Here is a 53,964-nt window from a genome sequence, read left to right on the forward strand (position 1 = left end):
AAAGCCAGCGCCTTTAGACGCTGGCCTAGTACTACGGGCTTATAGCCCGTGAGCAAACCACCCGTTTTACGGGTGGTTCTGATTATCTTATACATATCATCGTTTAATACTTGTGAACCGAATAGGTTTAGGATGTAAGACTATTTGATATGAAATAGATTTATATGATAAGGGTTATCTTTATAATTTATTATTTATATTGTATAATGAATATATAAGTTGTATAAAATTAATTAAAGAGAGGAGGGCCTATGGAGTTTTTAGTATGGATGGCTATAGGGATTGCCCTAATGGCTGTAGAACTTGTTGTTCCAGGTGGTATTTTGGGACTCATCGGTTATTGTACATTCCTTTGGGGTGTGTATGTAGCCCTTGGAGAAGGTACGGTGGCGCTATATGCCGTACTAGGATTAACAGCCTTGTTGATTGTCCTTATCATCGTGTTCTTTAATCACTTTGAAAAGACTTGGATAGGCAAATTGTTTACCTTAGGGCAACGATCTACGACAAAAGCTGGTTATGTATCTAATGATGTATTAGATGACTTAGTCGGTAAAGAAGGCGTAGCTCATACTACACTACGCCCTGCAGGTATTGCTAAAATTGATGGTAATTTGGTGGATGTTGTGACCGAAGGGGACTTCATCGATGCCGGTTCACCTATTGTGGTGCTTCGTGTTGTGGGCGGCCGCAATATAGTTAGAAAGCGCGATTAAGCTTTCACCACATCGTCGTATATAATGGAGGTTATTATGGATGTAGGTATTTTAATCTTGATTCCCATTCTACTGATTGGGATTATGGTGTTCTTGTATGTTGTGCCATTAGGCCTTTGGGTATCTGCTCTTGCAGCAGGCGTTAATGTTGGTATCTTTACACTCGTAGGTATGCGCTTACGTCGTGTAAATCCATCTCAAATTGTAATGCCTTTGATTAAAGCCAATAAAGCAGGTCTTGATGTTAATGTAAATCAGCTTGAAGCACATTACCTTGCAGGTGGTGACGTTGACCGCGTTGTAGATGCTTTGATCGCCGCTGAACGCGCATCTATTCCTTTGACATTCGAACGTTCTGCAGCTATCGATCTTGCAGGTCGTGATGTATTGGAAGCAGTTCAAATGTCCGTTAATCCTAAGGTGATTGAAACACCAATTATCTCTGCAGTAGCAAAAAATGGTATCGAACTCAAGGTTCGTGCTCGTGTAACTGTACGTGCTAATATTGACCGCCTCGTTGGTGGTGCTGGTGAAGCTACGATTATCGCCCGCGTTGGTGAAGGCATCGTAACAACTGTAGGTTCCTCTGAAGAGCATACAGACGTATTAGAAAATCCAGATCACATCTCTCGTACTGTATTGGGTAAAGGCCTTGATGCGGGTACTGCATTTGAAATCTTGTCCATTGATATTGCGGACGTAGACGTAGGACGTAACATCGGTGCTCAATTGCAAACTGACCAAGCGGAAGCGGATAAGAAAATCGCGCAAGCTCGCGCCGAAGAACGTCGTGCTATGGCTGTTGCGACAGAACAAGAAATGCGTGCTAAAACACAAGACATGCAAGCTAAGGTTGTGGAAGCACAAGCTGAAGTACCTAAAGCATTGGCAGAAGCTTTCAGAAATGGTAATCTTGGCGTTATGGATTACTACAATATGAATAATATTATTGCAGACACTAAAATGCGTGAAAATTTAGCAGATAGTGAATAGGAGTAGCTATGGACTCTATTTTGTCTTCTGTGCTATCCATCTTTTCGCATAACCCTATATTTGTGCTAGGTATCATCGCGTATATTGCTTTTTCCATTATAAAAAGCAAGAATACAGAAGAGTCTGATGAGTATGACAATAATGAAAGCTCAGGCCAGACTTGGGAGGATATGGAACGTGAATATGGTATCTCTATAGAGAAAAAGCCTGTAGAACCTTCGCCTGAGGACTTGTTGTATGATGATGATTTCTATCGAGAAATATTTAAAAATAGACCGATTGAAAATCAGCACCCTGAGGCTCCCTTAAGACCGAAGGGGGGAAGACTGTTTCAATATGATGATTCGGAGACATCTGAAAAACATGTTGAAGAGCATCCAAGTAATGATAAAGCTCAAACAGTTTTAGCTTCCGAGCATCATTACGATGAAGCGTCTACAACGCAACAAGGTACTCATGTTTCATCCAAGAAAACTTCAAGTAAATCAACTGGCTTTAGTACGAGTACAACTCGTTTAAGTAGAGAGTCTGTTACAGGGCCAACCTTAAGTGAACGATTGGCCGAATTCAAGCGAGATAAGGCTTCTAAAGAAGGAAAGGTACTCCTTGATACGAATATGGTAACGACTTCGCCAATCACTTCGACCAGTGTTCATACATCAAGTCATAAACGTATATCAAATCATGCTCTAAAAGAAGGCATGAAATGGTCTATTATCTTGAGTAAGCCTAAGGCTCTTGAACGCAGATATCGTTAAGTTGGGGTAGCCAATACGTTTATTAGTCATTAGAAAATATGGCTATCAAAATATTGGTCATAACGTCTACTGGATTATTGGTGATTCATGATCATCGTTATTCGGGGATAGATGTTGTATAGCAATTATAACGGCACATATCCTATGTGGTGCATATAATTACATATGGAAAGAGGTTCCTATTGGTCACCTATGTGACTATTAGGAACCTCTTTTTTATTGTCTTTTTTTGATGGAACTTTCACAATAATAGGGAAAGGAGTTCGTCTACAAGGAAAGGTGATAGTATGTATCGTAATGTGCGCGTTATACCTAAACAGTTACTGGAACAATTATATGTAGAGAAACAGTGGAGTGTTCGCGAGGTGGCAGAGTATTTTCAGTGTAGTGTAGATACTATTATGCGGCGTATGAAGGCATATGATATTGAGCGAAGACCGTTGAAGAAGGATATAAATATGGTTCATGTACAAGCTCTATATGAGTCAGGTAAGTGGTCATTACATTCTTTAGCGAAGCGTTATGATGTATCGATTACGACAATGGCAAGTCGGATGAAAGAATATGGACTAGCTTGTCAGCGTTCGACCAAGAATGTAGCTATCGATCCGGTGCGTATTTGTAGGGCCTATAAAAGTGGAAATACGTCAGACTCAATTGCACGCATGTATGGCATATCCCGATGGAAAGTACATCATGTATTGCGTCATATGGGAATGTGTACAACGCTTAAAGTAAAACCATCTCGAAAGGTGGACGAGATGGCTTACTTGTATATTCATCATCATATGAGTACGGATGATATAGGTTTAGCTTACGGTATACGAGGGTCAACAGTGGCCATGTATTTACGGGAGCAAGGTATAGAAATTCGTTCAAATATATTAGAATTAGACGAAAATAGGATAAAAAACTTACGTGCTCAAGGGTATGGTGTTGCCAAAATTGCACAGATGATGGGCTGCTCTGCTTCTGCCGTAAGAAAACGACTAGCCATGAAAAAATATATCTCTCCTTGATGTAGTGCGGTAGATACTATATACTTAAATTTATACAATGATGGGAGGAATATTATGCTTGAAATTATATCTGCTTTAATACCGTTTTTCTTACTTGGCATAGCGGCCGCTGGTTTATCCCGTGTATCTGGGGTGGCACTGTCGATGATCATAGTACCAACACTATTGATTTGGGGAGCTAACGCGATTGATGTTATCGCCTTTATGCTGCTATTTGTGGTGTACAACAACTTTACAATGGAGACACAAGACGTTCGATTAGATTATAAAGACCTTGTATTATTCCCTAAATGGCGCTTATGTATTCCATTTATTTTGAGTTTAGTTGCTGCGTTCTTTGTACCAGCTGCAGGGATTGCCATCTTTATGGCCTGCTTTGTCCTAGAATTGTTAGCTACTGTATACAAACGCATTCCAGAAAATAAACGACCTCGCTTGCATCGCGTTATTGTTACATCCGTTTTAAGTGCTGTTGTAACTGCTGTAGGTGCTTATGCGGGCCCTAAAATTCCTAGTGAATACTATTTCATCTGTGCTGGTTTAGCCATCTTAATTATTACGGGCTTTGCTTGGTACGTAGGCAACCATCGAGATGCCTTTAGAGGTGCATGGGAAACAATTTGGGCTGACTTCAATTTGTTCTTGGGTATGTTTGGTGTAGAAGCCTCTTATTATCCAGCAGCGCTTACACGTTCCATTCCAAATCCAATGGACCGCATGTTACCAATGATTACCGTAGTAGGTGGATACGCTGGTCTTATGGTGGTATTTGGTGTTTACAATATCTTCTCCATACCATCCTTGATTACCGCTATTGGTGCGGCTATTGGTATTCGTCTCTTTGGTATGTATGAGTTTCCACGTCATGGCAGCTTCTCCTTCTTAGCGATTGGTTTTGCTGTAGCTGCTGTTGTATGCTTGTATCTCGTATCTCCTACACCAGTAGGCTTTGATCATATTAATACATTAGTATCTCAACCAATCGGTCAATAAGGACTAGTAGTTTACTTATTTCTTTATCGTTTTATTAATATTTTTAGTGTTTTACCTAGTATCTAATAGAATTTAGTTTTGTGATATAGTTCATATATTATGCTGAAAGTTGAGTTCATACTAGATTGTGAAAGGGGTTGATGCTCTGTGGCAGAAACAATTGAAACGAGACCATTTCTACCGTTCTTACCAAAGAATACGACGGTGATGATGATGGGGACATTCCCACCAACTTCCGAAAAGCGATCTATGGAATTTCATTATCCTAACTTTCAAAATGACATGTGGCGCGTGTATGGCTTAGTATTCTTTGACGATAAGGAACACTTTAGAAAAGGGGAGGAAAAAGCCTTTGATGCGGATAAGATTAAAGCGTTCTTATCTGAAGTGGGGATTGCTTCGTGTCCTACTGTATTAAAAGCTATACGCGAAAAGGGGAATGCATCAGATGCATTTCTTAAGGTTGTTGAACCTGTACCGTTGGCAGAGGTATTGGACCAAATTCCAGACTGTAAACACATTGGTACCACAGGTGGTAAGGCCACAGAAATTTTGTTGAGCCTTTTACCAGAAAAGGTTAAATTACCTAAAACAGGGGAGACAATTCCTTTTGTGTTTAATGGTCGCGAATTGACGTTAACAAGATTACCATCTACATCTCGTGCGTATCCGTTGAGCCTTGCTAAAAAAGCTGAAGCTTATAAAAACTTCTTTAAGGCGTGTGGATTAAAAACGAAATAATATAGGTAGATATGTAGAGCATATAGATGTATCAGCTATATAGAAAAGTCATTAACTAATTATTTATAAATAACACCTTTGATCTTATATAGTATCTTTGGGGATACAATATAAATGATCAAAGGTGTTTTTATTATCAAAAATTAATGTGAATTATTAGAATAGAGATGCCTATATTATAATTGATTATACACATCTTGTTATAAATAAAAGTAATGAGGTGTATAACATTTTAATTCTTGATTTCTATAGTGAGAGGTTTATAATTAATCGTTGTCGCAAATGGTTGACAATAGTTTAAGAAAATGGAGTTGATATTATGGATAAGGCTAAAGAGGCCTTATGGACAAGATCCTTTGTCCTTGATACTTTGATTAATTTCTTAGTATTTTTGATTTATTACTTATTAATCGTTATTATTGCAGTAGTGGCAAAGGATAATCTTCATGCTACAGCAAGTCAAGCTGGCTTGGCCGTTGGTATTTATATTATTGGTACCGTTGTTGCTCGGTTGTTGGCGGGACGGTTCATTAGTATCTTGGGCTGTCGTAAGATGTTGTACCTTGGTTTGTTAATTTATTTGGTTTCAACAGCCATGTACTTCTATACACCTAATCTATTGATGCTCGATAGTGTTCGTTTCTTAAATGGTTTTGCATACGGTATTACCTCGACTGCTACAAGTACAATCGTAGCGGCTATTATTCCAATGTCACGCCGTGGTGAAGGGATTAACTACTATGGCTTGTCTACATCTCTTGCTGCTGCAGTAGGCCCATTCTTGGGGATTTTAATGCTACATAGCCTTGGTTATGACTTTATCATCGCATTCTGTGTTGCTCTTATCATCCTTTGTGGTATTGGTTCTGTTCTTATGAAGTTTGAGGAACCTAAGCTCGATATTGAATCTGAAGAACGTAAGGGCATTAGAATTTCCGATTATATTGAACCACGTATGAACTCTATTAGTCTTATTTCTGTACTAGTAGGTTTTGCATACTCTGGTGTTATCGGCTTTATGGCAGCCTATACAAAAGATTTAAATCTTATCTTAGCAGGCACATTCTTCTTCGTTGTGTATGCTGTAGTTATTACTATAACAAGACCATTACTTGGTATTGTGTTTGATATGAAAGGGGAAAACTTTGTTCTTTACCCTTGCTTCATATTCTTAGCGCTTGGTATTTTCTTATTATCCATCGCTCACTCTACATGGCTTATTCTCTTATCCGCTGTGTTTGTTGGCCTTGGTTACGGTACATTCATGTCAAACGGTCAAGCCGTAACTGTTAAAATTGTGCCGGTTCACCGTATTGGTGTTGCCACATCCACATACTTTATTGCCTTAGATATGGGGTTAGGTTTTGGTCCATACATCTTAGGTGCTATTAAAGAGGTAGTAGGCTATACAAGCATGTTCCATGTTACTGTTGTAGTAGCACTTCTTGCCTTCGTTGCGTACTATTTCTTATATGGTCGTTATGTAGGTACTGAAAAAGATCTTTCTTTGAAAGCTCGTGCTGAAGAAGAACAAATTAGAAATCGTAAACGCAATGGTAAACTTGCATAGAATGTAAGTTATTGCTGCTGGTGAATTCAGACTGGTTCTAGCATACCGACTTTACAACTAAATTAAAAGGACTATACGAGATATCTCGTATAGTCCTTTTTTGTTGTTAAGGTATCTTAGTATTCTATTGTGTTTTAGAATGCTAGTTTTGTATTTAAATATCCTTCAAATGGCATTTAGCAGTATAGGTATGAGTCGTTACATCGCAAGCTATTATTTCTCAATGTTTACGATATTTACAATAACTTCTACGGCTTTTTTCATGTCGTCAATACATGCAAACTCATGACGGCCATGTAGATTTTCTACGCCTGTAAAGATATTAGGAGTAGGGATACCCATGAAGGAAATTTTAGAACCGTCTGTACCACCGCGGATAGGGTCACAAATAGGAGTGATACCGGCTTTTTCCATAGCAGCTTTGGCTACGTCAACGCATTCCATATTGTCTTTAATGATATCATACATGTTGTAATATTGATCTTTTACAGATACTTCACATACTTCACGGCCGTAGATTTCATTTAATGTTTGACCAGCTTGTAAGAAGAATGCTTTTTTCGCTTCGAATAATTCTTTGTCATGGTCGCGGATGATGTAGTTCATTTTACCAGTATCTACTTGTGTTTCCATGCTCATAAGCATAAAGAAACCTTGACGACCACATGTGTGTTCAGGAACTGCAGCACCTGGTAATAGAGAATCGAATTGCATTGCTAATTTAGCACAGTTGATCATAATGCCCTTGGCAGTGCCTGTATGAACAGATACACCTTTGAGGGTTACTGTACCGCCTGCAGCATTGAATGTTTCGTATTCAAGTTGACCGAGGCTTTCACCATCGATAGTATAAGCAAAATCAACAGGGAATTCTTTGACATCAAAGTGATCGGCGCCAGTACCGATTTCTTCGTCTGGACCGAAAGCACACATGATTTTACCGTGCTTAATTTCTGGATGAGCTACGAGGTATGCAAGAGCTTCCATAATTTCACAGATACCAGCCTTGTCGTCGCCGCCGAGAAGGGTAAGACCATCTGTGACAACTAAGGATTTACCAATGTAATTCTTTAGATTAGGGAAATCTGCACGACGTGTGAAGATTTGATGTTCTTCGTTAAGGCAAATATCGCTGCCATCGTAATTTTCAACGATACGAGGCTTAACATTTTCTGCGTTGTAGTCTGCTGTATCCATGTGAGCGATGAAGCCGATAGCAGGTGCTTTTTCATCTGTATTAGCATTTAATGTGCCGATGACAAAACCATTTTCACGGTTGTAAATAACTTCATCTAAACCGATTGCTTTTAAATCCGGAACGAGCACATTAGTAGCAAAGTCTACTTGAGTTTGAGTACTAGGAATTGTTGTACTTTCCTCATTAGACCGTGTATTTATGCTTGTATAGCGTACAAAACGTTCGACCATTGATTCCATAATGAGCCTCCTCGTAAGTAAACATACGTGTTATACATACTGGTATACATACTGTATATAATAAAGATTCTTAATATACTTTCATTGTAGAACAGGGGCGGTGAAAATGCAAAATAAATATTTATGGATTGTGTGATATTTTATTCGCATAATGCATAGAAAAGCATTGAACCATATATAGTGCCGTGTTAGTATAAAGGTGAATAGTTATACGTTTGTACATTTTCTGTGAGGAGGTTTTACCATGTCGGACGAAACTCGTTCTATTCCGCCCGTAGAACCCGTATTGGATCCTAAGAAGGATTATGTAGAGATTAACTCATATGTAGTATTCTGGGGCCTATTCTATGCGGCAATTTTTACACTGGCTGTAGGTTATTTATGTTTGAAAATTGGTCAAACAGTAGATGCCTTTGCTCCAGTATCTGTACTTGCTATGGGTACAGCAGTTATTTTGAAACGGCAAAATGCTTTTGCCGAAACGGTTCACATTCAGGCTATCGCTAGTTCTAGTACAAACACATTAGCTGGTGCGATGTTCTTCTTGCCAGCTCTATACATTTGGAATGTTACAGATGTATCCTTCGTACAGATGGCGATTCCTATCATCCTTGGTGGCGTACTTGGTGTTCTATTATGCGTTATGTTCCGTCGCTACTTCGTTGAGGAAATGCACTATGTGTATCCGTTCCCAAGTGGTCGTGCTGCTGCTGAAGTACTAATGAGTAATGAAGGTAGCAAAGCGAAACTCATGCTTGGTTCTGGTCTTATCGCTCTTATATATGACTTTATTCTTAACAGCCTTGGCTGGTGGGAAGAGGTTATCCGTACTACTGCATTTAAATGGGGTTCTGCACTAGCAGATTCAACTAAATTAAATGCTGCTGTAGATACAGATGCTGCGTTGCTTGGCCTTGGTTACTTCACAGGCTTACGGTATGCAGCTATTATCGCAGCTGGTTCCTTCTTCTCTTGGTTCGTATGTATTCCAATCGTATACTATTTAGCTCCGGAACATATCATGCAAATCAATGGTCATGCAGTTCCACTTGCAGAAGCTCCAATTCGTAAAGTATTCTTAGACTATGTTCGCCATATTGGTATTGGTATGCTTGCTATGGCAGGTATCATCGGCTTGCTCAATATGTCCAAAGTAGTGGCTAGTGTTGTTAAAAATGCAGTGCTTGATATTTTCAGTTCTAAAACTGTAGATGTTAATTTGCTTCGTACACAACGCGACATACCTACATCTTGGATTGGCGCTGGCATCTTGTTATGTACAGTTCTATTCGCAGCATACTTCCACTTTATGTATGCTGAAAGCTTCGGTCAAACAATCGTAGCATTCTTAATCGTTCTTATCATGTCCTTCCTATTATCTGTAGTAGGTATTAGCTCCATCGCTTATACAGGTACAGAACCAGTATCTGGTATGACAATCTTCATGATTATCATCTCCGCTGTATGCTTAACAGCAGCAGGCATGACTGGTAAAGTAGGTATGATTGCAGTCCTCATGATGGCATCCTTCATTGGTACAACCATCGGTATGGCTGGTAACTTCATGTCTGAACTTAAAGTAGCGCACATGACAGGTGCTACACCTAAGAAAATGGAACAATGGCAAATCGTTGGTACCATTCTTTGTGCCGTACTTTCTGTCGGCGTTATGATCCTCTTAAACGATGCATATGGCTTCGTAGGGGACCATGCATTAAATGCTCCACAAGCGAATGCTATGGCTGCTATCATTGAGCCGATGATGACTGGCGGTAGTGCTCAATGGCCTCTATATATGGCTGGTGCATTATTCGCAATCATCTTGTGGATGGTAAAAGTTCCACCATTGGCATTTGCTCTTGGTACATACTTGCCAATGGAAATTAACACACCATTACTTATCGGTGGTTTGATTGCATACTTCGTACAAAACAGTACAAAAGATAAAGAATTGGCAGATCTTCGCTTCTCCAAAGGTAGCACAATTGCATCTGGTCTCGTAGCCGGTGGTGCTATTGGTTCTTTATTCAGTGCCGTACTTCGTATTGCCGGCATTGATGTATTCGCTCAAGACTGGGTTGAAACACCGGAAGCAACATACCTCAGTATCGTAATGTACTTGTTACTCTGTGTATTCTTGTACAAAGTGGCTATGTACGTAAAAGCTAAAAAAGCTAAATAATGTGAGTATGATAGCTTTTCAATGAAGTAAAAATGCTATCTATTCTATAAAATGCTAGGAATTCTCCACTCTGGGGATGACCGCCTTTACCGAGTTTAGACTACTTGGTAAGGGCGGTCTTTTTTATTTGTTTTAGTCTTATTACTATAGCTATGGATAATCTTTTTGATATAGCTAAAAGCTATGTTAATATAATACCTATTGATATAGTCGGATTAATTGACCCTAACTATATCGAATGTTATCATAATACTATAATACCTCTAGAGGTATTATTTTTATTATACTCATACTGTAGGTATAGATAGATTTATTCGTATATAGAAAGAAAGCTTTACAGATTATTGTAACGTTAGAGTAAGATTAATTATGAAATTTAAGAAAATAGCAGTTCTTTTAGGGGCTTTTACAATCGCTAGTAGTTTATTTATAGCAGGCTGTGGTAATACAGGTAGCACTCAAAAAGCATGGCGCGTTGGTACTGATGCAACCTATGCACCATTTGGTTTTAAAGATAAAGACAGTGGAAAATTAGCAGGTTTTGATATTGATATTATTAATGCCATTGCACAGGAAGAGGGCGTTGAAGCAGATGTTCAAAACTTGAACTTTGATGCACTTTTACCAGCACTACAAAGTAATACCATCGATATTGCTATTTCGGATATGACTATTTCCGAGGATCGTGCTAAGTCTGTAGACTTTAGTAAACCATACTATATTGCAGGTAATGGCCTTGTTGTAAATATCGATAACACGAATATCAATAGTTTTAAGGACTTAGAAGGAAAGCGTATCGGTGTATCCATTGGTTCTACTGGTGCGGAAATTGCTAGTAAGATTCCTAATGCCGATGTGCGCCAATTTAATCTCATCGTAGATGCATTCTTAGAATTACAAAATAGAGGTGTAGATGTAGTTATTAACGATACACCGGTCAACGAATATTATGTTAATAGTAAGGGCAAAGGTATCGCAAAGGTCACTGGAGAGGACTATGATGCGGCACCACTTGGTATTGCTGTGAAGAAAGGCAATACAGAGCTTCTTAATAAAGTTAACGATGGTTTGGCTAAGATTAAAGCCAATGGCAAATATGCAGAGATTTATAAAAAATGGTTTGGTAAAGAGCCACCTGCAGAGGATTTAAAATAGTTTGTAGATAGAACCTAAGCGTATTATTTGTTATAATACGTTTAGTAAACCTCAAATGATATGAGGTAGTATAGAATGGGTGATATGATGGCTAAACGACGTGCATTTTTAGATATAATTAAAGAGAAGGGCGCCCTCGTTTTAGATGGTGGCTTAGGATCAGAGTTAGAGCGTTACGGCTGCAATCTTCAGCATAAATTATGGTCTGCTAAGATTCTTATGGACCAACCGGATATCATCAAAAAAATACATATCTCGTACTTGGCGGCTGGGGCAGACATCATTCAAAGTTCTGGATATCAAGCAACAGTAGCTGGCTTTAAAGGATTAGGTTATGGTACGGAAGAGGCCATAGAGCTCGTTAAATTATCCGTTCGTTTAGCTGTACAAGCTCGCAATGAGTTTTTAGAGGCTAAGGCGACTGGAGCACTTACATTGCGGGGGATTACACTTGGTGAAGAGACTCCAGATGGGGTTAGATATTTTTCTGAAGGTGCATTGCCTAAACCATTAGTGGCGGCTTCTGTAGGACCATATGGTGCATTTTTGGCGGATGGATCTGAGTACCGTGGATATCCTGATGTGCAAACTGAATATCTCGAAGTATTCCATATTCCTCGGTTAGCATTATTCTGTGAAGAAAACCCGGATATATTATCCTTTGAAACTATCCCGTCTTATGACGAAGCCATTGCCATTGCTCGCGCCATGTCTGACCCATACACATCGAGAGGAATTCCAGGATGGATTGCCTTTTCTTGTAAAGATGGACATCATGTTTCTAGTGGTGAAACCATCATTAAATGCGCGGAGATGATCGACAAGGTTAGACCTATAACTGGTATTGGTGTCAACTGTACTAAGCCGGAATACGTAGAGTCCTTGATTAAGGATATTCGCACTGTTACGGATAAACCGATTGCTGTATATCCAAATCTTGGTGAAAGCTATGATAGTGAAACTAAGACTTGGTATGGCGACCCTGCATCATTCGTAGATTATGTTGACGTATGGCGTAATGCTGGGGCAGAGATAATAGGTGGTTGCTGTAGAACAACACCTGAAATCATTGGTGACATAGCCAAAAAAATTCATAAATAGTGATATAAACTAATGATATAAACATAAAAGGCTATCGATGTTAAGTCGATAGCCTTTTTCTTTTTAGTCGTTTGGCAGTAGTAAAATGTAAGACTTTAAAGTTTGAAATAAGAGATATAAAAAGAGGTGATACATTCGTATCACCTCTTGGTTTTATATAATAAAAAAGCAGTGCATAAGCACTGCTTTTACTATGGCGGAGAGACAGGGATTTGAACCCTGGGTACGGGATAACCGCACACATGATTTCCAATCATGCTCCTTCAGCCGCTCGGACACCTCTCCATATATTCTGTTGTGTAACAGGTACTTGTATAGTATATGAAAAAGTTAGATTTATGTCAAGCAAAAAATCGTGAAAATCTTAGACTTTCATAAGACTTTTAAACTCCAAAAATTTAGCTAAGTTTCTACTGTTAGTAGTAATAATTAAATTGTAAAAATGTTACGCCACATATTGTTAAAACGTAAGATATGTATCCTTTGAAGTATAAGAAAAAAGACCGCCTAAACAGGCGGCCTTTAGTTTGTGTATTATAATACTTCTTTGATTTCAGCTGCATCGATGGATGCTTTGATATCGTCTGCCATTTTTTCGATTTTTGGAAGATCTTCTTCTTTCAAAGAGGATTTGATATCAAGTGGTTCAGATACGATTTCAATATCTTTGAAGTCGTTTTCGAAGTGTGCTACCATTGTTTTCATTGCAGCAGATGCCCAAGAGTGGTTACCGATGATAGATACCTTATGGTTTTGGAAGTTAAGAGCTTTTAACTCATGAATGAAGTTTTCCATTGTAAGGTATAGGTTCAAGTTGTATGTAGGTGCGATTGTTACTAAGTTAGTATATTTCCAAGCATCGGAGATGATGTAGGACGCATTAGTTTTGGAAACATCGTAAATTTTGATATCTGTAACACCGCGTTTAGACAATTGTTTAGCTAATTGTTGTGCGATAGCACGAGTGTTGCCGTACATAGAACCGAAGGCGATAACAACGCCTTTTTGCTCAGCTGTGTAGCTAGACCAGTGCAAGTATTTGTGTAAGATATATTGGATAGATTCTGGTGTACGCCAGATTGGACCATGAAGTGGAGCAATACGTTTAATTTCAAGACCGGAAACTTTGCGAATTGCATTTTGTACTTGAGGGCCGTATTTACCAACGATGTTTGTGTAGTAACGACGAGCTTCTTCTTCGTATGTAGCAACGTAATCAGTTTGGTCAGCAAAGATATTGCCGTTAACTGTACCGAATGTACCAAAAGCATCTGCAGAGAACAATGTGCCTGTAGATTTTTCATATGTACAAGTTACTTCTGGCCAGTGAACCATTGGCATAGTGTAGGAAACGAGTGTATGTTTACCAAGGCAAATTTCGTCGCCTTCTTTTACAGTGTAATATTGGTCTGGTTTTGGAGAATTGTAGAATTGCTCGAACATGCGGAATGTTGTAGCATTACCAACCATTTTACAGTTTGGATAACGTTCCAATGTTTCCAACAATGTTTGGCAATGATCTGGTTCCATATGGTTAACGATGATGTAATCAAGGTCGCGACCATTCAATAGGTAAGTCAAGTTGTCGAAGTATTCTTCGCGAATTTCAGCATCAACAGAGTCTACAACACAAGTTTTTTCATCATCGATGAAATAGCTGTTATAGCTAACACCATTTGGAATAGGGAATAAGTTTTCAAAACGTTCTGTAGTCCAGTCATTACTACCAATCCAGTAGATATTATGGGTCATTTTCTGAGCACAATGCATAATAAAATCCTTTCTTAACTCACATTTGTTATGTATAGGTTTACACGAATTCTCATGTTCGTAAATATATCATCAACTTATAATACTAATATTTTCGAAAAAAATCAATATTGAAAAGCCTACCCAAAGGAGTAGGCTTTCACAGGAAAGAATAATCATTAATTATTTAAAGTATTTTACACCAGATGTAAAGATTGGCATTTCTAATAAACCAGGAATATTTTTACTGATACCAGCACCGCAGCGTTCGGAGTGAGCCATCTTACCGAATACTCGACCATCTGGACTATAAATGCCTTCGATAGCAGCTACAGATTGATTTGGATTGAAGCGGCTATCCATGGAGGCAATACCATCAAAGTCTACATATTGCGTAGCGATTTGACCAGTTTTGTTGAATTCCAACACTTGTTGAGGGGAAGCGATGAAGCGACCTTCGCCGTGAGAAATTGGCACAGTATAGATTTCGCCCGCTTTAGCATCACTCATCCAAGGGGATTTAGTAGAAATAACTTTTGTGTTAACCATACGAGACAAGTGACGACCGATTGTGTTGTATGTCAATGTAGGATGATCTGCCGTTAACGTTTCGATATGACCACCTGGCAACAAGCCTAACTTGATAAGGGCTTGGAAACCATTACAAATACCAAGTACAAGGCCATCTTGTTTGTACAAGAGGTTTTCTAAACCTTCTGCAAGGTATGGATTGCGGAAGAGGGTAGCCATGAATTTGCCAGAACCATCTGGTTCATCACCAGCACTGAAGCCACCAGGGAACATAAGAATTTGGGATTCTGCCAATTTCGTTTTAATTACATCGATAGATTCTTTTAACTGTTCTGGTGTTTGGTTACGAATGACTACGATATCTGTTTCTGCTCCAGCACGTTCAAAGGCACGAGCGGAATCAAATTCGCAGTTTGTACCAGGGAATACAGGGATGAGCACTTTAGGTTTGGCCCCTAAGGATGCACTGCGAGGTTTAGCATGTTGATCATGGATATACGCCACTGCTTCGCCAGTGCCGTTTGGCGCATGCATAGGGAAGATATCGTTTAATGGAGCTTCATAAGCTGCTTGAATTTCTTTAAGAGATACGGATTGGTCGGCCCATTCAATAACAGGATTTGCTTGTGTTATACCTATTACTTTAAGACCTGGTAATTCTAAGAGATAGTTAACAGCTTTAATATCTACCTCTACGATAAATGCACCAAGAGCTGGTTGGAAGATAGCACGTTCCGCATATTTATCGAATTTAACACCAATGTTGTTGCCGAGAGCCATTTTTGTGACTGCTTCAGGAATGCCACCTTGGTCAACTACATAAGCAGAGTAAACGCGACCTTTTTCGATTTGTTCTTGTAAAACTTCACAGTTTTCTTTGAATCGGTCCCAATCTGGAGTGTCATCGTATGTACGAGGTACATCGAAGAATACAAGGCGATGATCCACGCCTTTAAGGTCTTGGCTTACAATGTTATCTACATGGGCTGTACCAACTGCAAAGGATACGAGGGTAGGAGGAACTGTAAGGTCCATAAAGGTACCGCTCATAGAATCTTTACCACCAATAGCACCGATTTCAAGTTCTTTTTGAGCTTTATAGGCACCGAGAAGGGCTGCTACAGGTTTGCCCCAAGATTCTTTAGAATTGAGGCGTTCAAAGTATTCTTGTAATGTTAAGTATGCATCTTCACGACGACCGCCAAGTGCTACTAATTTTGCGACAGATAAAAGTACTGCATATTGTGCGCCATGGTATGGACTCCAAGCAGATAATTCTGGTACGAAGCCATGTGTCATGATGCTCGCAGTTGTAGTTTCACCGTTTAATACAGGTAACTTTGCGACCATACCTTGGGTAGGAGTTTTTTGGAACTTGCCGCCGAATGGCATGAGCACTGTATTAGCACCAACAGTGCTATCGAAGCGTTCTGCTAAACCTTGTTGGGAAGCGGCATTTAAATCGGATACTGCGGCAAGCCATTTTTCTTTGAAGTTATCTGCGCTTGAAGAACCGCGTAAGAAGTAAGAACGATCCGCTGGAGCTTTTACAATAACCTCTTGTTGTTGGCTAGCGCCGTTTGTATTTAAGAAGTCACGGCTAATGTCGACGATTGTTTCGCCATTCCAGTTCATGATGAGGCGATTTGTATCGGTTACATCTGCTACAACTGTACATTCTAAATTTTCTTCATCGCAATAGGCTTTGAATGTATCTACATCGGCAGCAGCGATAACACAAGCCATGCGCTCTTGAGATTCAGAGATGGCTAGTTCTGTACCATCAAGGCCAGCGTATTTTTTAGGAACTAAATCAAGGTTGATTGTTACACCATCTGTTAATTCACCGATAGCAACGGATACACCGCCAGCACCAAAGTCATTACAACGTTTGATAAGAGTAGTTACTTCACCGCGACGGAAAAGGCGTTGGATTTTGCGTTCTGTAAGGGCGTTGCCTTTTTGAACCTCTGCACCACATGTAGAAAGGGATTCTACTGTGTGCTCTTTAGAGGAGCCAGTAGCGCCACCACAGCCATCGCGACCAGTTTTGCCACCTAATAACACCACAACATCACCTGCAACAGGCGTTTCACGGCGCACTTGATTGCGTGGAGCTGCACCGATAACAGCGCCGATTTCCATGCGTTTTGCTACGTAACCAGGATGGTAATATTCTTTTACTTCACCTGTAGCAAGACCGATTTGGTTGCCGTAAGAGGAATAGCCACGAGCTGCTTCTTGAGTGATTTTCTTTTGTGGCAACTTACCTTTTAATGTATCTTCAAGGCTAGTGTGTGGATCGCCAGAGCCAGAGATGCGCATAGCTTGGTATACATAAGCACGACCGCTCAATGGATCGCGGATACAGCCACCTAAGCAAGTTGCAGCACCACCAAATGGTTCGATTTCAGTAGGGTGGTTATGAGTTTCGTTTTTGAATAATAACAACCATTCTTCGGTTTTGCCGTTTACATCAACAGGAACGATGATTGTACATGCATTGATTTCATCGGATTCATCAAGATTTGTTAAACCACCTGTATGACGCAACTCTTTGACTGCAAGTGTTGCCATGTCCATGAGGGAGCGAGCCTTTTTCTTTGTTGTATATAGCTCAGCGCGGCCCTCCATGTATTCTTCAAGAGCTTCTTTTACAGAGCCCGTAAAACGACTATCCTCGATAGTAATATCCGTTAATTCTGTCATGAATGTAGTGTGACGGCAGTGGTCGGACCAATAGGTATCGAAGAGGCGAATTTCTGTAATGGTAGGATTGCGGTGCTCTACCTCTGCATATTGTTGCTTAATTAATTTGAGGTCTGCCAATGTCATAGCGAGACCATAGCTATCGATGAGAGTTTCTAAATCAGCATCACTCATGTCTGTAAAACCGTCGATTGTTGCCACTGGTTTAGAATCTTCTAATTCAAGGGCCAATGTAGTTGGTAATTCAAGACTCGCTTCGCGGGAATCTACTGGATTAATGTAGTACGCTTTAATGGCCTCTTCTTGTTCTTTTGTGAAAGTACCTTCAATAGCATATACACGAGCACATCGAACGATGTGGCCAGATGTAAGGGTGAGCATGGAAATACATTGCTCAGCACTGTCAGCACGTTGATCGTATTGACCTGGCACATATTCAACAGCGAAAACGAAACCTTGTACAGCTGGGATTTCTTCTAATACTGTATCTACAGGAGGCTCGGAGAAGATAAGGTTTTTTGCAGCCTCTAAATCTTTTGCATCTATATGTTCGATATCATAACGCTCGTAGATGGTTACCCCTGTAGCAGGCATAGATAATTCCTGTTGTAAGGTTTGTAACATGCGTTGTGCTTCTTGGTTGAAAGATTCTCGTTTTGTTACGAATAATCGTTGTATAGCCATTGTAGCCTCCTGTAATGTATATAATTCCCTGTGGGATATTGACAAATTAAGTATAGTCGGTCTAGACTTATAAGTAAAGATAATCTTACTTATGAAAAGATTAGAAATACTAATAAATATGAAAGGTTCATGAAGGTCATATGACCTAACTTTCATGAAGATTTCTACATATTCATTATATATTGAGAGTCCATACTTATAATATAGTAAATGATATGTATATTTAAAAGTAAGACACGACTATTAGACTACTATTAGTATATAACAGAGGTGAATAAAATGGCAGTATCTGCAGATTTATATAGAACCTTTTTAGGGGTAGGCTTATATTTATCCTTTTCCCGTGCAGCCAAAGAGTTAGGCGTTTCTCAATCCGCCATCAGCCAAAGTATTAAGCAATTAGAAGGTGAACTTAATATGCCTCTTTTTGTGCGCACTACAAAATCTGTAGGATTCACGCCAGAAGGCAAAGAATTGTTTGATACAGTAGCGAAGGCTTTTTCCATTCTTGATAATGGGGTAACTCAATTGCAAGAACGTGTTAGCCAAGCTTATGAAAGTTTAAATCTTGCTGCTACAGACACATTATGTCGCCATTTTCTATTACCTTATTTCCATAAATGGCAATTGCAAGAAAGCGAAATCGGACTACATATCATTAATCGACCATCACCTGATTGTGTAGAATTAGTACTCAACAAAGAAGCGCAGTTAGCCGTCGTTAACGATTATGAAGGCTTGCGCGATAATCCTCAACTAGAGGTAACTACATTGGCTACAATTCAAGATGTATTTGTTGGTGGTCCTGATTATAAAGGGGCAGGCTTCTTTGATCAAGGTCGTCTTCTTAATGAGCCTATTTTGCTCTTGCATAAAGGTTCTGCGAGCCGTACATTCTTTGATGAAGTAACTCATGGCGCATGCCGTAAACCGCGCTTTGAATTGGGTAGCGTCGATGTGCTGCTTGATCTTGTAGAAATTAACATGGGGATTTCTATGTTGCCTAACCATGTAGTGCAACAAAAGATGCAAGAAGGTACAGTGGTACGTATCGATACAGATATTCCAGTGCCAACACGTGATATTGTACTTGTCCGTTCTCGTTTGGTACCTCAATCTGAAGGGGCTGCGCGCTTTACATCCTTGCTCGTTAATCGTGAAAGCACACGCGATAAGGTCTTATAATAATGAGACACACTTTATGAGAATTTTCAGAAAGTGTGTCTTTTTATATTTTAGAGTACTGTTATCTGTGCTATATTATATTGTTATAAACCTACTGAATTTTATAATTTAGTGTGGAAAGTTTTGAAGTCTTAAAGAGAGCTGTTTTTCTAGCTGTATTGTTAAGTCTTTTACTTGATATAGGTTGACCCTAAGGGGTTATTTACGTTAAAATTTAAAGATAGTTATGCTGCGGAGGTAAGAGCACATGGAATTATTAAAACAACGCATTCGTGAAGAGGGGATTGTCCTCAATAATCGCGTGCTAAAAGTCGATGGTTTCTTGAATCATCAAATCGATCCACAATTGTTTAAAGCAATCGGTAAAGAAATCGCCGATCGTTACCGTGATGCAGGTGTACAACGTATTGTTACTATTGAAGCATCTGGCATTGCATTGGCGTTGATGGCTGCTCTTGAACTTGATGTGCCATTAGTATTTGCGCGTAAGAAAAAATCTATTCTTATGGTAGATGATGTATATCATAGTGTTGTGTACTCTTATACAAAAGAGGAAAACTACGATATTACTATTTCTAAAAAATTCTTGCCAGCCGGTGAAAAAGTGTTGATCATCGATGACTTCTTGGCATCTGGTGAGGCTGCTATGGGCCTTGCTAAATTGGTGGAAGACGCTGGTGATGAAGTGGTTGGTATGGCGATCGCTATCGAAAAATCCTTCCAACCTGGTCGTGAACGCCTTGAAAATGCAGGGTATCGTGTTGAGTCTTTAGTTCGTATTAAAGAATTTAAAGACAATGGTTGTGTATTTATCGAAGACTAATAGTCTGATTATTTGTAGAGGGAATTATGAATCAAAAAGCAGAAAAATTTGACTTACTCGTTGCTGACTTAAATAAAGGCGGTAACTCTTGGTTTACAAAGGAAGAAATGACAGATGACCTTCATACAGTCGTTTACCACGGCCGTTTGGATGTTCATGAGCATAGCTTGCCTGTATTCATCGTTGTGGATGATTCTGCATTCTCCTATGCACGTATTGCTATCACAACAACATCTATTGATGAAAAAGTGATTCCTGCTGTGTTGAAAGAACTTAACACATTGAATCAAGATTATAAAGTATCTAAATACTATGTGAGCAATGAAGACAATAACATCTATATGGATGTGTCTGTTCCTGGTTTGACTGAGCAATTTGATCCTACAGTAGTAGTTAATTTATTGCTTGAAGTCGTTCAACCACATTTAGATGCTGTACATAAAGGCATTCTTAAAGTAGCTGGTTTAGCTAAATAGAGGTTGTTATGAATCCTAAAGCATTATTATTTGATAAGTTTTTAAAAGACGAAGAAATCACATCCTTTGAACGTAAGGATTTTGAGGATGAGGACGGTACTGTTGTATACCGTTCTTACATTAAATCCCCATTGTGGGATATGCCGTTATTTGTTATTCTTGATAACAGTATTTACAGTGTTATTCGTTTGGTGTTAGGCCCTGAAAAGGTAACCGCACAAAATATGAATGCCTTGAATGCGTTGATCAACCGCGACAATGCGACATACAAAAACTATAAACTATATATTGATGAACAAGATTCCAGTCTATATTTAGACTGTGTATACATGTGTGGTGACGATGCGTTTGAACCTGCATTAATGTATGCATTGATGTCTTCTATCGTAGACTATGTCCCTGAAGCTGTAGGCGAGTTGAAAGCTGCTTTTGAAAGTGGCACACATTAATTAATAACAAATACAGATTAAGGGCCGTAATGTTCGGAAATTAATTGAAAGAGGGTATCCTATCTCTAAAGGTGGGATGTCCTCTTTTTGTTTTTGGTAAAATATACATTAATACTTTGAAAGACCTGAGTTTAACAGTATATATAGTTTTGTAAAAATGAGTATATATTTTTAATCATACATTTTGAATAACGTCGATATAATTGAATTTAATTCTTTCGAAAAGTTCGGAATATAACGAATAATAAAAATAATTAATTAAAAAATATTCGAAAATAATGTTGATTTTGTAAATGTTAGGTGTTACAATTTGTGTACAAGAAGGAGGTAGCACCGTGAACTATGCAAATCAACAAACTCAACGCAAGTCTACGGAGGCTATTTGTGCGCATTTTTCCCAGTCTATTTCGGCTGGGCTTTTTTATTAGGAGGATCTATGAAGGTCGGTATTATTATGGGCAGCAAGTCTGACCTAGACACAATGAAAAAGGCATCTGCCATACTTGATGAATTCAACATTCCTTATGAAATGGTAATTGCTTCAGCTCACCGTACACCTGAAGCTGTAAAAGAATTTGTTACAAGACTTGAAGATGAAGGGGCTATCGCATTTATCGCTGGTGCTGGTGCAGCAGCTCATCTACCTGGCGTAGTCGCTAGCTTTACCACATTACCTGTTATAGGTATTCCTCTTAATGCAACGGCCTTAAAAGGTATCGATTCCTTGCTTGCTATTGTTCAAATGCCATCTGGTATGCCAGTAGCGACAATGGCTGTTGACGGAGCCAAAAATGCAGCACTATTTGCCGTACAAATTGGAGCAGCTTTCAACAAAGAATTGAAAGAACAATATGTACAGTATCGTAAAGATATGGCCGAAAAAGTCCTAGCAGATAATGCAGAGCTACAAGGCGCTATTAAAATATAATCATATAACTCGTTACAGATTACATTGCTCATAAAGTAAGCTTAATTCTTTTATTACATATCCATATATAGTTTGTATCATTCATTTATGATAAAGGAGACACATCATGGCTAACATCGACTTGGAAAAATTAACATTATTGTACGAAGGTAAAGCAAAACAAGTATATCAAACAGATAACAAAGATGAGTACATCGTTCATTACAAAGATGATGCTACTGCATTCAATGGCGAAAAACATGATACTATCCTTGGCAAAGGCGTATTGAATAATAAGATTTCTTCTTTCTTCTTTGAATTGTTGAAAAAGGAAGGCGTACCAACTCACTTTGTTCGTCGCGAAGATGATCGCAATCAAACAGTACTTACTTTGGATATCATTCCTTTAGAAGTTATTGTTCGTAACATTGCAGCTGGCTCCATGGCTAAACGCTTTGGTATTGAAGAAGGTACTCCTCTTAAACATCCAATCCTTGAATTCTGTTACAAAAATGATGAATTAGGCGATCCATTTGCCAACGAATCCCAAATCACAGCACTTGGCTGGGCTACGCAAGAACAACTTGATGTAATTTCTACAATCACTTTAAAAGTAAATGATATTTTGAAAAAATTCTTGGCTACAAAAAATGTAACCCTTGTTGACTTTAAATTAGAATTTGGTACTCACAATGGTGAAGTATTATTAGGCGACGAAATCTCTCCTGATACATGCCGTTTCTGGGATGCTACAACAGGTGAAAAGCTCGACAAAGACCGCTTCCGTCGCGATCTTGGCAATATTGAAGAAGCGTACAAGGAAATGTTATTCCGTCTTACTGGCGAACGCGCCTAAGGGGGCACAATGAACTACGATCCTGTTTTTGATAAATGGCATGAAGAGTGTGGTGTATTCGGTGTCTATGATAGAACCGTTGATGTAGCACGCTATGTATATTGGGGGCTATTTGCACTCCAACACCGTGGCCAAGAAAGCGCGGGCATTGCCGTTACAGATGGTCATGATGTAGAACTAAAAAAAGGTATGGGCTTGTTGACTGAGGCCATTAAAGAATTGCCATCCTTACCAAGCCATATGGGGACTGGTCATGTGCGGTACTCTACAACAGGTTCCAATAATCCGCGCAATATTCAACCGTTGGTAATTCACTATCAAGGTGGTCAAATTGCGGTAGCTCATAATGGGAATTTAACGAATGCCTTAGCTATTCGCAAACGCCTTGAAGCGGACGGTTCCATTTTCCAAACGACTATGGACTCTGAGGTTATCGTAAACCTCATTGCTCGTTCTAAAGCTGAGACACAAGCGGAACGCATTGCTGATGCGGCGCGTCAAATTGAAGGGGCCTTTTCTCTTGTTATTACCACAAATGACTCCTTGGTAGGTGTACGCGACCCACAAGGTTTTAGACCTCTGTGCTTAGGGAAAACTGAAAATGGTTATGTTCTCTCTAGTGAAAGCTGTGCATTAGATGCTATTAAAGCCGAGTTCATTCGTCACATAGATCCAGGTGAAATGGTAATCATCGATGATTCAGGTGTGCGTAGCGTTATCTATTCAGAACCAGAAAAAATCGATAAGAAACTTTGTGTTTTTGAATATATCTATTTTGCCCGCGGCGATAGTCATATTGATGGTCAATCGGTTTATCAATCTCGCCTCAATATGGGACGTGAGCTATATAACGAAACGAAATACGATGCAGATATTGTCATGGCTATTCCTGACTCGGGCACTACAGCTGCACTAGGTTATGCTCGTGCATCGGGCATTCCTTTTGCAGAAGGGTTAGTGAAAAACCGCTATAGTGGTCGCACCTTTATTAAGCCAAATCAAGAGGAACGGGATTTAGCTGTGCGTATGAAATTGAACCCACTACCGCATGTGGTAAGTGGTAAACGGATTGTGCTCATCGATGACTCTATCGTACGTGGTACTACGAGTGGCATCATCGTTAAGATGCTAAAAGAAGCGGGTGCCAAAGAGGTGTACATGTGCGTTAGCTCTCCATCCATTGAGTATTCTTGTCACTATGGCATTGATACTTCAGTGCGTAAAGAACTCATTGCTGCTACACATACAGTAGATGAAATCAAAGACTATATTCATGCTGATAAATTACATTATTTATCTCGAGAAGGCTTATGTCGCGCTGTATCTGATATAGCGCCTAATGACTTATGTTTTGCTTGCTTTAATGGTGATTACAGTGTAGAGGTTCCTGCGGAACAAGAGGAAGGGGTCAAATATGTGCTCGAATAAAACTAGTTTAACCTATCGCGATGCAGGCGTTGATATCGATGCAGGTAATCGCGCTGTAGAATTGATGAAAGAATCCGTGAAACGCACCTATACACCTGGTGTTGTAGGTGATTTAGGTGGTTTTGGCGGTCTCTATTCCTTGGCTGGTCACTCCATGTCTGACCCTATGCTCGTATCTGGCACAGATGGGGTAGGCACAAAATTACGCCTTGCTATCATGATGGATAAACATGATACCATTGGCCAAGATTGCGTAGCTATGAGTGTTAACGATATTCTCGTACAAGGTGCTACACCTTTATTCTTCCTCGACTACATTGCAGTTGGTAAACTTGATCCTCTAAAAGTAGCAGATATCGTGCGCGGTGTGGCAGAGGCTTGTGAAGAGTCTGGCTGTGCTTTACTGGGCGGCGAAACTGCTGAAATGGCAGGCTTTTACGATAATGATGACTACGATGTGGCTGGTTTTGCCGTTGGTATCGTAGATCGTCCTAAATTGATTACTGGTGAAAGTATTAAAGCGGGCGATGTCATTTTAGGTTTGCCATCTTCTGGCGTTCATTCCAATGGTTTTTCCTTGGTTCGTAAAATCGTATTCGATCACAAACAATTATCTATTGATACAGAAATTCCAGAATTTGGTAAAACCTTAGGCGAAGAATTATTGACACCTACACGTTTATATCCAAAAGCGGTATTACCACTCATTGAACAAGAACTTGTAAAGGGTATGGTTCATATTACAGGCGGTGGGTTCTATGAAAACATTCCACGCGTATTGCCAAAGGGTGTGACTGCAGAGGTAGACGTTACAACATGGCCACGACTTCCTGTATTTACGAAACTACAAGAATGGGGCAATGTAGCATGGCCTGAAATGTACCGTACTTTCAACATGGGTATCGGTATGATTCTCATTGTTGACCAAAACGATGTAGAAAAGGTTAAAGAAAATCTGGGCAGTCGTGGTGAAGCTGTATATGAAATTGGCCGCATCGTAGACGGTGATGGTCCTGTTGTCCTTAAAGGGGCTGAGTTCGATGTGTAATTCTAAAAAGCGATTAGCCCTCTTTGGCAGTGGGCGTGGTTCTAATGGGGAAGCACTGTATAAGGCCATGCAAGAAGGCTATATTAATGGTGAATTCGTTGTAATTATTACAGATCATGGCGATGCAGGGATTGTAGAACGCTCCAAATCTTGGAATGTTCCACTTATTGTTATCGACCGTAGCGATTATGATTCTAAAGTTAGCTTTGAACAGGCTCAGCTAGATGCCTTAGAGCCTTATAAGGTCGACGGTATCGTATTGGCAGGTTATATGCGCATAGTTGGGACTAAGCTCATTGAACGGTATGAGCATAAGATTTTAAATATTCATCCTGCATTATTGCCGTCATTCCCGGGCCTTCATGGTCATCAACAAGCCATTGACGGAGGCGTAAAGATTACGGGCTGTACGGTACACTTTGTTGATGCAGGAATGGATACGGGCCCAATCATTATGCAGAATACGGTGCCTGTACTACCCGATGATACAGAGGATACTTTAAGTGATAGATTATTACCTATTGAGCATAAAACATATAAAGAGGCGTTGCGACTATTTTGTGAGGATAAGCTCACTATAAAAGGTCGTATTGTATATATTGAAGATTGATGTGTAAGCAAAGGAAGACGTTACATGATTAAAAATGCATTACTTAGTGTTTCTGATAAAACAGGTATTGTAGACTTTGCAAAGGGATTAGTTGAATTAGGTGTAACCATTTATTCCACAGGTGGTACTCTTAAGGCCATAACTGATGCGGGCATTGCAGCAAAAGCCGTAGAATCTTTGACTGGTTTTCCTGAAATGATGGACGGCCGTGTAAAGACATTACATCCAAAGGTTCATGGTGGTATTTTGGCAATCCGTGATAACGGGGAACATCAAAAAGCTATGGCAGATCATGGTATTGAACCAATCGACCTTGTGGTTGTCAATCTCTATCCATTCCGTGAAACCATTGCAAAACCAAATGTATCCTTAGAGGAAGCCATTGAAAATATCGATATCGGCGGTCCTACCATGGTGCGTTCTGCTGCGAAGAACCATGCGTATGTAGGCATTGTAGTAAATCCAAATCACTACGATGAAATCTTAACGATGCTTAAAGAACATGGTGAATTGACTAAGGAATATCGCTTTGGTCTAGCGAAAGAAGCCTTTGCTCATACGGCAGCTTATGACGTAGCTATTGCTAACTACATGAGTGGTATCTTAAATGAAGGTCCTACACCTCCAGAATATTTAAGTGCTTATGACAAGGTAACAGACCTTCGCTATGGGGAAAATCCGCATCAAAAAGCGGCATTCTACAAAGAAATCGGTAAAACCCATGGCATGGGTGCTTTGAAACAACTTCATGGTAAAGAGCTTTCTTATAATAATATCGTAGATATGGAAGCAGCTTGGAATATGGTGTGGGAGTTTACAGAGCCTGCAGCATGTATTATTAAGCATACAAACCCATGTGGTGCAGCTACAGCAGCTACATTGCATGATGCTTATGTAAATGCGTACGAAGCAGACTCCGTATCTGCCTTTGGTGGTATCGTGGCTTTAAACCGTGAAGTCGATGCTGCTACTGCAGGAGAAATGAGCAAAATTTTCTTAGAAGTTATTATGGCACCTGCTTTCACAAAAGAAGCATTACACATTCTTGAAGCGAAGAAGAATATTCGCCTTATCGAGTTATCTAAACCTGAGTCTGGCCAAGTAACAGTAAAAAAAGTCTCTGGTGGTCTATTGGTGCAAACAGAGGATGATATCCTAGAAGACCGCGCTCACTATAAAGTGGTTACAAAGGTACAACCAACAGAGGAACAATGGAAAGCCCTTGAATTTGCTTGGAAGCTTGTAAAACACGTAAAATCCAATGCCATTTTGATTTCTAACGAAAAACGTACACTCGGTGTTGGGGCTGGTCAAATGAACCGCGTTGGTTCTGCAAAGATTGCTCTTGAACAAGCTGGTGAATCTGCAAAAGGCGCTGTATTAGCATCTGATGCATTCTTTCCATTCGGTGATACTGTAGAAACAGCGGCAAAACATGGTATTGCAGCTATTATCCAACCAGGTGGATCCATTCGCGATGAAGAATCCATCAAAGCTGCTGATGAAGCAGGCATTGCTATGGTGTTTACAAGCATTCGCCACTTTAAACATTAATCGGTTGAGATATTTAGCTTATAGTTAAGCACAATTACTAACTATTTCTTCTACTATGAACTTGATGGCGTTTAGGCGCCGATGGAGGACTTATGAAAGTATGTGTAATCGGTAACGGCGGCCGCGAACATGCATTGGCATGGCGATTGTCCATCAGCCCTAGCGTAACAAAGGTATATGCCATTCCTGGCAGTGCGGCTATGTCAGATTGTGCAGAGCTAGTCGGCATTGATTGGCAGCAAAGCGATCATTTAATTCGTTTTTTGAAAGATAACCACGTCGATTTAGTCGTTGTTGGTCCAGAGGCTCCCCTTGTAGTAGGACTAGCAGATGTACTCAATAAGGCAGGCATTCCTGTGTTTGGCCCATCTAAAGCAGCTGCTCAACTAGAGGGCTCAAAGGTATTTGCCAAAGACCTTATGAAAAAACACAACATTCCAACGGCTGCCTATGGTGTGTTTCATAAGGTAGATGAAGCAAAAGAATTTATCGCTCAAACAGGTGCTCCTATCGTGGTGAAAGCTGACGGTTTGGCGGCCGGTAAGGGCGTTGTAGTAGCAATGACCGTGGAAGAAGCTAATGCAGCTGTAGAAGACATGCTTAGCGGTAATCGTTTTGGTGACGCAGGCAGCACCGTTGTTATCGAAGAATTCATGGAAGGCGAAGAAGCGAGCTTACTTGCCTTTGTAGATGGCAAGACTGTGGTGCCTATGATTGCGTCTCAAGATCATAAACGCATCTTTGATGGTGATAAAGGTCCTAATACTGGCGGTATGGGCACCTATGCACCAGCGCCAGTGCTTACAGATGCATTGCGTGATGAAGCGATGAAAACAATCTTAGAACCTATGGTGGCAGCCATGCAAAAAGAGGGCATGCCTTATGTAGGTTGCCTCTATGCAGGCCTTATGATTACGCCTCAAGGTCCTAAGGTTGTAGAATTTAATGCACGCTTTGGCGATCCAGAAACACAAGTTGTATTGCCATTACTTGATAGCGATTTAGGGCAAATCATGATGGCTTGTGCCACCGGCAATTTAACAGCTGATATGGTGAAATGGAAAGATTCCTCTGCTGCTTGTGTCATTCTTGCTTCTAAAGGATATCCTGAAACATCCTCCAAGGGTGATGTGATTCGCGGTGATATTAAACAACATGATACAACCATCGTATTCCACTCTGGCACGAAACTTGTTGGGGAAGAGTATGTCACAAATGGCGGCCGCGTGCTTGGCGTTGTGGGCCTTGGTAAAGACCTTAGAACAGCGCTCGATAGAGCTTATGGACGTATAGAACACATCAATTTTGAGGGCATGCAATATCGTACAGATATTGGGGCGAAAGCTTTCAAATAAACTAAAGGTCTTTTAAATCATGTAAACATGTATTTAAATAGTACAATAGCATTTCAAAAATATAAAAACCTCTACATTTATGCATAGCGCATGTGGTGTAGAGGTTTTTATTTTCTACCTTTTAATGGTTACCTATGTTATAATAATGTAGATATAAAGAGGGCCCATCGACGTGTGATGGCGTTAGGCTCATCTCAACATTTTGAAATCTATTGATGGCGCCTAATATGTAGAAGTGCATCTTCTACATATTAGGTGTTTTTACTATAGTCTATTTTTCGTATAGCGACATACAACTATGAAATATAACAAAGAACCGTTAAAACTGAATAGTCCGGTATCATTTTGGATGAATTTCCCCAATGAAGAACGCGTGTTTTGGGTGGATCGCCAAAGTGACCGCATCGTTGTGGGCGCTAAACGTCTAGCGACGGTTAAAGATGATGAGGATCGCCATAATTATGCTTATGTATTTTATGGGGATACTTTTTTTGATACTGTAAAAGACCCTAAATGGTCTAATATGGGTCATGAAATGATTGCTTTTACCCATTATTACATCGTAGAAAATGGAGAGTCCTTCTATCTACATGCTGGTGAAAGTGTATCCATTGAGAATTATAAGGTGCCTCGAGTTCATCACAACTACAAGGAAACCAGTGATGATAAGGCGGATTGGGACCGTTTGATGAATGCTATTGCCGATGGCATAAGCAGCGGTGCGATGACTAAGGTCGTCTCTTCTCGTGAGGTAGAATTTACTAGTGAAACACCATACAATGTGGCAAGTATCTTAGCTAATTTAGTCGATAATAATCCGAATTGTTTTATCTTTGGCTATGAAAAGGATGGGCGTACCTTTGTAGGGGCATCGCCAGAAATTTTAGTCCGCCATCGTGGCAGTGAAATACTTAGCTATGCACTAGCTGGAACAGCCCCAAAGGATGGTCCTAACGGGTGGACGAAGGAGCAATTACTAACTAATACAAAAAATATCGTTGAACATAATATTGTTCGTGACCGTATCGTAAATACGATGAAACAAATTACGCCAGATGTTACGGTGGGGGAAACCGGCATTATGGAGTTGTCTCACCTCTATCATTTGCGTACCATAATTACCGCAAAGGATAGTACAAAATCTCTTGTGGAATGGGCCAAATTGTTACACCCTACACCGGCCCTTGGTGGTGAACCTCGAGAAAAGGCGCTAGCCTTATTACAAGAGTATGAATCCCATGAGCGCGGTATGTACGCAGCACCTTTTGGCTTTATGAAGGATATGGGGGACGGCATCGTTGTGGTTGCTATTCGATCTGCTCTTATCATGGATAATGTATTGTATGCCTATGCAGGATGTGGCGTTGTAGCTGATTCTGATGCGGATGAAGAATACGCTGAAACTAATAATAAAATGCGCACCATTCTTGATGCTTTATAATTGTTTCCGTACCTCTAGGGGTGTTTGAAAGGGAATATAATGAATGAATATATTGCTGCCTTGGTAGATGAGTTCTACCAACTCGGCGTCCGTCATGCGGTGTTTAGCCCTGGTTCTCGTTCTACGACGATGGCCATGCTGTTCAAGGAGTATGAAGGATTTGAAACCTATATGAATATAGATGAGCGCTCTGCTAGTTTTATGGCTCTTGGCATTGCAAAGGCTCATAAGGAACCAACTGTACTCGTATGTACTTCCGGTTCTGCTGTGGCCCATTATTTGCCAGCTGTTTTGGAAGCTCAATATAGCGGGGTACCGCTCATTGTACTATCTGCTGATAGACCTCATACATTATTGCATGTAGGGGCTCCTCAGACTGTAGATCAACACAAAATCTTTGGTACTGCTGTAAACTACTATGAAGAATTAGCAGTGCCTCAAGAATCTCATTACTATACATATCCTCGCCAAGTGGCTCGTAAAGCGTATATGAAAGCGATGGATACGAAAAAAGGGCCAGTACATATTAATGTGCCTCTCTTTGAACCATTGGTGCCAGAATTGAGCCGTAACCATTTTGAGGCTGGTCGCAGTTCCTTTAAAGTGGTTAAACCAAACTATAGTAGTGTGTTTGGCTGTGATAATAGAAATAAGTTACCTCATATTAATAATGCAATTGATATTGCGCATGGAAATGATGGTACAAACGAGATTGATGATTTACTTGAAAGATATGAGCGTATCCTTATCCTAGCAGGCCCACAGATCGATATAGATGAAGCTAATACGATTCGTTCCTTTGGGGAGGCTTTACAAGCCCCTATTTTGGCTGACCCCTTGTCTAATGTAAGACGACGTTATAACTCGGCGGATAATCAAAGCAATAAAGAGGGGATTGATACTAATAATGTTGTTATCTCTACGTATGATGCATTATTGGCAGGGCAAGCTCTTTGGCATGAGTTGAAACCAGATTGTGTAATTCAGTTTGGTCAAATCGTTGTATCTAAACGTGTACAACAGATGATTGCTAGCTGGACTGATGTGGAGTATATTGAGGTAAATCCTACCATGGACTCCATGAACCCAACAGGTAAAACTACGATACAAATGCAAGCTAGCATTGATGTATTTACAAATTTATATGGCAAAAATAATAGCTCTGATACGTACTTAAACATATGGCAACGGTTGGAACAAGAGGGCAAGAAGCAACTAAGTACAGCTATCGATGAGCCTCATTGCTTTGAAGGCCGAACCATACGTGAGTTACAAGATCACATCCCTGAAGATGGACAAGTTTTTGTTGCCAATAGTATGACGATTCGCGATTTTGATTACTTCTGGTTCAGTGGAGAATCTAAGGTGGTTCTTTACGGTAATCGAGGTGTCAATGGTATTGATGGCACTATTTCTACGGCTCTAGGACTAGCAGCAAATGGTAAACCTACGTATTTAGTAACAGGGGATTTATCCTTGTTCCATGATTTGAATGGCTTGGCGGTAGCGAAAACCCATAATTTAAACTTAACTATTATTTTGCATAATAATGATGGCGGCGGTATTTTTGAATACTTACCTCAAAAGGGGACAAAGCATTTTGACTACTTGTTCTCTACATCACAAGGTTTAGATTACAGTGGGGCTGCCAAACTCTATGGTTGTGGCTATACTAAAATCTTCAGCCCTGATGAATTGGGTTCTGTACTAGATAAAATTAGCTCAGAATCAGGCGTTCATATCATTGAAATTCCTACAAATAGGGAATATAGCAGAGAATTGCATAAGAAGTATACAAAGGTTTCAGTTGATATGGAGGCATTACTATGAGTCAGTATTTTTGCAGTATTGTAGATAATGCTTTATGCAATCCAGCGCAGCGTATGTACTTTGATTTGGGTGATTATCGCTATGGCTTGACTGTAGTAGGCGATGGTGAGCCTATTGTGTGTTTTCATGGATTTTCGGAATCTAGTTATACTTGGGACTCCATTAACCTACCAGGCTATCGTTTAATCCGTATCGATTTGATTGGTCATGGTGATTCTGATATTCCTGAAGAGGATGAGGCCTATACAATCCCTAAAATGATAGAGGATTTACATACCGTTATTTATCATATGGTAGGTGATAGATATTATCTCATGGGCTACTCCATGGGGGCCCGTATAGCGCTTTCCTATGCCTTACAGTATGATAGCGAAATTCAAGGGCTTATCCTTGAAAGTGGTTCTGTGGGGATTGCTTCGGAGGCTGAACGAGCAGAACGACGCAAGGCCGATGAAGAATTAGCTCACCAAATCGAACATAACGATGGTTCTTGGTTTGCTTCCCGTTGGGCGGAGGCGCCTATTTTTGAAAGTCAAAAGCAGCTTTTACCAGCGGTCGCTGAATTAATTCATTTACGTCGTGCCCATAATAGCCCATTCGCATTAGCATGTACCCTTCGTGGGTCCGGCCAAGGTGTTATGACCTATGTCGGTGATCAGTTAGAAAAATTATCATGTAAAGGCCTATATGTGAGTGGCGCATTAGATACAAAATATACTACAATAGGAAGAGATGTATTTGGCAAGTTGCCAAACTTTAAATATGTCGTCGTCGAAGGGGCGGGACATAATGTACATATAGAAAAACCGCAAATGTTTGAACGAGCGGTATTAGATTTTTTACACAAGAAAGGTTAAGTCCATGAGCAAATTTGATTGGAAAGTATTGGATCGTAATTATGAAGATGTAATTTACGAAACATATAATGGCATTGCAAAGATTACTATTAATCGCCCACAGGTACGTAACGCATTCCGTCCTAAAACTGTTATGGAGTTAATCGATGCTTTCACAGTAGCTCGTGAAGATAACGAAGTAGGCGTAATCGTATTGACTGGTGCAAACCACGGTCAAGGTGAAGATAAAGAAGCATTCTGCTCCGGTGGTGACCAAAGCGTACGCGGTCATGGTGGCTATGTAGGTGAAGATAATGTACCTCGCTTGAACGTGCTTGATTTACAACGTTTGATTCGCGTTATCCCAAAACCTGTAATTGCTATGGTTAATGGCTTTGCTATCGGTGGTGGTCATGTATTGCACATCGTGTGTGACCTTACTATCGCTTCTGAAAATGCTAAATTTGGTCAAACAGGTCCTCGCGTAGGTTCCTTCGATGCTGGTTACGGTGCAGGTTACTTGGCTCGCATGATCGGTCATAAACGCGCTCGTGAAGTATGGTTCCTTTGCCGTCAATACACAGCTGCTCAAGCCTATGAAATGGGTATGGTTAACTGTGTTGTACCATTCGACAAATTGGAAGAAGAAACAGTTCAATGGTGTAACGAAATTCTTGAATTGTCCCCAATGGCATTGCGCATGTTGAAAGGTGCCTTCAACGCCGATACTGACGGTCTTGCAGGCTTACAACAATTTGCAGGCGACGCTACATTGATGTACTACACAATCGATGAAGCAAAAGAAGGTCGTGACGCATTCAAAGAAAAACGTAAACCGAACTTCAAACAATTCCCTAAATTCCCTTAATAGGAACGTATTACGAGTCCATTATTAGGAATGGGATGTATTGTAAAAACGACAAGTGCGCCTCTATATGAGGCGCCTTTCTTGTAATATCTGTGGTTATTAATTATTAATCATAAGACATTATCTTTAGATACGAGGTGAGACGATGGAATGGTTACGCTATGGTGCACAGCAGTATCCTAATCGCATATGTATAAATGAATATACCTATAACGATATATATGGCGGTGTGCTTCATGTGGCTAGTGAATTGCTACCTCTTGAAAGCTCCCGTGTGGCCATTTTATCGGACAACTCTGTTACTATGGCAATCTATGTACTGGCAGCTATGCTAGCTCATAAAGAGGTATTGCTGCTGAATGTACATCTTAAGTCCAATGAGATAGAAAACCAATTGAAACAATTAGGTATTACTACCGTATTACATAGTAAAGAACGACGTAATCAACTGCCTAGTTCACTACGTGCCATTGAGTTTGAACCGCTAGAATCCATTCTGTCTAATCTCAGTTTAGAGGATACTTTCGATTGGAACTTTAATGATGCAGACATTGCGGCCATTATGAACACTAGCGCTACAACAGGTCAGTTTAAATCAGTACCACTTCGATGGGGGCAAATTAGAGCTCATGTACAAGCGTCTCAAGAGGTGCTAGGTAAAACCGAACAAGATAATTGGCTTATGGTATTACCGTTGTTCCATGTAAGTGGATTATCTATTTTGATGCGATCACTTTATAATGGAACGGCTATCACTATATTGCCTAAATACGATGAGGCAAAGGTTTTAGAACTCATTGAAACCGAGAAAATCAATATGATGTCTCTCGTGCCTACTATTTTGACTCAATTAGAACCGAAGATTACACATCATACATTACGAGTGATTCTGCTAGGTGGCGAGTTTATTCCGATGGCCTTAATCGATGCTTGTGAGAAGAAATCATTGCCAATTTATAAGACCTATGGCATGACGGAAACCTTTAGTCAAAGCGTGACCTTCTCCGTATTAGACTACCCTCATAAACGAGATTCTGTAGGTAAACCATTACCTGGTATGCAGATTCGCATTGATAATCCTGATGCGGACGGAGTAGGGGAAATCCATTTGACGGGGCCTATGGTTATGACTGGGTATATCGACAAGGAACCTATCAACGGTGATCTTAATACAGATGATATTGGCTATGTTGATGAAGATGACTTTGTATATATTCTGAATCGCCGTAAAGACCTTATCATATCTGGTGGAGAAAATATTTACCCCAAGGAGCTAGAGGACCTAGTCTATACATTGCCAGTAGTGAAGGAGTGTACCGTTATACCTGTATCTGATCCTAAATGGGGGCAGGTACCAGCGCTATTTGTAGCCTTTCATGATGGTGAAAGTATGTCGGCCGATGAGATTCTATCCTTTATGACTTCTTCCTTGGCAAAGTATAAAATTCCTAAATATGTAAAAATTTTACCTGCATTGCCTCGTAATGGCACCGGTAAAATTGTGCGTAATGAACTTCATTTAGAAGATTGAGGCGTCTATGAATGATATTTTAAATTTTAAAAGTATAACTACATATCGCCTTAAACTACCGATGAAGTTTAATTTTAAAACCGCTAAGGGTGAGGTAAAAGAACGAGAAACCATTGTAATCCGCATTGAGGACCAACAAGGTTATGTTGGCTATGGGGAATGTGTGGCTTTCACAGACCCATTCTATACGGCGGAAACCGTAGATACATGTTGGAAAAAATTGGTGGATGATTATATATTTAATCTCCGCTTGATGCGGCCTAAACCGCTTATGACCTATGTACGGCAGCTACAATTCTGGTTAAATCGAGATAATATGCCTATGACCATTGCTGCTGTAGAAAATACCCTTATCAATCTTCATTGTGAGAGACTTGGCGTCAACTCTGTTTCCTATATTATGGGACAGCCCTTACAAGATACCATTGAAAGTGGCGTTGTCATAGGTGATGTACCGATGGAACAATTGTTAGATACCGTAGAAGCTCATGTGGCAAATGGTTGTAAGCGCATTAAGTTAAAGGTGAATCCTACAGATGGCTATGAACGAGTATCTCTCGTCCGCAAACAGTATCCCAATTTAGTTTTAGCTGCTGATGCGAACCAAAGCTATTCCTATGACGATATTGACAAGGTTCGTCAATTTAATGATTTGAAACTAGCCTGCATAGAAGAGCCTTTTGCTATGACGACGCTCCAATCCTATAAAGACTGGAAGTGGGAACGTCTTAACAAGGATGATTGGAACATCGAAACACCTATCTGTTTAGATGAATCTATATTAGGCTATGATGATTTGTCCTATGCTATTGAATATGGCCTAATTGACGTTCTTAATATAAAAGTAGGGCGCATGGGCGGTCTTGTGCCAACGAAGGCAGCTATTAATCTTTGTAGAGAAAGTCATATTCCGTATTGGATTGGTAGCATGGTGGAGTCTGGAGTTTCTAAAATGCTCCATGCTCAACTCGCTGCACTAGGGGATTCCTATATGGCAGGAGACTTATCGGATTCTAATAGATACTTTGAACGTGACTTGATCTATCCTGACTTAACATTTAAAGATGGTGTTATGCATGTGCCTGATGGTGATGGGCTGGGTGTAACTGTTTTTGATGATAGATTAGAAGCGTATTGCGTGGAGAAACGAACACTATGAATTTGATTGAATCTTTACAAATTGAAAAGCCTCATATGACAAGTGAAACTACATGTGTGGCAAAAATGAATTTAGGTGACTTTCATAAGCAACCGCAAGGTTACCTAAATGGAGGAGCGACTTTAGCCTTTGCAGAAATTGCAGCTGGAATGATGAGTAACGAATTCATTGGTGCTGATAAATTTGGCGTAGGTCAATCTATTACAGCTAATCACTTGCGTCCTGTACGATGTGAAGGCTCTTTAACGGCCCATGGTACACTATTGGTAAAAGGGAAGACCTCACATGTATGGCGCTTTGATATGAAGGACGATGCAGAACGACTCATCTCTCAAGTGACCGTAACATTAGCCATTGTGGACTTTGATCGGTAATAGATAATAACAAATAACTAATAACTAGTACGTAATACGTAATAGGTAATAGATAATGATAAAAGGACAGTAAATACTATGTTAGTATCTACTGTCCTTTTTAGGTTCTGTATAAGTTAATAATTATTTATTGCTTATTGCTTGTTACTAGCTATTTACGAGTTACTGTATATAAGTCTTCTATATCTGGAATATCATAAATAACCCATGTGCCATCACCTAAATGACGCATCAAAACTCGTATATCCTTTGTCATATTCTTTTTGTTGTTTTGTATTGTTACGGTTACGGTAGCCGTATCTCCATCATCTTCAGATTTGATGTTTTTAACCTCTACATCATGCTCCTTGAAGAGGCGGCCATCTACAAGACGGTCGACCATGGACATATTGTCATCGTTTTGAGCCGTATTAGTAGAATCTGTTGAAGATGGCTGAGATTTAAAGCTATCTGGATCTTCGATATATTTTCGCATCACATCTTCGATTAAAGATGGACCAAATGTCTTAGCTGCTGCAATAGTTGCTTTACCAAATGGATTAGATGTATCTATATATTTATTGCCTTCCCGCTCTAAGATATTTTTTACAATAGATTTTGTATCTATGTGGCGTAAAGCTTCATCGGCATCTTTATCTTGAACAGCTTGATGAATAATTTTCAGCGTATAGGCTGGTGTGTGGGGAATGTACCACATGAAATACCATGCTGCTGCTAACGCACCTACAATAGCAATAATTAAGATGGTTATAAGTGATTTTGATTTCATTGTATTGCTCCAAAGTATTTTATATTACATTCTTATTATTTATATAATATATATTTATTTTATCATAGTCAAAGACGATTCACTATAACTATTAATTAGTACTATTTAAAACAGTAGAACCTTCAAATATATGTACTAATAAACTATAGAAAATATATATGCTATAAAGTGGATAGGATATATTATTGCTTTAGCTAATTAAAGAATATATAATAAAAGTATCTTTCATAAAAATTCCATATAAAGAAGGGGAGAGTATGTTTAGTAAAAAGGTTATTATTAAATCTTTAGTATGTACAGCATTGACATGTAGTTTTGCTACATGCGCATTAGCAGCAGATAAAGATAATGGAGAAAAAGTTCAATCAAGCTGGATGGATCGTACTGATATTGGTATTGGTTTTAAAGGAAGCCAGGAAGATTCCTATCATGATTATGCAATGCCTAATAAACAAATAACTGATAATAATCTAAGCTATGATACACGATTCCATTATCGTAATCATAACTCTAAGCAGAAAGTGAATACACAGTATTTTATAGAGACGTTACAACCCATAAAACAATATGGTAAAGATGGCAAATCCATGGTGTTTGTACAAGGACGATTAGATGGTAATGGTGGCGAAAAAGTTTCCACTACTACATATTGGAATGGTTCGGATTCAGATTTTGGAAGAATTGACGGTCAAGGTACCTATATTGATAAAGGTGAAGTAGTAAAACATGATACGCTTGGTGTTGTCGGTACTGCTGGTGTTGGCTATCGTCGCCTTAGTACACATGAGCATGCCTACTTCGGCGCCAATGTATTCTATGACTATGCATTTAAGGATAAACTTTCTCGTGTTAGTGCAGGATTAGAATATGTAGCTGGTCTAAATACGATTAGTGTCAATGTATACCATGGGCTATCAGAAAAAACGGTGGGTCCTTATCACGTTAGTATGTCTTTACGTCAAGTACCACGGGCAATAGATTTCCATGATAGCTTAAGTTCACCGCCTGATGGTATTCGAAAAACACCTCGATATTCTTATGAACATGTATTGGACGGCTTTGATATACGGTATACACGCGATTATAAGAATGCTCGTTGGCTATCTAGTTATGTGGAAGGATATCATTGGAAAACAAAAGCGCCAGGAGAACATCCAGAAGAGATGTACTATATTGACCAACATAAGTGGCAATCTATACATGGATTAAAGGTAGGCGCTAAAATGAATGTGACGCCTCATATTTCTGTAGATCTAGGAATTGGTAAAAGTAATATTAGTTCTGTAGAACCTTATGTATCAGTTATGTACACATTGGGTAAATCTCGATATGCGTACTTCGGTGGTAAGCATAGTGAAAATGTGATAAACACTGCACGTTCTAAGGTATTCGATAAGGTCAAACGTGGTGATATGAAGGTTGAGTATTATTGGGAACAAGACTTGCGTGATGGTCCTTGGGATCATTTGTAATTTGTATCATACTTGTAAAAATACCATAATAAACAATTTTATATAATTATGTTAAAATTGGTACCTAGTTTTCGTTAAAGAAATTTAGGTGCCAATTTTATTATTATCCTTAAGCTGGTTTTTTAGATAGTCACAAATCAGAAAAAGTATCCGCTTTACAGGCGCTTTGATTTCTGTAATTATAGGTATAATTTGTAGTATATTCAAGCATACTAAATATAAATGGCTAATATTTGAGATTTTTAATAGATAATTCCTAATTTCATATATTTTGGAAAAATTCATCAAAAAATTAGAAAAAAGTACTTGCATTAGTAGGTTACCTCATGTTAATATATACGAGTAGTCAACGAGAGTTGATACGCGGCCCCGTGGTGTAGCGGTTAACATGTCGCCCTGTCACGGCGAAGATCGTCAGTTCAAATCTGATCGGGGTCGCCATTTTTTTTTTACAAAAAACGTGCCTCGGTAGCTCAGTTGGTAGAGCAACGGACTGAAAATCCGTGTGTCGACAGTTCGATTCTGTCCTGAGGCACCATTTGTATTCCATGCGGTTGTGGTGGAATGGCAGACACGCCATCTTGAGGGGGTGGTGAGCGTACGCTCGTGAGGGTTCAAGTCCCTCCAACCGCACCATTTCTATAAGCTAATTAACAGATTGTAACGAACTGTAACAAACGATAACGGACATAGAAGTTATATAGCTATTTGGAAAGGGAGGATGTAACAAATCGTAACGTATTGTAACGATAATTTGCCCCTTTTCTGCCCCTTAAAAAAATAAATATTTGCCTCTTTTATATGAGGGTTATAATAGGCCACTGCATATGATGCGGTGGTTTTTTGTTTGTAAAAATTAAAATAAACAGTTGTTTTTTGTACACAATATAGGGTATAAAGAGTGTAAGAAGGTGAAACCATTGAAAAGGAAGAAAATAAAAAAGTGGCTACCGTTAATAACCGCGTTTATCCAACTAGCAATAGCGATAATACAGTTATTAAATCAGTAACCACAAACCACAGGGGCTCGAAAGAGCTCCAATCTTCCTTAGTATTATACCAAAGGAGAGCATATGATTTCAAGATTAACTTTAATAATTAGTATTATTGCCCTTATATTATCCGTTTATAATTTATTAGTAATATTAGGAGTGCTGAAATGAAATTAGAGGATGTAATGACAACACAAGAAGCTGCAGAACGATGGAATGTTACGGCTGATGCATTGAAACAGAATTGTAGAGGCCGAGTAAAGAATGGATTTAAGGAAGGTGAGTTTAGAAAGTCTGGGAAAATGTGGCTTGTAACAAGGCAAGGAATGGAAAGGCTATATGGTGAAGAGGAAGCTAATTCATAACAAAATAAATACTCTAATAAATGGATAATACATAATTGGGGAGTCGCTTTATAGAATATTTATACTATAATAGTATTAAAAACAATCCCCCCACATCCTTTTAGAACCGACATAGTCTTATGTGAGGCTTTTTGCTATATCTGTATTGGCAGAATTTTATATTATATGTACAATCATAGTAATTAATAATATATTGATTTTAGTATGAGAGAATTTTATGAAATTTAACTATGGCGAGACGCTGCGAATCCGAAATGATTTATATACAATCCTAGGCAAAATTCGTTACATTGATACTCATGGGGCAATTTGGTATAAGTATAAGCTGGTTAAGCATAAAAATAATGCTGAATTTTGGATCTGTTGGAATAAAAAACGTGGCGTATATCAGTTTACAAAGTTGTGCAGTAAAGCGATGCCATCTGATATGAATTTAGTACATCGTGGCTATCAGATGGTTATAGGTACAAGAGGGGATATAGATATAGATATAGATATTGCGGCTGTAGTTCGTTATGAAAAGTATGAAGATGCTAATGGTACTCATATATTTATTGTTGAAAAAGGTGTTCATACGACCGAGTATTCAAAAGGGGTTTATGTTGATAAGGAATATGTATCTATTGAAAGTGATGCAGAGATAACTAAGCCTATTCTAGATAAAATGGATACCATTAAGAAAATGAGGTTTATAGGCCCCATAATTTGGTTTCTGGCGAACTTATTAAATAATAAAAGGTAGTAACAATTTTTTGTTACTACCTTTTTGTTTGCTCTAGAATTTAGTTGTTAGCTTCAGCTGGTTGAAGTTGTTCGAGTTCTGCTTCTTTAGCATCCAATTCTTTTGCACCAAAGTGGGCAAGTACACAGAATGTAATACAAAGAATACATGCTACCATTAGGAGATAGAAACCTGCATTCCAACCGAATTTATCTGCTAAAACACCAAATAGTGTTGTACCAAGGTTGGCACCTACGATGTAACTCATAAAGCCACGAAGACCAACAGCAGAGCCTACAGCGAATGGAGGTACAATATCCATAGTTTGTACAGATGCTAAGAATTGAGGAATGTAGATTAAGCAACCTACGACAGCAGCAAAGAATGTAACCCATAAGAGGGATTCACTTTGCCAATAGCCAAAGATACAGAAGAAGATAATACTTACTGCAATGATTGCTGGTGGCATACGATAACCTTTGAAGAAGTTATCGGAAATGTAACCTGCAAAAAGTGTAGAAGGAATGGCTGCCCATTCAAAGAATAAAAAGGCGATGGACATTTCAGCCTTAGAGAAGCCTTTTACTTGTAATAAGTAAATCGGCAACCATGTAAGCATACCAAAACGAATCATGTAAACGAATGTATCAACTAGAGATACATACCAAGCATTTTTATTTTTTAATACATATTGTACAAAGATTTGTCTTGTGCTTAGGTGAGGTGCTTCTGCACTTCTATGTGCTTTATGAGATGTATCGGCAATGATTTCACTAGTTGGCGGCAAGCCTTCGCGTTCAGGACTTTCTTTAATCAAGAAGCAAATAATAACAGCTACTATAATTGCAATAATTGCAGGAATACCATAGCTGCCTAATTGCCAGTGATCGGTAGTAGTGAAGTATAGCGCAGCGGCTACGATTGGTGCTACGATACCACCACCAAGATTATGGGAGATATTCCAAATTGCCCCAAAGCGACCACGTTCCTGTTTTGGATACCATTTAGCAAGTGTGATGAAGGATGGACCTACACCAAAGCCTTGGAAGAAACCATTAAGAACTACTAATACTAAGAAGAAGGCGAGGCTGTCGGCAAAGCTCATAAAAATGTTGATAATTGCACAGCAAATAAGGCCGAAAGCCATAAATTTTGCAGGGCTTGCTTTGTCGGCAAGACTACTCATGAAGCCTTTACTTAGACCATAGGCGATAAGCATACCACTAGATAACAAACCGATTTCGGTTTTGCTCATGTGTAAGATATCTGATAAAAAATGAGTTGATAAGGCAAAGTTGTTACGAACAATATAGTATGCTGCGTAACCAATGAAAATACCGATTAAAGATTGGAATCTGTATTTATAGTATAGATTCATAATCATATTCTGTGGTACAGATGATTTTGCCTCTTTTGGTTGTAGAAATGAAAACATTATTATTACCTTTCTTTCTTAATAACCAAATTCTAGTGCACTGCTAATACTACCACTTATAGATGATTTATGTAAATGATTTATGGTACGAAAATAAGCGTTTATGTCATGAAATTTATTAATAATACAATTTATATAAATATTTTGCAAGTATTTATTAGTAAAAAGAAAAAGATAAAATTTTTCTAAAATATTGACAAAGTTATTTTATAATTGTATATTAAAGGTGACATACTGGCGTGTCGTTAAAGGGACTTAGAGAGAGTTAGCCAGACTGACATACGATATAGTTCGAGAGTAACTATATACATAAAAAGGCATGCCGCTGAGAGACGAGAGAAGGGTGGTGTGCCTTTTTTGTATGCCTAATTTCTGAAATATAAAATTTTATTAAAATAGTACTGTTTGTGTGTTTAAAGAATAGACTAAAACCTCCCTATGTAATACAATGTATTATCAACGCAACGTTATCTCTTTAATTGGCTTATCAAGAATGTAGATAATGTAGAAAACCCTAGGTACTCAGGAAAATCATTGACATGTAATAAGCCTGGCCTTTGGCATTATCGCATTGGTAATTATAGAGTCATTGCTGATATTAATGATGATAGATGTATTATTTTAGCGTTAGAAGTTGGATATCGAAAAGATATTTACAAATAGAGGATATACTATGAAATACTTACGTCGTGAACTTAATCAAGTAGAAAAAGAATATTTAAAACAATTTGGACAAGACTCTTTGAACCGTGTCGTTCTACACGATCCAAATACAAAGGATAAACAAGAGGTACAAGATACGATTGATATTCTAAAAGCCGCTATGGCTAAAAATAAACCTCTAGAACAAGTTCCAGAGGATATGTGGAAGCTTATTGAGTTTTAAAGGATGAATCATCTATTTCTTACATACAGCTCAATAAAATAAAAGGCACATTGTTAATCGAATGACCTTCCTAATTTGAGGAGGTAGTTCAAAGCAATGTGCCTTTTTGTTATAGGTTATAGAGTTCAGGTTTGCGATCTCTAAAGATATTAATTTTGTTACGGATATCTTCGACTACAGCGAGGTCGATGTCTACGGAAGCAATGCCTTCATTAGTGTCCATTTCGAGTAGGTTGGTACCCCATGGGTCATATACAGCAGAGTGGCCTGTGCTTTGGACGCGGCCCACTGTGCCACAGCCGTTTACGGCGCAGACGAAGAGTTGGTTTTCAATAGCCCGCACTTCATTGAGTACTTGCCAGTGGCGTAGACGCATTGTAGGCCATTGAGCAGGCACAAATAACAATTCTGTGCCTGGTAATGCCGCCATTCTTACTAGTTCAGGAAAACGGATGTCGTAACAGATGACCGTGCTACAAGGTATTCCGTCTAGTTCAAAATGCGTAGTATGAGTACCGCTAGCAAAGTATTTGTCTTCCTTAGCAGGGCTAAAGCCGTGCATCTTAGAATATTCACCTACAAGTTCACCGCTTCGGTTGTAAACATAGGATGTATTAAATACGAGATTTTCTTTTGCAACTGCTACAGATCCGCCTACAATATTTACATTATGTTCTTTAGAAAATGCACTTAATAAGGCTTTTGTGCGTTCCCCATTGTTATCAGCGATATTGATTAACTCTGTAGATGGATAAAAGCCGGTGTTCCAGGTTTCCGGTAATACGATAATATCTGGATTTTCAGATAGGGCCTGATTCAATAATTCTTGAACTCGATTGTAGTTATATTCTACGTCGTTTACGTGGACATCCATTTGTATGAGAGTAAGACGTTTTTTCATGGTAAATCCTCTGTGTATTAAAATAGTATAGTTTACGTTATATAGTATATAATTAGAATATTAAAGCATTATTGAGCGTATTACAATATAACAATGGTAATAGTTTAAATACTATTCTTTTGTGGGAATGGATAAAATGGATTTAGATAACACTAGATGTACAGGCTATCATTGCCATAGGTATTCCAGATGAGCCTGTGTATCCTAGACCTAGAAAATCGATTGATGAGGTACTAGTAAAGCGTTAGTTTTTTACTAATCTTCATAGAAATGTTATAATATTCTGTATATAATTGTGTTCTAATAGAGGAGGACCTATGAAACGGATTCCATTGGTAACACTATTAGTTGTCGCATTGGCTGTGGTTTTAGCCGGATGTGGATTGCTTTCACAAAAAACGGAACCACCTAGTCCAACGGCGCCTGTAAAAGAAGTCAAAATGGTACATCCATCAGGTATTCCTGTTCTTATGTATCATAAAATTGGCGATGATAAAGATAATGATGCGGTTATTCGTGAGGATTTATTCAGAGAACAAATGAAGTTCCTCAAAGATAATGGTTATAATCCTTTAACGATGGATCAACTATATGATTATGTCGTAAATGGTGCAGCAGTGCCTGAAAAACCTGTTGTATTAACCTTTGATGACGGCTATGCAGATACGTATTCTATCGTATATCCAATTATGAAAGAATATGGTTTCGCAGCTACTGTGTTTATCAATCCTGGCGATGTAGGTACACGGTTAACTTGGGATCAAATTCGTGAAATGCATAAAAATGGTATTACCATTTCCAATCATGGATTCCAACATATCGAAATGGGCCAATTGTCTGAAGCTAAACAAATTGAAAATATTACAAAGGCTCAAGAAGCCCTTGCAAAAGAGGTGGGCATCAAGGATAATCCTTGGTTCTGCTATCCTTATGGAGATAAAAATGAATTCACCGATGTTGCTACCAAGAAAGCAGGTATCAAAATGAGCATGGCCATGAAATCTGGCTGGGCCCATACAGGTGATAATCCATATAACATATTGCGTGTTTGGGTTGGTAATGCTGTTGATATTAAACATTTTGAAGAACGCATTAGCACTGAACATTTCACTGATTTATAAGGAGAAATACATTGTTCAAAAAGAATTGGGTAAAGTTCATCATCATGGTGTTCTTATTTACCGTTGTAACTTCACCATTCGTGGTGCTCTTTGGACCATTTAATAATGTAAAGCGCGCCGTTATTGGTGCCATATTGCAATCTCGCCATCCTCATTACATTACATGGCTATTCAGTGAAGATGAATTGCAATCTATTTTGGGCACTGTTGGTGTTGTTAAAAGCCAAGATTTGTTTAAGTTTAATGCTCGTGAAGACAGGAGTTTAAACCTTGAAAAAATTCAGTCTGCTCGCTATGTAGGCTATATTCTTGAAATTCCAGATCCTCGTCGTATCGAAGTCGGTACAGCTGCTAATATTCAAGAAAAAGGCGATACTACAAGTAATATTGCGAAGATGAATAATGCGGTAGCTGCTATCAATGGCGGCGGTTTCCACGATCCTAATGGTACTGGTACAGGCCGTTTGCCTTATGGCTTTATTTTACATGATGGTGAATATGTCATCGGTAAAGATGTAGGACCTGAAGAGGCGGTAGACTTCGTAGGCTTCTCTAAATCTGGTAACCTTATTGCAGGTAACTACGATAAAACACAACTTAGTGATATGAAAGCCATGGAAGGTATTACCTTTGGGCCACCTCTTATCGTAGATGGTAAGAAGATGATTACCGAAGGCGATGGCGGTTGGGGCGTAGGTCCACGTACTGCTATCGGTCAAAAGAAGGATGGTACCGTACTATTCCTCGTAATCGATGGTCGTCAACCAGGCTATTCTCTTGGCGCTACACTACGTGACGTACAAGATATTCTATATGAAAAAGGTTGCTATATTGCAGCGAATTTAGATGGTGGTTCTAGTTCCACACTATATCTCAATGGTAAAGTAGTGAACAAACCAGCCGATTTGTTAGGGGAACGCATGATCCCAACGGCGTTTATCGTGAAATAGGAGGACACATGAAACCTTTTACGCGTGTACTGAGCGCCTTTGCGGTAGGTATTCTTCTGCAAGGTGGGGTGTACCTATACCTTGATCAATATATGTTTGCACCGACTACAGATTTTAATGTAGCCGGCGCTTCTAAGGATGATACTAAAAACTTCCCTGATATTAAGGAAGGTACTAAATATGTATCATATGACCGTCAGTTCATGGCGGTTGTTACTGAAAGCTCTTTGAAGATTTATAAGGCTAATGAAAGTAAGCCTACCACAATAGATTTGAAGGGCCGCTCTATTAGTTACTTTAGTTGGATGCCTGACCGTAACTATGCCATCATGGGTCTATATGACTCTAGAGAGGTTGTTATGGCTCGTCTCAATGCGGATGATCCTGAACATGAAGTAGATACAAAACTTGAAGATTTGCCTCGTAATAGTAAAATCGTAGATGCTGCGTATTCTGAAGCGACGAATGTTGTGTACATGAAGGTAAAAGTTCAAGAAAACGCATATCGTATTTATCGTACTGATGCGAACTATGATACGCGTCGCGTTTATATGCAGGCTACGGATATTGGCCATATTGGCGTATTCTATGATGAAGATAGATTCTTCTATGACAACGTTAAAACTGGTGATATCTTCATGTTTAACGGCATTGAAGGTGGTTGGCGTGTAATTAATCCACCAGGACGTTTCCGCCTAATTGGCGTTGATATGGATAAAACTATCTATATTGCTCGCGTGGATGAAGATAATAATGCCCTAACTATTTATACAGGTAAATTGGGTGTAGGCTTCAAACCAGTTTATAAATATAATCATCCTACTACATTCAATGAATTGACATTGTCCGATGTAAAAGACATTATCAAGAATGGTAGCGACGAAACTACAAAGGTGACAGAGGATGATACATCATCTAAATCATCTAGCGATAGTAAAAAGAAATCTTAAGAAAAGGCCTTTATAATGATTCATTATAAAGGCTTTATTCCTATACTCGTTTGTACTATAAGGATATATATGAATATATTATTTGTACGACTCAGCTACATAGGGGATATACTACATGCCACACCTGCTGCGCGCTGGATCAAAGAGCATTACCCAGAGGCAAAGCTACATTGGATCGTAACCCCTAGTATGGTAGAACTTTTACAGGGAAATCCCTATGTAGATGAAATCATTCCTTGGGAGCGGGATGAATACGAAGCACATTCTAAAAAACTACATATTCCAACGATGTGGCGCATGTGGTGGGAACTTAGAGATAAGTTAAAACCATACAAATTTGATGTGGCTGTCGATGTACAAGGGCGACTCATAACAGGGCTCGTTTTATTGGCATCAGGTGCACCTATTCGCCTTGGGCTTGGTGGTACAAAAGAGCTAAATTGGATGTTTACTAACTACAAGGCAAAGCCGAGTACAGATCATGTCATTAAGCGCTATATAGAGGTTGCTAAATTACTGAATACAGCCGTTGTAGAGCATAGTGGATTAACTACATCTACTACTGTTATCGCCGATGATGAAAAACCTTGTATAGTCAACGGTTCTAATGGTAAACGGTTATACCACATGGATTTTTTTGTACCCTCCGATTTGCATGCTTGGGCAGAAAATCAGTGGGAATCAATCAATTATGACACCTCCTTAAATCGCGGAGAGGTGGACAAGCCACTGCGTATAGGTCTTGTCCTAGGCACATCTTGGGCGACGAAAGAGTGGCCTCAAGAGAAATGGTATTCTCTCATTAAATCTCTCCAGTATAGAGCCAATTTTGTGTGCTTAGGCGGTCCAAAAGAGGCAACTCAATACAAACCGTTGATGGACTCCATAACGGCTGATGGCCTTGATAAAATTATGCTGAATATGTTGGGGAAAACCACACTTCAAGAGGTAGGGGCTTTAATTGAAAGTTGCGATGTAGTAGTGACTGCTGATACGGGTGCATTGCATATTGCACTAGCTTTAAATAAACCTGTTGTCGCGCTTTTTGGACCTACAGATCCTAAGCTGTGGGGACCGTTGACGGGGAACTTTAAGGTTCTTGTTAATGATGAGTTAGATTGCTTAGGATGTCGTAAACGACGTTGTCCTAAGCCTGATCAATATTGTATGTCTGGTATTGAATCGGTACGCGTGAAAAAGGCAATTTTCGAATTAATAGGAGATAAACATGGCAAAGTTTAAAATTCAAAAAGGCTTATCCGATGCGGATATGATGAAAAACTTTAAAGATACTGAAAATTTTGAAGAAACAATGCTTGATAGAGAGCGTTCTGCTAAGAAACCTGTCGTATATCAAAGTCCAAAACAAAAGGAAGATGCATTCTATCGTGAATTCCTTACAGAGAAGGTAGAAACTTTAATTGGTAAAATGTTGCTCGATATTAAGATGGAATACTTCAAAGAAGGTGAGGGTGCATTCTCTATCCAAGTTAAACGAGATGGTAAAAATATCGTTCTTGAAACGGCACCAAAAAAGGTAAAACCTGAAAAATAATATAATAATAATTGCTTACTATAAGAACCTACCTATAAAAGGTAGGTTCTTTTGTATATTTATAAATCACAATAATACAGGTGCATTATCAATAAAAGTGATGAGCTCATAAGTGTACCGATGATTATCGAAGTACTAGATTTATAAATACCGATATACTTTGGCGGCTGGCCAATAATAACTAAAAATTATTGCGATATAAATTTTGGTTTCTCATTAAAAAGAGAAATTACAAAGAAATTAAATTGATTAAAAATACATGTTAAATCCTAGCTTCTTAGCACTTTATTGTGATTTCTATCACGAAAAAATCATAATTGAATACATGAAATCATGAGTAAATAGCATAATGTGGTTGTTGACAAAGAATTCTATAAGTAGTCTAATATAAGTATGTCTTAACGATTGCTTGAGTATTTGCTCGTGTGAGCAAGTGCTATAAAAATCGTAAAAAAATAGGTATGAGATAGTTATGTAGTGGATGTATAAAATTACATGCATAAACTATTTCGATTTGGAGGATTAACATGGCTAAAAAATTAAGAATCTGCGAAACCGTTCTTCGCGACGGTCATCAATCTATTTTGGCAACACGCATGCGTTACGAACAAATGGAACCAGTGCTTGGCCTTTTAGATGAAATTGGTTATGAAGCTCTTGAATGTTGGGGCGGCGCTACTTATGACAGCTGTCTTCGTTTCTTGAATGAAGATCCATGGGAACGCCTTCGTAAATTGAAATCCAATTTGAAAAACACTCCACTACAAATGTTACTTCGTGGCCAAAACTTGTTGGGCTACAAACACTACTCTGATGATGTAGTAGAAGCATTCTGTAATGCAGCTGTAAAAAATGGTATTGATCGTATCCGTATCTTCGACGCATTGAATGACCCTCGTAACATGGAAGCTGCTATTAAGTACTCCAAAAAAGCAGGCGCACACGTTCAATCCGCTATGGTATACACAATCTCCCCAGTTCATACAACTGAAAGCTTCTTGAAAGTAGCTGAAACATTGGTAGAAATGGGTACAGATTCCTTATGTATCAAAGATATGTCCGGTTTGTTAGGACCTGCTGATGCATATGATTTGGTTTCCACATTCAAAAAACGTTTTGGCGAATTGCCAATCGACTTGCACAGCCATTTCACTTGCGGTCTTGCAAGCACTACATACTGGGAAGCTGCTAAAGCTGGCGTAGATATCATCGATACTGCTATCTCTCCATTCGCTCATGCAACTAGCCAACCAGCTACTGAAACTATGATTGAAATGTTCAAAGGCACTGAATGGGATCTTGGTCTTGACCTTGATAAATACATTCCATTAGTTGACCACTTCCGTAAAGTAAAACAACAAATCGCTGAAGAATTCAACTTGAAACCAGCTAGTGATGTAATCCCAGCAGTTCGTCGTTACCAAATTCCTGGCGGTATGTTGTCCAATACTCAAAACCAATTGAACGAAATGGGTATGGGCGATCGCTTCTTCGACGTTATGGATGAAATGCCACGCGTACGTGAAGACTTGGGTTACCCTCCATTGGTAACTCCAACATCCCAAATCGTTGGTACAATGGCTATGATGAACGTTATGATGGGCGACCGTTATAAAATGGTTCCTAACGAAGTTAAAGACCTTGTACGCGGTAAATACGGTGCATTGCCTGGTAAAATTTCTGATGAAATCCGTCACACTATCATCGGTGATGAAGAACCTATCACTTGCCGTCCAGCAGATCTTATCGAACCTGAATTGGAAGGTTACCGTCAAGATTTAGCTTCCAAAGGCTACAATGGTATCACTGACGAAGACGTATTGACTTACGCTATGTTCCCAGAAGTTGCTATTAACTTCTTCGATGCAAATCGTCGTTAATCCAAATATTAAAAGAGGATTCCTTAGGAATCCTCTTTTTTTGTGTTTACATAGTAATCATAAGGTTGAAAAATATAGATGATGTAAACGCGTTTTTTTGGATATGATATTTTTATATTTAGAGAGTTTATAAAAAATATAGAGATTATTGTAAGGGGGGGATATAAATATTTGTATTTTATGTCCAAAAAAATACTTGTATCGCATTTATGTAATTCGCCCGGATGCGTGTGGATTGTATTAAAAGTTATAAAATGCTAGATAAAATAAGGCTTACCGTACTTATATATCAACTATTAATTATAAACTGATGATGAATAAAAAATGAAAGCTACATTATTTTTTTGATTAATATACTTGCTTTAAGTATTAAAAATAGCGTAAACTATAAGGAGTATCTAAGATTTATGATATTGAGGTAACCCTGTGAATTTACAAATACGGATTTGGATATCCAATGTTGTGCTCTTTGTAGTGCCTATTTTGATAGCAATTATCTTATTTTTGCTATACTTTACAGGTCTGCGCATATTGGCTAATGCCGGTTACTATTTGCGTATTGAGCAGGAACAACAGTTTAAAAGTGTCAGTCGAATCACTGAAACAATTACCTTTTATGGTTTAGAAAACAACTTAATAGATAGCTTAGTCAAGCCTAGCTATAGCCTGCTGGATCCAAAGGAAGTATATGTAGAAGTACTAGATCAAGGTAATATGGTGTATAACTATGGTAATCCTCAAATCTATAGTGCCTCTGCTATTGTTGGCCTTATTGATGTAAACCCTGAATTACAAGGTATCGTATATCAGTCCAATAATACTTTCGTATATGAAATGAGGAAATACGATGGGCGTCATGCTTACGTATATCATATTGCTATAAAGCGAGCTACTCATGGTAGTGATAGTTTAATGGAATCAGTTTCCTTCTATATTATTGTAGTGGCTATATTACTCTTTATTGTTACCTTCTTTGCTATTAACCGATTTGTTACACGCTTCATTATGATTCATGTTAAGAATATGACAAAATCGTTAGAAATGGCCAATCGTCAGATTGAAATGGAACAGGAACAACAAAAAGAGTTGTTAGCAGGGATATCCCATGATATCCGAACACCATTAACAGCTATTAAAGCCTATGCAGAAGGTGTTCGTGATGGTATTGCACCAACAGAAGAGCAACAAAAACGCTATATGGGAATCATTTTGAAACGGGCTAATGATTTAGATTCTATGTTAGAGGAATTGTTCCTTATTACAACATTGAATTATAAGAAAGAGTCACGTCCATCTGAACGAATTGAACTTGGTCAATATGTACGTGATTTTGTTGAAGATCATTTGGCTCCTTATCAAACAAGAGGACTTGAAATCAAATCCCGCATAGCAACTGAAAATGCTTTTATTAATGCAAATCCACAATTGTTACAACGTGTTTTGCAAAATGTGTTGAATAACAGTGCTAAGTATAAAATGGCCGATATTGGTCATTGTGTGATTGATGTAACTAGTGATGATGATTATGTATACTGTGTTATCAGTGATGATGGCCCAGGGGTACCGCCGGAATCTCTAGAGCGTCTAATGCGCCCGTTTTACCGTGTAGATTCGTCTCGTACGAACCCACAAGAAGGTAGTGGTCTTGGATTATCGATTATTCGTCGAATTATGGAAATCTTTGAAGGCCGAGTTGTGATTGAAAATGTAAGACCACATGGTCTACGTGTTATATTAGAATTTCCTAAACAAGGAGAAGAATCATGAGTGAACATATCTTAATTATTGAAGACGATTTGGATATCGCCAATATTGAGCGTGATTATTTAATGGTGGCAGGTTATGATGTTACGATTATGACTAATGGTACGGATGGTATTGAGGCTGCTTTAAATACTCCTGTAGACCTTATCATCCTTGATGTTATGTTGCCAGAAATGGATGGTTTTGAAGTTTGTCGCCAAATTCGTGACAAGGTTCGCGTACCAATTGTAATGGTAACGGCTCGTCTTGATGATATTGATAAAATCCGTGGCTTAGGTGTAGGCGCTGATGACTATATTGAAAAACCATTCTCTCCATCTGTATTGATTGCAAAAATCAAAGCTATGCTAGCTCAATATAAACGGTTAACAGAGCGTGATGCGATGGAAACTAATGCTATTCAATCCGGTGAGATTCGCCTTGATCCTAAGATGATGAAAGTTTGGGTAAACGAAAAAGAAGTTCACCTTAAAAAGAAAGAGTTTCAATTATTAGAATTTTTAATGCGTAACCGTGATATCGTATTTAGTAAAGAAGAATTATACTCTCGCGTTTGGGGGCTAGACTCCTATGGTGATTATGCAACAGTAGCTGTACATATCAACCGTTTACGTGAAGAAATTGAAGATAATCCATCAGATAGTAAACATATTATTACCGTATGGGGTGTGGGTTATAAATTTGTTTGATAACTGAAAAATATATTCATACTATATTCACGTTATTCGTGGCTGTTGATTAAATATGAATTTATCGAGGGTTATTATATAGATATAATCAAAGTTTTAACAATATTTTATAATGTTACTTTGATAATTTAGATATACAATGTATACTAATTCTAGTAAGGCTGAAGTTTGATTCCGGAAAAGTACAAACTAAACTTCTCTCTCTTAATAAGTTCTCTCTCAAACTTTTCTGGGTCATATATACTCTCTCTCAACAGTCCTTACACTCTCAAACTATATGCATAAAGGGCATTTGCTAGCGACGGCTAGTGAATGCCCTTTATGTTTTATATGATAGCTTTATATAGAACTTTTGGTTCGTGTTATTTCGGGTTATAGGACAAAAAGTGTTGCTGTTAATGCCGATGGAACTAGTTAAATACTAGCTCTATCGGCATTTTATCTTT

The 53,964-nt window shown here is 38.9% G+C and carries 46 protein-coding genes, 4 tRNA genes and 1 pseudogene; 44 read left to right on the plus strand and 7 right to left on the minus strand.

Going from position 1 to position 53,964, the window contains the following annotated elements:
- The first annotated feature begins 251 nt into the window (after nt 1-251).
- The 7 genes from LKD20_RS07455 to LKD20_RS07485 all read left to right on the plus strand — a co-directional run bounded on the left by LKD20_RS07455 (nt 252) and on the right by LKD20_RS07485 (nt 6,790).
- Nucleotides 252-716, plus strand: a complete 465-nt coding sequence (locus LKD20_RS07455) for an NfeD family protein (RefSeq protein WP_005387820.1) — start codon at nt 252-254, stop codon at nt 714-716.
- Nucleotides 717-752: 36 nt separating this feature from the next.
- Nucleotides 753-1,709, plus strand: a complete 957-nt coding sequence (gene floA / locus LKD20_RS07460; RefSeq protein ID WP_059361546.1) for a flotillin-like protein FloA — start codon at nt 753-755, stop codon at nt 1,707-1,709.
- A gap of 8 nt (nt 1,710-1,717) precedes the next feature.
- Nucleotides 1,718-2,467, plus strand: a complete 750-nt coding sequence (locus LKD20_RS07465; protein WP_105094710.1) for a hypothetical protein — start codon at nt 1,718-1,720, stop codon at nt 2,465-2,467.
- Between the two features lie 287 nt (nt 2,468-2,754).
- A complete protein-coding gene (locus LKD20_RS07470) occupies nt 2,755-3,486 on the plus strand; it encodes a COG3415 family protein (RefSeq protein WP_005387826.1) in 732 nt (243 codons plus the stop codon).
- Between the two features lie 54 nt (nt 3,487-3,540).
- On the plus strand, nt 3,541-4,479 hold the full coding sequence (locus LKD20_RS07475; protein WP_227721336.1) for a hypothetical protein: 939 nt from the start codon (nt 3,541-3,543) through the stop codon (nt 4,477-4,479).
- Nucleotides 4,480-4,626: 147 nt separating this feature from the next.
- Complete coding sequence (locus tag LKD20_RS07480; RefSeq protein ID WP_227721337.1) at nt 4,627-5,220, plus strand: DNA glycosylase; 594 nt, start codon at nt 4,627-4,629, stop codon at nt 5,218-5,220.
- 319 nt (nt 5,221-5,539) lie between these two features.
- Nucleotides 5,540-6,790 carry an MFS transporter gene (locus LKD20_RS07485; protein ID WP_227721338.1) on the plus strand — a complete coding sequence of 417 codons (1,251 nt, stop codon included), beginning with the start codon at nt 5,540-5,542 and terminating at the stop codon, nt 6,788-6,790.
- A gap of 213 nt (nt 6,791-7,003) precedes the next feature.
- Here LKD20_RS07485 and pepT read toward each other — a convergent pair whose 3' ends face one another.
- Entirely contained in the window at nt 7,004-8,227 is a 1,224-nt protein-coding gene (pepT, locus tag LKD20_RS07490) for a peptidase T (RefSeq protein WP_227721339.1), read from the minus strand.
- Nucleotides 8,228-8,471: 244 nt separating this feature from the next.
- Between pepT and LKD20_RS07495 the strand changes: the two genes are divergently transcribed.
- The 3 genes from LKD20_RS07495 (at nt 8,472) to mmuM (ending at nt 12,665) form a co-directional block, all read left to right on the plus strand.
- The gene (locus LKD20_RS07495; protein WP_227721340.1) at nt 8,472-10,409 is read left to right on the plus strand and encodes an OPT family oligopeptide transporter; all 1,938 of its coding nucleotides are present in this window, start codon (nt 8,472-8,474) and stop codon (nt 10,407-10,409) included.
- Nucleotides 10,410-10,778: 369 nt separating this feature from the next.
- Nucleotides 10,779-11,564 (plus strand): basic amino acid ABC transporter substrate-binding protein, encoded by a 786-nt coding sequence (locus LKD20_RS07500; protein WP_227721341.1) that lies wholly within the window; start codon nt 10,779-10,781, stop codon nt 11,562-11,564.
- Between the two features lie 87 nt (nt 11,565-11,651).
- A complete protein-coding gene (gene mmuM / locus LKD20_RS07505; protein ID WP_316059262.1) occupies nt 11,652-12,665 on the plus strand; it encodes a homocysteine S-methyltransferase in 1,014 nt (337 codons plus the stop codon).
- 194 nt (nt 12,666-12,859) lie between these two features.
- Here mmuM and LKD20_RS07510 read toward each other — a convergent pair.
- The 3 genes from LKD20_RS07510 to LKD20_RS07520 all read right to left on the minus strand — a co-directional run bounded on the left by LKD20_RS07510 (nt 12,860) and on the right by LKD20_RS07520 (nt 18,338).
- Nucleotides 12,860-12,950: transfer RNA gene (locus LKD20_RS07510), tRNA-Ser, on the minus strand.
- Nucleotides 12,951-13,199: 249 nt separating this feature from the next.
- Nucleotides 13,200-14,435, minus strand: a complete 1,236-nt coding sequence (locus LKD20_RS07515) for an FprA family A-type flavoprotein (protein WP_227721343.1) — start codon at nt 14,433-14,435, stop codon at nt 13,200-13,202.
- A 162-nt stretch (nt 14,436-14,597) separates the two neighbouring features.
- Nucleotides 14,598-18,338, minus strand: a complete 3,741-nt coding sequence (locus tag LKD20_RS07520) for a phosphoribosylformylglycinamidine synthase (protein ID WP_227721344.1) — start codon at nt 18,336-18,338, stop codon at nt 14,598-14,600.
- Between the two features lie 279 nt (nt 18,339-18,617).
- Here LKD20_RS07520 and LKD20_RS07525 point away from each other — a divergent pair, with 279 nt between their 5' ends.
- The 18 genes from LKD20_RS07525 (at nt 18,618) to LKD20_RS07610 (ending at nt 37,068) form a co-directional block, all read left to right on the plus strand.
- Complete coding sequence (locus LKD20_RS07525; RefSeq protein ID WP_005387848.1) at nt 18,618-19,523, plus strand: LysR family transcriptional regulator; 906 nt, start codon at nt 18,618-18,620, stop codon at nt 19,521-19,523.
- A gap of 247 nt (nt 19,524-19,770) precedes the next feature.
- The gene (locus LKD20_RS07530; protein ID WP_005387850.1) at nt 19,771-20,346 is read left to right on the plus strand and encodes a xanthine phosphoribosyltransferase; all 576 of its coding nucleotides are present in this window, start codon (nt 19,771-19,773) and stop codon (nt 20,344-20,346) included.
- Between the two features lie 26 nt (nt 20,347-20,372).
- Nucleotides 20,373-20,822, plus strand: a complete 450-nt coding sequence (locus tag LKD20_RS07535; RefSeq protein ID WP_005387851.1) for a hypothetical protein — start codon at nt 20,373-20,375, stop codon at nt 20,820-20,822.
- A gap of 8 nt (nt 20,823-20,830) precedes the next feature.
- Nucleotides 20,831-21,271, plus strand: coding sequence for a hypothetical protein (locus LKD20_RS07540; protein ID WP_227721345.1), 441 nt, complete (start codon nt 20,831-20,833; stop codon nt 21,269-21,271).
- A 436-nt stretch (nt 21,272-21,707) separates the two neighbouring features.
- Nucleotides 21,708-22,199, plus strand: a complete 492-nt coding sequence (gene purE, locus LKD20_RS07545; protein WP_227721346.1) for a 5-(carboxyamino)imidazole ribonucleotide mutase — start codon at nt 21,708-21,710, stop codon at nt 22,197-22,199.
- Nucleotides 22,200-22,305: 106 nt separating this feature from the next.
- The gene (gene purC, locus LKD20_RS07550; protein WP_005387863.1) at nt 22,306-23,034 is read left to right on the plus strand and encodes a phosphoribosylaminoimidazolesuccinocarboxamide synthase; all 729 of its coding nucleotides are present in this window, start codon (nt 22,306-22,308) and stop codon (nt 23,032-23,034) included.
- A 9-nt stretch (nt 23,035-23,043) separates the two neighbouring features.
- Nucleotides 23,044-24,462: an amidophosphoribosyltransferase gene (purF, locus tag LKD20_RS07555; RefSeq protein WP_227721347.1), complete on the plus strand. Its 1,419-nt coding sequence runs from the start codon at nt 23,044-23,046 to the stop codon at nt 24,460-24,462.
- Nucleotides 24,449-25,510, plus strand: coding sequence for a phosphoribosylformylglycinamidine cyclo-ligase (gene purM, locus LKD20_RS07560; protein WP_227721348.1), 1,062 nt, complete (start codon nt 24,449-24,451; stop codon nt 25,508-25,510). The genes purF and purM overlap by 14 nt, the downstream gene beginning before the upstream one ends.
- Nucleotides 25,503-26,120 (plus strand): phosphoribosylglycinamide formyltransferase, encoded by a 618-nt coding sequence (purN, locus tag LKD20_RS07565; protein WP_227721349.1) that lies wholly within the window; start codon nt 25,503-25,505, stop codon nt 26,118-26,120. The genes purM and purN overlap by 8 nt, the downstream gene beginning before the upstream one ends.
- A 24-nt stretch (nt 26,121-26,144) precedes the next feature.
- A complete protein-coding gene (gene purH / locus LKD20_RS07570; RefSeq protein ID WP_227721350.1) occupies nt 26,145-27,674 on the plus strand; it encodes a bifunctional phosphoribosylaminoimidazolecarboxamide formyltransferase/IMP cyclohydrolase in 1,530 nt (509 codons plus the stop codon).
- 92 nt (nt 27,675-27,766) lie between these two features.
- A complete protein-coding gene (purD, locus tag LKD20_RS07575; RefSeq protein WP_227721351.1) occupies nt 27,767-29,029 on the plus strand; it encodes a phosphoribosylamine--glycine ligase in 1,263 nt (420 codons plus the stop codon).
- A 298-nt stretch (nt 29,030-29,327) separates the two neighbouring features.
- Complete coding sequence (locus LKD20_RS07580) at nt 29,328-30,470, plus strand: isochorismate synthase (RefSeq protein ID WP_227721352.1); 1,143 nt, start codon at nt 29,328-29,330, stop codon at nt 30,468-30,470.
- A 39-nt stretch (nt 30,471-30,509) separates the two neighbouring features.
- Complete coding sequence (gene menD / locus LKD20_RS07585) at nt 30,510-32,300, plus strand: 2-succinyl-5-enolpyruvyl-6-hydroxy-3-cyclohexene-1-carboxylic-acid synthase (RefSeq protein WP_227721353.1); 1,791 nt, start codon at nt 30,510-30,512, stop codon at nt 32,298-32,300.
- A complete protein-coding gene (gene menH, locus LKD20_RS07590; RefSeq protein ID WP_227721354.1) occupies nt 32,297-33,157 on the plus strand; it encodes a 2-succinyl-6-hydroxy-2,4-cyclohexadiene-1-carboxylate synthase in 861 nt (286 codons plus the stop codon). Before menD ends, menH begins: the two co-directional genes overlap by 4 nt.
- Nucleotides 33,158-33,161: 4 nt before the next feature.
- Nucleotides 33,162-34,004 (plus strand): 1,4-dihydroxy-2-naphthoyl-CoA synthase, encoded by an 843-nt coding sequence (gene menB, locus LKD20_RS07595; protein WP_005387880.1) that lies wholly within the window; start codon nt 33,162-33,164, stop codon nt 34,002-34,004.
- A 145-nt stretch (nt 34,005-34,149) separates the two neighbouring features.
- Nucleotides 34,150-35,535, plus strand: coding sequence for an o-succinylbenzoate--CoA ligase (gene menE, locus LKD20_RS07600; RefSeq protein WP_227721355.1), 1,386 nt, complete (start codon nt 34,150-34,152; stop codon nt 35,533-35,535).
- A 7-nt stretch (nt 35,536-35,542) separates the two neighbouring features.
- Nucleotides 35,543-36,694: an o-succinylbenzoate synthase gene (gene menC / locus LKD20_RS07605; RefSeq protein WP_227721356.1), complete on the plus strand. Its 1,152-nt coding sequence runs from the start codon at nt 35,543-35,545 to the stop codon at nt 36,692-36,694.
- Complete coding sequence (locus tag LKD20_RS07610) at nt 36,691-37,068, plus strand: PaaI family thioesterase (protein WP_227721357.1); 378 nt, start codon at nt 36,691-36,693, stop codon at nt 37,066-37,068. Before menC ends, LKD20_RS07610 begins: the two co-directional genes overlap by 4 nt.
- Nucleotides 37,069-37,219: 151 nt before the next feature.
- On the opposite strand, the gene LKD20_RS07615 is transcribed toward LKD20_RS07610, so the two are convergent.
- Nucleotides 37,220-37,837 (minus strand): DUF2939 domain-containing protein, encoded by a 618-nt coding sequence (locus LKD20_RS07615; RefSeq protein ID WP_227721358.1) that lies wholly within the window; start codon nt 37,835-37,837, stop codon nt 37,220-37,222.
- A 257-nt stretch (nt 37,838-38,094) separates the two neighbouring features.
- Here LKD20_RS07615 and LKD20_RS07620 point away from each other — a divergent pair, with 257 nt between their 5' ends.
- The 6 genes from LKD20_RS07620 (at nt 38,095) to LKD20_RS07645 (ending at nt 41,408) form a co-directional block, all read left to right on the plus strand.
- On the plus strand, nt 38,095-39,309 hold the full coding sequence (locus LKD20_RS07620; protein WP_227721359.1) for an inverse autotransporter beta domain-containing protein: 1,215 nt from the start codon (nt 38,095-38,097) through the stop codon (nt 39,307-39,309).
- 365 nt (nt 39,310-39,674) lie between these two features.
- Nucleotides 39,675-39,750: transfer RNA gene (locus tag LKD20_RS07625), tRNA-Asp, on the plus strand.
- Nucleotides 39,751-39,771: 21 nt separating this feature from the next.
- Nucleotides 39,772-39,847: transfer RNA gene (locus LKD20_RS07630), tRNA-Phe, on the plus strand.
- Between the two features lie 12 nt (nt 39,848-39,859).
- A tRNA-Leu gene (locus LKD20_RS07635) sits at nt 39,860-39,945 on the plus strand.
- 523 nt (nt 39,946-40,468) lie between these two features.
- Entirely contained in the window at nt 40,469-40,666 is a 198-nt protein-coding gene (locus tag LKD20_RS07640) for a helix-turn-helix domain-containing protein (RefSeq protein ID WP_227721360.1), read from the plus strand.
- A gap of 217 nt (nt 40,667-40,883) precedes the next feature.
- Nucleotides 40,884-41,408 (plus strand): hypothetical protein, encoded by a 525-nt coding sequence (locus tag LKD20_RS07645; protein WP_227721361.1) that lies wholly within the window; start codon nt 40,884-40,886, stop codon nt 41,406-41,408.
- Between the two features lie 40 nt (nt 41,409-41,448).
- Here the strand turns inward: LKD20_RS07645 and pgtP are convergent, their stop codons facing one another.
- Entirely contained in the window at nt 41,449-42,822 is a 1,374-nt protein-coding gene (gene pgtP / locus LKD20_RS07650; protein WP_304951789.1) for a phosphoglycerate transporter PgtP, read from the minus strand.
- 477 nt (nt 42,823-43,299) lie between these two features.
- On the opposite strand from pgtP, the pseudogene LKD20_RS07655 reads away from it, so the two are divergent.
- Nucleotides 43,300-43,485, plus strand: a pseudogene (locus tag LKD20_RS07655) (type II toxin-antitoxin system RelE family toxin); the annotation flags it as partial.
- A gap of 10 nt (nt 43,486-43,495) precedes the next feature.
- Nucleotides 43,496-43,708 carry a hypothetical protein gene (locus LKD20_RS07660; RefSeq protein ID WP_227721362.1) on the plus strand — a complete coding sequence of 71 codons (213 nt, stop codon included), beginning with the start codon at nt 43,496-43,498 and terminating at the stop codon, nt 43,706-43,708.
- Between the two features lie 109 nt (nt 43,709-43,817).
- Here LKD20_RS07660 and LKD20_RS07665 read toward each other — a convergent pair whose 3' ends face one another.
- Nucleotides 43,818-44,609 (minus strand): carbon-nitrogen family hydrolase, encoded by a 792-nt coding sequence (locus tag LKD20_RS07665; protein ID WP_227721363.1) that lies wholly within the window; start codon nt 44,607-44,609, stop codon nt 43,818-43,820.
- Between the two features lie 317 nt (nt 44,610-44,926).
- Here LKD20_RS07665 and LKD20_RS07670 point away from each other — a divergent pair, with 317 nt between their 5' ends.
- The 8 genes from LKD20_RS07670 to LKD20_RS07705 all read left to right on the plus strand — a co-directional run bounded on the left by LKD20_RS07670 (nt 44,927) and on the right by LKD20_RS07705 (nt 53,518).
- Entirely contained in the window at nt 44,927-45,730 is an 804-nt protein-coding gene (locus LKD20_RS07670; RefSeq protein WP_227721364.1) for a polysaccharide deacetylase family protein, read from the plus strand.
- 11 nt (nt 45,731-45,741) lie between these two features.
- Nucleotides 45,742-46,680: a phosphodiester glycosidase family protein gene (locus LKD20_RS07675; RefSeq protein ID WP_227721365.1), complete on the plus strand. Its 939-nt coding sequence runs from the start codon at nt 45,742-45,744 to the stop codon at nt 46,678-46,680.
- Between the two features lie 8 nt (nt 46,681-46,688).
- Nucleotides 46,689-47,630 (plus strand): hypothetical protein, encoded by a 942-nt coding sequence (locus LKD20_RS07680; protein ID WP_227721366.1) that lies wholly within the window; start codon nt 46,689-46,691, stop codon nt 47,628-47,630.
- Between the two features lie 69 nt (nt 47,631-47,699).
- Nucleotides 47,700-48,872, plus strand: a complete 1,173-nt coding sequence (locus tag LKD20_RS07685) for a glycosyltransferase family 9 protein (protein ID WP_227721367.1) — start codon at nt 47,700-47,702, stop codon at nt 48,870-48,872.
- Entirely contained in the window at nt 48,859-49,185 is a 327-nt protein-coding gene (locus tag LKD20_RS07690) for a hypothetical protein (RefSeq protein ID WP_227721368.1), read from the plus strand. The genes LKD20_RS07685 and LKD20_RS07690 overlap by 14 nt, the downstream gene beginning before the upstream one ends.
- Nucleotides 49,186-49,712: 527 nt before the next feature.
- A complete protein-coding gene (locus tag LKD20_RS07695) occupies nt 49,713-51,065 on the plus strand; it encodes a pyruvate carboxylase subunit B (protein WP_119206482.1) in 1,353 nt (450 codons plus the stop codon).
- A gap of 426 nt (nt 51,066-51,491) precedes the next feature.
- Nucleotides 51,492-52,832: a sensor histidine kinase gene (locus LKD20_RS07700; protein WP_227721369.1), complete on the plus strand. Its 1,341-nt coding sequence runs from the start codon at nt 51,492-51,494 to the stop codon at nt 52,830-52,832.
- Nucleotides 52,829-53,518: a response regulator transcription factor gene (locus LKD20_RS07705; protein ID WP_004693664.1), complete on the plus strand. Its 690-nt coding sequence runs from the start codon at nt 52,829-52,831 to the stop codon at nt 53,516-53,518. The genes LKD20_RS07700 and LKD20_RS07705 overlap by 4 nt, the downstream gene beginning before the upstream one ends.
- Nucleotides 53,519-53,964: the final 446 nt, after the last annotated feature.

The organism is Veillonella fallax (assembly GCF_020687175.1).
In the GTDB taxonomy this organism is placed as follows: domain Bacteria; phylum Bacillota; class Negativicutes; order Veillonellales; family Veillonellaceae; genus Veillonella; species Veillonella fallax.

What these genes read in the sequence shown, in the direction of transcription:
- menC (WP_227721356.1), top strand. Translation starts at nt 35,543, where the DNA reads ATGAATGATATTTTAAATTTTAAAAGTATAACTACATATCGCCTTAAA.
- LKD20_RS07705 (WP_004693664.1), top strand. Translation starts at nt 52,829, where the DNA reads ATGAGTGAACATATCTTAATTATTGAAGACGATTTGGATATCGCCAAT.
- pgtP (WP_304951789.1), bottom strand. Translation starts at nt 42,822, where the DNA reads ATGTTTTCATTTCTACAACCAAAAGAGGCAAAATCATCTGTACCACAG.
- purH (WP_227721350.1), top strand. Translation starts at nt 26,145, where the DNA reads ATGATTAAAAATGCATTACTTAGTGTTTCTGATAAAACAGGTATTGTA.
- LKD20_RS07475 (WP_227721336.1), top strand. Translation starts at nt 3,541, where the DNA reads ATGCTTGAAATTATATCTGCTTTAATACCGTTTTTCTTACTTGGCATA.
- LKD20_RS07615 (WP_227721358.1), bottom strand. Translation starts at nt 37,837, where the DNA reads ATGAAATCAAAATCACTTATAACCATCTTAATTATTGCTATTGTAGGT.
- menE (WP_227721355.1), top strand. Translation starts at nt 34,150, where the DNA reads ATGGAATGGTTACGCTATGGTGCACAGCAGTATCCTAATCGCATATGT.
- LKD20_RS07485 (WP_227721338.1), top strand. Translation starts at nt 5,540, where the DNA reads ATGGATAAGGCTAAAGAGGCCTTATGGACAAGATCCTTTGTCCTTGAT.
- LKD20_RS07610 (WP_227721357.1), top strand. Translation starts at nt 36,691, where the DNA reads ATGAATTTGATTGAATCTTTACAAATTGAAAAGCCTCATATGACAAGT.
- LKD20_RS07540 (WP_227721345.1), top strand. Translation starts at nt 20,831, where the DNA reads ATGAATCCTAAAGCATTATTATTTGATAAGTTTTTAAAAGACGAAGAA.
- purF (WP_227721347.1), top strand. Translation starts at nt 23,044, where the DNA reads ATGAACTACGATCCTGTTTTTGATAAATGGCATGAAGAGTGTGGTGTA.
- LKD20_RS07690 (WP_227721368.1), top strand. Translation starts at nt 48,859, where the DNA reads ATGGCAAAGTTTAAAATTCAAAAAGGCTTATCCGATGCGGATATGATG.
- LKD20_RS07640 (WP_227721360.1), top strand. Translation starts at nt 40,469, where the DNA reads ATGAAATTAGAGGATGTAATGACAACACAAGAAGCTGCAGAACGATGG.
- LKD20_RS07455 (WP_005387820.1), top strand. Translation starts at nt 252, where the DNA reads ATGGAGTTTTTAGTATGGATGGCTATAGGGATTGCCCTAATGGCTGTA.
- LKD20_RS07495 (WP_227721340.1), top strand. Translation starts at nt 8,472, where the DNA reads ATGTCGGACGAAACTCGTTCTATTCCGCCCGTAGAACCCGTATTGGAT.
- LKD20_RS07685 (WP_227721367.1), top strand. Translation starts at nt 47,700, where the DNA reads ATGAATATATTATTTGTACGACTCAGCTACATAGGGGATATACTACAT.
- LKD20_RS07465 (WP_105094710.1), top strand. Translation starts at nt 1,718, where the DNA reads ATGGACTCTATTTTGTCTTCTGTGCTATCCATCTTTTCGCATAACCCT.
- purD (WP_227721351.1), top strand. Translation starts at nt 27,767, where the DNA reads ATGAAAGTATGTGTAATCGGTAACGGCGGCCGCGAACATGCATTGGCA.
- LKD20_RS07525 (WP_005387848.1), top strand. Translation starts at nt 18,618, where the DNA reads ATGGCAGTATCTGCAGATTTATATAGAACCTTTTTAGGGGTAGGCTTA.
- LKD20_RS07535 (WP_005387851.1), top strand. Translation starts at nt 20,373, where the DNA reads ATGAATCAAAAAGCAGAAAAATTTGACTTACTCGTTGCTGACTTAAAT.
- LKD20_RS07660 (WP_227721362.1), top strand. Translation starts at nt 43,496, where the DNA reads ATGAAATACTTACGTCGTGAACTTAATCAAGTAGAAAAAGAATATTTA.
- menB (WP_005387880.1), top strand. Translation starts at nt 33,162, where the DNA reads ATGAGCAAATTTGATTGGAAAGTATTGGATCGTAATTATGAAGATGTA.
- LKD20_RS07580 (WP_227721352.1), top strand. Translation starts at nt 29,328, where the DNA reads ATGAAATATAACAAAGAACCGTTAAAACTGAATAGTCCGGTATCATTT.
- LKD20_RS07680 (WP_227721366.1), top strand. Translation starts at nt 46,689, where the DNA reads ATGAAACCTTTTACGCGTGTACTGAGCGCCTTTGCGGTAGGTATTCTT.
- purC (WP_005387863.1), top strand. Translation starts at nt 22,306, where the DNA reads ATGGCTAACATCGACTTGGAAAAATTAACATTATTGTACGAAGGTAAA.
- menD (WP_227721353.1), top strand. Translation starts at nt 30,510, where the DNA reads ATGAATGAATATATTGCTGCCTTGGTAGATGAGTTCTACCAACTCGGC.
- LKD20_RS07470 (WP_005387826.1), top strand. Translation starts at nt 2,755, where the DNA reads ATGTATCGTAATGTGCGCGTTATACCTAAACAGTTACTGGAACAATTA.
- LKD20_RS07695 (WP_119206482.1), top strand. Translation starts at nt 49,713, where the DNA reads ATGGCTAAAAAATTAAGAATCTGCGAAACCGTTCTTCGCGACGGTCAT.
- LKD20_RS07665 (WP_227721363.1), bottom strand. Translation starts at nt 44,609, where the DNA reads ATGAAAAAACGTCTTACTCTCATACAAATGGATGTCCACGTAAACGAC.
- LKD20_RS07515 (WP_227721343.1), bottom strand. Translation starts at nt 14,435, where the DNA reads ATGCATTGTGCTCAGAAAATGACCCATAATATCTACTGGATTGGTAGT.
- purE (WP_227721346.1), top strand. Translation starts at nt 21,708, where the DNA reads ATGAAGGTCGGTATTATTATGGGCAGCAAGTCTGACCTAGACACAATG.
- menH (WP_227721354.1), top strand. Translation starts at nt 32,297, where the DNA reads ATGAGTCAGTATTTTTGCAGTATTGTAGATAATGCTTTATGCAATCCA.
- purM (WP_227721348.1), top strand. Translation starts at nt 24,449, where the DNA reads ATGTGCTCGAATAAAACTAGTTTAACCTATCGCGATGCAGGCGTTGAT.
- LKD20_RS07670 (WP_227721364.1), top strand. Translation starts at nt 44,927, where the DNA reads ATGAAACGGATTCCATTGGTAACACTATTAGTTGTCGCATTGGCTGTG.
- LKD20_RS07620 (WP_227721359.1), top strand. Translation starts at nt 38,095, where the DNA reads ATGTTTAGTAAAAAGGTTATTATTAAATCTTTAGTATGTACAGCATTG.
- LKD20_RS07645 (WP_227721361.1), top strand. Translation starts at nt 40,884, where the DNA reads ATGAAATTTAACTATGGCGAGACGCTGCGAATCCGAAATGATTTATAT.
- mmuM (WP_316059262.1), top strand. Translation starts at nt 11,652, where the DNA reads ATGGCTAAACGACGTGCATTTTTAGATATAATTAAAGAGAAGGGCGCC.
- LKD20_RS07520 (WP_227721344.1), bottom strand. Translation starts at nt 18,338, where the DNA reads ATGGCTATACAACGATTATTCGTAACAAAACGAGAATCTTTCAACCAA.
- LKD20_RS07530 (WP_005387850.1), top strand. Translation starts at nt 19,771, where the DNA reads ATGGAATTATTAAAACAACGCATTCGTGAAGAGGGGATTGTCCTCAAT.
- LKD20_RS07500 (WP_227721341.1), top strand. Translation starts at nt 10,779, where the DNA reads ATGAAATTTAAGAAAATAGCAGTTCTTTTAGGGGCTTTTACAATCGCT.
- floA (WP_059361546.1), top strand. Translation starts at nt 753, where the DNA reads ATGGATGTAGGTATTTTAATCTTGATTCCCATTCTACTGATTGGGATT.
- purN (WP_227721349.1), top strand. Translation starts at nt 25,503, where the DNA reads ATGTGTAATTCTAAAAAGCGATTAGCCCTCTTTGGCAGTGGGCGTGGT.
- pepT (WP_227721339.1), bottom strand. Translation starts at nt 8,227, where the DNA reads ATGGAATCAATGGTCGAACGTTTTGTACGCTATACAAGCATAAATACA.